The organism is Levilactobacillus sp. LN180102 (assembly GCF_050106635.1).
Lineage (GTDB): Bacteria > Bacillota > Bacilli > Lactobacillales > Lactobacillaceae > Levilactobacillus > Levilactobacillus brevis.
Map to the genome: position 1 here is coordinate 1 of NZ_JBNIIX010000017.1, position 55,673 is coordinate 55,673.

The window sequence follows — 55,673 nt, forward strand, 5'->3', positions numbered from 1 at the left end:
CTCGCTTTCAATTGGTTTTCGTCGACTTGATTGTAGCACAGGGCAGTATGCCCTTTTTAGTTTGTTTTACAAAAAAGGCGTCGATGGATTTTATCCATCAACACCAAATATCATAGAGCCGAATTTTTTCTGGGCTCGTTTTTTGTCGATTAGGTAGTGGTGCTTGACGTGACTGTGAAAAAGCCGTTTAATAGAAACATTAGAAAATGGAGTGATTATGATGAGCGAAATTGAAACGGCAACGTTTGCTGGTGGCTGTTTTTGGTGTATGGTGCGACCCTTTGACACGTTACCGGGCATCAAACGGGTATTGTCGGGCTATACGGGTGGCACCGTGACCAATCCGACATATGAGCAGGTTAAAAGTCAAACTACGGGTCATACGGAAGCTGTTAAAATTTGGTTTGATCCGGCCGTTGTCAGTTACCAGCAATTAGTTGAGTTGTATTGGCAACAAACGGACCCCACGGACGCGGCGGGGCAGTTTCAAGATCGCGGAAGTAACTATCGGCCGGTGATCTTCGTGAATAGCCGTCAGCAGGCCGAAATTGCGGTAGCCTCGCGAGCGGCATTACAAGCTCGCGAGCAGTTTGATCAACCAATCGTGACGCAGATCCAAGTGGTCCAGCCGTTCTTTGTGGCTGAAGAACGCCATCAACAATTTTATCGGAAAAATCCGGATCGCTTTGACCAAGAAGAAGCGGGTGGGCGCGCTGCATTTATTGCCCGCCATTGGCAGGAAAATTAAAACTCGCTAAGAGCTGGTAGATTCCGTGGTTGTTTCCAAGATTAAATGCTATACTAAGCCGAGCATAGTATAAAAGATGAGAAGAAACGAGATAAGTGAGGTCGGTTTTTAAATCATGGATGATGTGCAGCAGTTGTTCAAACGGCATACCTATACGGCAAAGATTTCCGTTGCTTTTTTTTACGGTGTCTTGGTGTCAATCGCGGTGAATTTTTTCTGGACACCCGGACATATTTATTCGTCCGGTGTGACCGGGTTAGCACAGTTGGTGAACACCTTAACGGGTGGTCTAGGAGTCTTTCACATTGGAACGGGTTTAGGGCTGTTTCTGATTAATATTCCCATGTTTTTCTTGGCTTGGAAACAAATTGGGAAATCCTTTACCATTTTTACCTTTATCTGTGTCTTGTTTGCGTCGGTGATGATTCGCTGGATTCAGCCGATTCACTTAACCAATGATCCCATTATCTGCGCCATCTTTGGGGGAGCCGTCAATGGATTCGGGACCGGCTTTGCTTTAAAGAACGGGATTTCGACCGGTGGATTAGATATTATTGGGATCGTCGTTCGTCGTAAGACTGGGCGCAGCATCGGTACCATTAACATCGCGTTTAACAGTTTGATCGTGATTAGTGCCGGGTTTGTTTACGGGTGGCCTTACGCGCTGTATTCAGCATTAGGGCTTTACGTAAATGCTAAAGTCATGGACATTACGTTTACGCGGCAACAGCGCATGCAGGTCATGGTGATTACGGACCGGCCTAAGACGGTGATTGACAGTATTCAAAATCACATGCGGCGAGGCATCACGATCGTTCATGGGGCCGAAGGGGCTTACCGACATGATGAAAAGACGATCCTATTTACGGTGATTACCCGGTATGAAATGGATGCGTTAGAAACGGCTATGGAGGAATCAGATCCTAAGGCCTTTGTTAGTATCTCAGATACGGTAAAAGTGTTGGGACATTTCTATGAGCCGAAATGGTAAGTCAAAAGTGGTTGGGCGCTAATTGCCCGCCACTTTTTTTATAAATAGGCCCAACATTATGAATTTTATGGTGGAATGTTAAAGGTTCTTAAATTTCGCTAGGTTATCTCGGGAGATGTGGTATAATTCTCGATGTTATGGGCAGCGAAATTTAGTGATATTGGTGATTAACGTGAAAGAGATTTATTTGTGGTTAGTACGACTAATGTCGCTACTGTGTGCAAGGCGTCACCGAAATAAAGTGGTTTATTTACTGAGTTTTAGTGATAACTTGCCATTCATCAAAGCATTGGCAGCAGCTTTACCCGCCGATGTTGACTTACTTGTGTTTTACCGACCAGAGCATGAAGCGGCAGCCACCCACTTGGCCGCCGCTGGGATTACCACACGTGTCTTTCGAGATGATCTGCACTTCGTTTGGCGGGGGATTCCCAGCCTGATGCAAGCACGTCTCTTGTTTTGTGATAATTATTATGCCTTTCTGGGCGGGTTGTGGCACCCGAAAAATATGCGAATTGTGCAAATGTGGCATGCTGCGGGAGCAATTAAACGGTTTGGCTGGGATGATCCGACAACGAGTCGGCGCCCTAAGAGCGACCAGCGCCGTTTTCAAGCAGTTTATAACCAATTTGATGACTACGTGGTGGGGTCATCAGCAATGGGCCAGGTGTTTGCCAATAGTTATCGCGTCCCTTTTGAGCGGATGCAGATTTTGGGCTATCCTCGATCCGATCGGTTAGTTAACGCTACTTGGTTGGCGAAAACTCGCCAGCGGGTGTACCGCTTAGCACCGGAATTACAAGACCAGCGGGTGATCTTGTATGCACCCACGTATCGGGATGGCGTCACCTTCAGACCACCGGAAGGTCTCGTAACAGCCTTACAGCAAGACCCAGCTGCGAAGGTTATTGTTAAGTTGCATCCGGCACTGGCAGATCAAACAGCTAGGCTCCAACAAGAACTGGGTACTCAGGTGGTGGTTGCCCAACACCTGAGTACCACTGAACTGTTAACCGTTACGGAAACTCTGATTACGGATTACTCGTCAGTTGCGTTTGACTATAGCTTATTGTCCAATGCACACAGCTTGTTGTTTTACTTGTTTGATTTGCCGGTCTACACGCAAGATCCAGGTGTTCAGGCCGACTTATTCGAGTGGTTGCCGAGTCCAGCTTTACAAACGGCGGCTGAACTGGCCGCTGCGATTCACGCGGATACCGCGACAGATTTCACCAAATTCAATCAACATTGGAACAGTGCTAATGACGGGCAAGCCACCCAGCGGGTGATTGACCGGTATGTCGCATTGTTAACCAATTAATTAAAGGAGTGCAGTGCCTTGAAAGAGGTCATGACCTTATTTAAAGAGCAAATTTCAAGCTTGGGAATTATTTTTCGGATTTCTCGATATGAGGACCAAGCGAGTTATCAGAGTCATTATTTAGGTTTAGCGTGGGAATACTTATATCCATTGATTCAAATTGGGATTTACTGGTTAGTCTTCGGTGTGGGTTTAAAACACGGTCAACCGTTGAATGGCGTTAGCTACCTCCCATGGATGGTGATTGGGATTACCCCGTGGTTCTTCATGAACCGGGCCACACTGGATGCATCTAAGAGTATCTATCAGCGGGTCAATATGGTGGCTAAGATGAAGTTCCCAGTATCCGCTTTGCCCACGATTAAAGTCGTCAGCAATCTTAGCTCCTTTTGGACAATGATGGTTTTTTCCATCTTCATTGGTCTATTGAATGGCGTTTATCCTAAGGTAGCGTGGTTGCAATGGATTTACTATTTCTTCGCTATGATTTGCTTGTTAGTCGCTTTAGGGGTCTTAAATTCCTGTATCAGTGTGCTCGTGCGAGATTACCATATCCTCTTACAGTCTGTGATGCGGATGTTATTTTACGTTTCTGGCGTGCTGTTTAACTTTGTCACAACGTCATTCCCCGCACCATTTGTGCATTTGTTGGAATTGAACCCGTATTATTACATTGTTAATGGTTTTCGGGAATCCTTCATTGGGAGCGGCTGGTTCTGGCAACATCCAATGTTGACCTTGGAATTCTGGTTATTTGTGTTCTTTGTTTTGCTGGTGGGGTCTCACTTGCACTACAAGTTCCGTTCACGTTTTGTTGATTTAATTTAATTGAAAGGAGCAACGTCAAATGGCTAACGGTTTGCAACGACTCATTCGGTCATTGAAGCTGGTTGCTCGCTATGGGCTCATCGTGATGAACGATGGGCTTATTTGTTTACCGATCAAACAGCGACAAGTCGTTTTTGAAAGCTTTAATGGCAAGGATGTTAATGATAATCCAGCCGCAATTTATCGTGAATTAGTGGCTACAGCGCCGGAATACCGGACAACGGCTTATTTTAGTGTCAAACCACGTGAATTTGCCGCGCTACATAAAAAGTATCCCCAGATTCAACTGGTCAAACGGTTCACACCACGCTGGGTGTGGCTGATGGCACGGGCTGAATTTTGGGTACTCAACTCACGACTGCCAAATTGGTGGCATCAGAACCGGCGAACAACGGTGATTCAAACGTGGCACGGGACGCCACTTAAAAAACTGGGGGCAGACATTGAACATGTGGCGATTCCCGGAACCACGACGGCTGCGTATCATCAAGAGTTTAAGACGGCGGCTAGTCGTTGGCAATATTTAATTGCCCCTAACCAATACTCGCAGACGATTTTTAAGTCAGCGTTTGGATTCCATCATCAATTCTTATCGGTTGGATATCCCCGTAACGATCGGTTATATACGACGCTGCCGGCTGAGATTACGGATCTGAAACAGCAACTTTTGGGATCAACTAAGGGTCCCGTGGTGACTTACGCGCCGACCTGGCGTGATGATATGGCAGTTCGACCTGGCGTTTATCAGTTTGATCTGCCGTTTGATTTGGCGGAATTCTTCCAGCATGTTCCTGCAAATACGCAGTTAATCATTCGACCGCACTATTTAGTGAAGGACGCCATTGATATTCACGGGTTTGAAGAGCGGGTCCACGTGTTGGCTGAGACAGACATTACGGACTTGTATTTGATTTCTGACTTATTAATTACCGATTACTCGTCAGTGATGTTTGACTTTGCGAATTTGCAGCGACCGCAACTATTTTTTGCGTATGATTTGGCCCATTATCGGGATCAATTACGTGGTTTTTACTTTGACTATGAACAAGAAATTCCGGGTCCATTGGTGACGACGGCGAGTGCTTTTTATGCGCAGTTAGATCGTTGGCGCCAAGACGGGGCCTTTCACGACTACCAAGCACGGCAGGCCGCTTTTTATGAGAAATTTTGCTCATGGGAAAATGGAACGGCTAGCCGTCAGGTTGTTCAGGTCATGTTGCACGGAAAGGATGAGATAAAATGACACCATTTTTAATTGGGTCGCATGTGAGTATGAAAGGGAAAGAGATGCTGCTGGGGTCGGCCCAAGAGGCTGCTCAGTACGGTGAGAATGTCTTCATGATTTATACCGGTGCACCACAAAATACACGGCGTAAGTCAATTGAAGACCTAAACATTCCCGCGGCTAAGACTTTCATGGCGGCCCATGAACAGCGAGAAATTGTGGTCCATGCGCCTTACGTGGTGAATCTAGGTAATACGGTAAAACCGGCCAATTTTCAATTTGCCATTTCGTTCTTGACGGCTGAGGTCCAACGGGCAGCGGCATTGGGCGCTAAGCAAATTGTTCTTCATCCTGGTGCCCATGTTGGCGCCGGGGCACCGGCGGCAATTGCCCAGATTGCTCAGGGACTGGATACTATTTTGACGGCGGCCGAGTCGCCAGTCCAGATTGCCCTAGAGACGATGGCGGGTAAGGGGACTGAAGTTGGCCGGTCGTTTGAAGAGTTGGCAGCGATTATTGATGCCACTCCCCATAATGAACGGCTATCAGTCTGCTTTGATACCTGTCACACGAGCGATGCGGGGTATGCGATTGCCACAGATTTTGATGGGGTGCTCAATGAGTTCGATCATGTAATCGGACTAGATCGCCTGAAAGTGGTACATTTGAATGATTCCAAGAATCCACAGGGCAGTCACAAGGATCGGCATACCAATATTGGCTTAGGGACGTTAGGTTTTGACGTTTTGAATGCGGTGGCCCATCATCCTCAGTTAACAACGGTACCGAAAATTATGGAAACGCCAGTTATCGGCCCAGATCGTAAGCACGGTGTGAATCCGCATGGCTATGAAGTAGCAATGCTCAAGCATCAACAGTTTAACCCAGACCTGGAAGCAGATGTGTTGGCGGGGGTTCCGGTTGACGCTTATCTTCAACGTTAAAAGCGATTGTTAATTAAAATAAGCACGACTTTCAAGGCAAACTGCCAGTTTGAAAGTCGTGCTTATTTGATACTGCCTGCTAATGTATTGAAACCAATTAGTCTTGTAAGGAGTGGGGAATGAGGTCGTAATCGACACTTTCCATAATGAGCGTAGCGGTTTCCTCAATTGATTTATTAGACACGTCAATCACCAAACAGCCAATCTTTTTATACAATTTTTGCGCGTAGGCTAATTCTTCTGTAATTTTGGCAGTGTCAGAATAAGCACTGTCAGCAGGAAGACCATAGGATAACATGCGCTCTTGCCGAATTTTACGCAGAATTTCCGGCCGATTGGTTAGGCCAAAGATCCGTTTGGGATCGACCTGCCACAACTCGTCTGGGAGTTGCGTTTTGGGCGACAGCGGGAGATTAGCAACCCGTAAGTTCCGGTTGGCTAGGAATAAGGATAGCGGCGTCTTAGACGTCCGTGAGACCCCTAAAATGACGATATCCGCTTTTAACAGACCAGTGGGGTCTTTACCATCATCGTAGGTTACGGCAAACTCCATGGCGGCAATTCGGTCGAAATACGTGTCATTGAGATTGTGGACGAGTCCGGGAACTCCCTCGGGTTCTAGTCCGGTTGCTTGGTGCATCACATCCATGGCCGGTTGGATACAGTCAAACTGCTGCAGATGATTCGTTACAGCAAATTCACGGACATGTTGGCTAAGTTTGGGGCTAACTAAGGTGTGAAAAATCATCGCCCGTTGTTTTTTAGCTAAATTTAAAATACCATCCAGAATTGAATCTGTTTGGATGAATGGGAAACGTTGGTAACTCACTTGAATGGTCGGGTACTGCGAAACGGCCGTCTGAGCGACGGTTAGGGCGGTCTCTCCGGAAGAATCGGAGATGACGAAAATAGTCATTTGCTGCATAGCGAGTAACTCCTCTGGTCTTTTCCTCTAGTTTACCCCGAGAGATAAAACGGTTCAAATTTTATTTGCCTGCGTTATTGACGAGGTTTGTGTGTTTATGTATAATAGTTAAGAACCGTTACGCCGGTGGACAATGTTTAACCGGCGTTATTATTTGTGCTCGGAGGGAGGGAATTTTATATGGCAAAGACAGTCGTTCGCAAAAACGAGTCTTTTGACGACGCTCTTCGGCGCTTCAAACGTACGGTTTCCCGTAGCGGTACTTTACAAGAATACCGTAAACGTGAATTTTACGAAAAACCAAGTGTGAAGAAAAAGTTAAAATCAGAAGCTGCGCGTAAGCGTAAAGCCAAGAAGAAGCGTTTCTAAGCTCTTTTTGCAAGTATGAAAAAACCTCAAGGTCATTGGCCTTGAGGCTTTTTTGTGGTGAATTACTGATTAGTAAGCACCACTTTACCAATCATTCGGTTAGATTCGACCAAAGCATGGGCTTGGCGTAGATTAGCTGCAGTGATAGGCGTCAATGTCTTGGTCAACGTTGATTGCAAGCGACCGGCATCTAGCAAACCCCGTACTCGTTCCAAGATGGCGTGTTGGCTCTGCATGTCGGGTGTTTCATAAAATGACTTGGTATACATCCATTCCCAAGCAAAGGTGGCCCGCTTTTGTTTTAAGGCGCGCAGATCAATGGGAGTGTTACTACCGGTAATGGAGACAATCGTTCCGCTGGGGGCAATGAGGTCAACGATTTCGGACCAATGTTGGTTGAGATTACTAAGTTCCAAAATATAATCGACCGTATCGAGTCCCAGTGCGTGAACTTGTTCGACCACATCTTGTCGATGATTGACAACATGGTCGGCACCGTGCTGCTTAGTCCAGGCAATTGTCTCTGGGCGCGAGGCCGTAGCGATGACGGTGAGTCCAGCTAATTTGGCCAATTGCGTGGCAACAGAGCCTACGCCCCCAGCGCCATTAATCACCAGTAACGTTCGACCGGCATTGTCGGCAGGGTGATCAATGTCCAGATGCATTTGTTCAAAGAGTGCTTCCCAGGCCGTCAATGAGGTTAACGGCATTGCGGCAATTTCGGCCGGTGAGAGTGACGTGGGTACATGCCCCACGATTCGCTCGTCGACTAGTTGATAGTCGCTGTCCGTACCGGATCGTTTGAACGATCCGGCGTAAAAGACCCGATCACCAGATTGAAAGTCATGAACGTCGTTTCCGACTGCCGTGACGATTCCGTAAGCATCCCAACCAATCACTTTGGGGTGCTCAAGGATGCCCACCGTGTTCCGGCGAACAGCCGTATCAACGGGATTAACTGAAGTTGCGATAATCTGGACGAGTAAGTCATGTCCGGTAGGCTCCGGTCGCGGTACCGTGACGTCGAAGAAACTATGATTGTCTTCAATTGGTAAATGGCGGTCAAAACCAATTGCGTGCATCATCGTCATAAAAATCATCCTTTCATTTCTAAACATGGTGCTAGCGTAGCCCAATTGATGGCTAAAAACAATCCTGCAGTTTTAGGGAGTAACTAACACTGATGTAAGTAAGGGTTAACGGTCGTCTTTAGCTGGAAAACGGCGTATGATGAACACATTCACGATAAAGAGAGGAAATGAGATGAGCATGCAACGTAAGGTTTACGACTGTGTCGCTGGTTGCCCAGTAGAAAGCACGCTGCAAATTATTTCTGGTAAATGGAAAAGTGTCATTTTGTACCGGTTATTTCAGGAACAAGTAGCCCGTTACAGCGATTTTGAACGCTGGTTACCCACGATTTCATCACGGATGTTGGCTCGTCAACTACAAGAATTGGTGGCCGACGGCGTTGTGACAAAGCAAATTTATGCGCAGATTCCGCCCAAGACGGAGTATCGGCTGACGGAGTTTGGTCAAACGCTGCGACCCGTGATTGAAGCGATGGAACACTGGGGACAATATTATAATCACTTGCAAATGGAGCAGGTAACTTTACCTGACGCTCAGGAAAATAAGGTGTAGACTGAATAATAAGTTGAATTTTTTAGGAGGAAGACACATGAGTTTAGAAAGCCAACTCAATACAGATTTGAAGACTGCTATGAAGGCCCACGACAAATTATCGTTAAACGTTATTCGGATGATGAAGGCCGCTTTAACCAACGAAAAGGTTAAGCAAGGCCATGATTTAACGGCAGACGAAGAACTAACCGTGGTATCGCGTGAGCTTAAGCAACGCAAGGAATCCTTAGCTGAATTTCAAAAGGGTGGTCGGCAAGACTTGGTTGATGGTGTCGAAGCCGAGATCAAGATCGTTGAGGCCTATGCGCCTAAGCAATTAAGTGCCGATGAAATCACTCAAATTGTCAAGGATAGCATTGCTAAGGTGAACGCTAGCGGCATGGGTGACTTTGGCAAGGTCATGGGCGCTGTTATGCCCCAAGTTAAGGGGAAGGCTGATGGTAATCTCGTCAACCAAACCGTTAAAGCACAATTAAATCAATAACCGAAAACACCACGGCTAACTGGCTGTGGTGTTTTTAAATGAGATGAACCTCATTGCAGTGGTGGGATTGAAAAAGAGAAAGTCCATGAGTCGGGGCTGGTCAATAGGGTGTCTTTATGAGGTAAAGTGTCTCGATTTAGTTTGTTCGGCCAGCTTTTCGCGCCGAATGCTTTTACAATCCCCGGTGGTATGCTAAAATTTGACTATCAATAACTTTAAATATAACGATAAAGGAGCCACCGTATTTGACTGAAAACACAACGATTGAAAAAGAATACATTCTGGAACGGCCTGAAGATGAAGTGGCCTTACTCGGCGTTCAGGATCAATTTGTGACCTTACTTGAGGAAGGACTCAATGTGACGGTTAAGCCCTTTGGTAATTCAATCAAAGTCGCCGGTGCAGCCGAAGCTGTTGACCAAACGCTGAATATTCTACGGAATATGAGTGATTTGTTGGCTAAGGGAATCAAACTCAACAGCGCAGACGTCGTCAGTGCCATGAAGATGGCCGATCGGGGAACCTTGACGTATTTCAAGGATCTGTACACGGAGACGTTAATCAATGACGCCAAGGGTCGTCCGGTACGGGTGAAGAACTTTGGTCAACGACAATATATTGATTCAATTAAACATAACGATGTGACCTTTGGCATTGGCCCCGCCGGAACCGGGAAGACCTATCTGGCCGTAGTGATGGCGGTCTCTGCTTTAAAACACGGCGATGTGGAGAAGCTGATTATTACCCGGCCAGCAGTCGAAGCCGGTGAAAGTTTGGGATTTTTACCAGGAGATTTGAAAGAAAAAGTTGATCCCTATCTCCGACCAATCTACGACGCGTTGTACGCCATCTTAGGTGCAGAACATACGACGCGATTGATGGATCGTGGGGTCATTGAAATTGCCCCATTGGCTTATATGCGTGGACGGACGTTGGAGTCGGCCTTTGTTATCTTAGACGAAGCCCAAAACACCACGAATATGCAAATGAAAATGTTCTTAACGCGGTTAGGTTTTGGTTCTAAAATGATCGTCAACGGGGATATCTCACAGATAGATTTGCCGCACAATACGCGTTCGGGGTTGGTTCAAGCCCAACATATCTTACAAAACGTGGCACATATTAACTTTGTCACCTTTAGCGCCGATGATGTGGTTCGCCATCCAGTGGTTGCCAGCATCATTAACGCTTACGAAGCAAACGAAACTAAACCAAATGGAGCTAAAAAATAATGGATTTAGAGATTTACGATAAGACCCAAGATGGCGTGCCGGCTGAGCACGTAAACCTGATTCAAGATGTTTTGCAGTATGCTGGAAAATACTTGAAATTAGCGGACAATACTGAAATGTCCGTGACGTTGATGAACAATGAAGATATTCATCGGATTAATCAACAATACCGGGGAGTTGATCGCGCTACTGACGTCATTAGTTTTGCGATTGAGGATGATGACGAGGAAGCTGAGGATTTTCCGTTGGTTATGGATGATGAATTGGCAGCCGAAATTCCAGAAAACATCGGGGATATTTTTGTGTCGATGGATAAAGTGGCCGAACAGGCTGACTATTTGGGACACTCTTACGAACGGGAACTGGGCTTCTTAGTGGTCCACGGTTTCTTGCACTTGAACGGATATGATCACATGGAACCGGAAGACGAGAAGGTCATGTTTAAGTTGCAAGCCGATATTTTAGATGCTTATGGCCTCAAGCGATAAGCACCGGCAAACCGGTAAAAACCGTGCTTTTCGCCAATCATTAGGGCACGCGTTAGAAGGGTTACAGGCGCTCTTTCACTACGAGCGTAATTTTCGCAAGCACCTCTTGTTTGGCAGTTTGGCCGTGATAGCGGGCTTAAGCCTGCAATTAACGATTAATGAATGGCTGTGGTTAATGCTGGCCATCTTCTTGGTTCTGATTGCGGAGACATTGAATACCATTGTGGAAGCGGTGGTAGACCTAGTTGTCGGTCAAACGTATCATGAGTTAGCGAAGCGGGCCAAGGATGTGGCCGCAGGTGGCGTCTTATTGGCGGCTCTTTTTGCGGTCATAGTTGGGGCGCTCGTGATGTTACCAGCGCTAGGCCGCTGGTTCTAGGAGGAAATTATGGATAATCCAGATTACAAATCAGGTTTTGTGGCCATTGTGGGTCGGCCCAATGTGGGGAAATCAACGTTTTTAAACCGGGTAATTGGCCAAAAGATTGCGATCATGTCAAATACGGCCCAAACGACCCGTAACAAGATTCAAGGTATTTATACGACGGATGAAGCCCAGATTGTGTTTATTGATACGCCAGGGGTGCATAAGCCGAAGAGTAAGCTAGGGGATTATATGGTGCAGTCAGCCATGTCTGCTTTAAACGAAGTTGACGCGGTGCTATTTATGGTGAACGCGGCTGAAAAGCGGGGTGCCGGTGACAACTTTATCATCGATCGGCTAAAGAACGTAAAAGCCCCAGTTTATCTCTTAATTAACAAGATCGATCAAGTTAAACCGGATGATTTATTGCCGGTCATGGAGCAATACCAAACGGCACTTCCTTGGAAAGCGGTGTACCCGATTTCAGCGTTGGAAGGTAATAACGTTGATGAATTGTTAACGGGATTAGTTGAACAAATGCCAAATGGACCGCAATATTATCCAGCCGATCAAGTGACAGATCATCCCGAACGGTTTGTCGTGAGTGAGCTGATTCGCGAGAAAATTTTTATGTTGACGCGTGAAGAGGTGCCCCATTCAGTTGCCGTTGAGATTGAAAGCATGAAGCAAAAAGATGAGGATCACGTGCATATTGAGGCAACGATTATCGTTGAACGGCCAACTCAAAAAGGTATCATGATTGGTAAAGGCGGTAGCATGCTTAAAAAGATCGGCACATTAGCCCGTCAGGATATTGAGCACCTGTTGGGTAGCAAAGTCTATCTGCAATTGTGGGTGAAAGTTCAGCCCAACTGGCGGGACAAATCCACGTTGCTGAAGTCTTACGGCTATCGGCGTGACGATCTGTAAGACAAGAAAGTGGGGATGACGGGTGGCACGAAATGTAACGGATTTTCACGGCATCCTGTTGTTTCGACGTGATTATGCTGAACGTGATTTTTTAATCAAGTTTTTTACGCAAGAGTTTGGCAAGAAGATGTTTTTGGTTCGAGGAGCTAAGAAACGGGGCTTCAAGATGGTGGCGGATATCTTGCCGTTTACGGTTGGTAGCTACGTTGGCGATATTGCGGATGACGGGTTGTCCTACATTCGAACGGCCCGTGAAACGCGGCAATTTCAAGATATTAGCGCGGATATTTTTAAGAATGCTTACGCTACGTATATCATGAGCTTGGTGGATACGGCTTTTCCGGATAGTCAGCCGCTACCAGACTGGTACCACCGGGTGCAACGGGCATTGACGTTAATTGATGATGGCGTCAATGCCGCGATTGTTACCAATATCATGGAAATTCAATTAATGCCGGCCTTTGGAGTGGCGCCACAATTGCAAGGTTGTGCCGTCTGTGGGCGTAATGATTTGCCCTTTGACTACTCAGAAAGCTATGGCGGTCTTTTATGTCAGGCGCACTGGACGCTAGACCCGCGACGGTTGCATGTCAGCCAGCGGACCATCTACTATCTTCGTCAGTTCTCGGTCTTAGATTTAGATCGGCTGCATACGATTAAGGTCAAACCGCAGACTGAACATGCTTTGCGGCAATTGATGGATGAAATCTATGACAGCCAGATTGGGGTTCATCCCAAGAGCAAGCGTTTCTTGGACCAAATGCAATCGTGGTCTGCACGGTTAAAACCACCGACTGACCATTGACAACCCTGTGGGGAACGACTATCATAAAACTCAGTTAAATAAGTCGATTATGATGAATGAGAAACATAGTGTTGATTCTTAGCGAGTTCGGGAGAGTGGGAGCCGAATAATTGGTGCTGTGGGTTGGCACATTCGGAGTCGTTTCCAAGTAAGCTGCTAATCGGTGATCGATTAGAAGTAGGGTGGAACCGCGAAATTAAAACTTCGTCCCTACGTGAATTTGCCTCGGTGAATTCTCGTAGGGATTTTTTTGCGCTTATTTGTTAAATAAGGAGGAACTGCACCTATGACAGAAAAACTGTCCATGCAAGCAATCATTTTGAAGTTACAACAGTATTGGTCCGCTCAGGGCTGCATGCTGATGCAAGCTTACGATACAGAAAAAGGTGCCGGGACGATGAGTCCTTACACATTTTTACGGGCGATCGGTCCAGAACCCTGGAACGCCGCTTACGTTGAACCTTCCCGGCGTCCAGCCGATGGCCGTTACGGGGAAAACCCGAACCGGTTATACCAACATCACCAATTCCAAGTAATTATGAAACCCTCTCCCGACAACATTCAAGAGCTTTACTTGAATAGTTTGAAGGAATTGGGCATTGATCCGTTGGAACATGATATTCGGTTCGTCGAAGATAACTGGGAAAACCCATCCATGGGCTGTGCCGGTGTTGGTTGGGAAGTTTGGTTGGACGGGATGGAAATCACCCAGTTCACTTACTTCCAAGTTGTTGGGGGCATGGAAGTTGACCCCGTCACGTCCGAAGTGACTTACGGCCTAGAACGATTAGCCTCATACATTCAAGACGTTAACTCCGTCTTTGATTTGGAATGGGCCGATGGTGTCAAGTATGGTGATATCTTCAAGGAACCAGAATACGAACATTCTAAGTATAGTTTTGAAGAAAGTAACCAAGACATGTTATTGCGGCATTTCGATGAATTTGAAGATGAAGCCAAAAAGCAAATCGCCAATGGTTTGGTACATCCAGCCTATGACTATGTGCTGAAGTGCAGTCATACATTTAACCTGCTGGATGCCCGCGGGGCGGTTTCAGTGACTGAACGGGCCGGCTACTTATCACGAATCCGGAATATGGCACGTTCAATTGCGCGGGCTTTCGTTGCTGAACGAAAGAAGCGCGGCTTCCCACTGGTTAAGGATGAAAAGCTACGCCAACAATTATTAGCGGATGAGGAGGCCAAATAATGGCACACACATTTTTACTAGAAATCGGGCTGGAAGAAATGCCCGCACACGTCGTGACACCAGCCATTAAGCAGTTGGTCAAGCGGACGGCGGATTACCTAAAAGAAGAACGCGTCGATTATGATGAGATCAAACCATTCTCAACGCCCCGGCGTTTAGCGGTCTTAATTACGGGACTTGCCGACAAGCAACGCGATATTAGCGAATCCGTCAAAGGACCAGCTAAAAAGATTGCCCAAGACGCTGAGGGTAATTGGAGCAAGGCCGCAATTGGGTTTACTCGTGGTCAAGGTTTGACCACCGATGACATTACCTTTAAGGAAATTAAGGGTACCGAGTACGTTTACGTCGATAAATTTATTGCCGGTGAACCGGTGGCTACCGTTTTGGCTGGACTCAAGGACGTCATCACAGCCATGACTTTCCCGACGATGATGAAGTGGAGCACCCATCATTTCCAATATATTCGACCAATCCGTTGGCTGGTAGCCTTGTTAGATGCCGACGTCATTCCGTTTAGTATCTTGGATGTGACAACGGATCGTAATACCCGTGGTCACCGCTTCTTAGGCAAAGACATATCGATTGCAACGGCCGCTGACTACGAAGGTGACTTGACCAGTGAGTTTGTGATTGCTGATGCGGATAAGCGTAAGTCGATGATTAAAACTCAAATTGACAAGCTGGCCGCCGATCATGGTTGGACGGTTAACGTTGATGCGGGCTTGTTAGAAGAAGTTAACAACTTGGTAGAGTGGCCAACTGCTTTTGCCGGCAGCTTCGATGAAAAGTATTTGACGATTCCAGAAGAAGTCCTGATTACCTCAATGCGTGATCACCAGCGGTTCTTCTATGCACGGGATGCACAAGGGCAATTATTGCCAACGTTCATTTCGGTCCGTAATGGGAACGATCATGACTTACAAAACGTGGTTTCAGGAAACGAAAAGGTCCTGACTGCGCGACTAGAAGATGCCATGTTCTTCTATACGGAAGATCAGAAGAAGACGATTGCTGATTACGTTGACCGGCTGAAGACTGTTAGCTTCCATGATAAGATCAGTACGATGGCTGAGAAGATGAGCCGGGTTAAAGCAATTGCTGGGGTTTTGGCCAAGCACGTTGGGTTAAACGATGCCCAGGCTAAGGCCGTATTGCGGGCCAGTGAAATCTATAAATTTGACCTGGTTACCGGAATGGTCGGCGAATTTGCTGAATTACAAGGTGTCATGGGTGAAAAATACGCCTTACTTCAAGGTGAAGATCCCGCTGTGGCTCAAGCGATTCGTGAACATTACGAGCCAATCTCTGCCGATGGCGCTTTACCAGCGTCTGTCCCCGGTGCCGTATTAGCCTTAGCCGATAAATTCGATAGCATCTTAACGTTCTTTGCCGCTGGCATGATTCCGAGCGGTTCAAATGATCCTTACGCATTGCGGCGACAAGCAACTGGGATTGTGCGGATTGCTCAGGACCAACAGTGGTCCTTACCAGTAGCTGACTTGGCACAGGCCTTTGTTGCAGCCGAGACGACGGCCAATGTTGCACCAAAGCTCGATCAAGCTGGACAAATTGACGCGCTGGTTAACTTTATCAAGGATCGGATTCGGAAGATTCTCCGTTCTGCTAAGCAACGTCACGATATTATTGATGCCGTGACGGCCGGTAGCAGTAGTGATGTCTTACAGATCTTTACGGCAGCCGATATTTTGGCGAGTCATGCTGACGATGCCAACTTTAAGGATGTGATTGAATCCTTGACGCGGGTGATTCGTTTGGCCCAAAAGGCACCCGCTGAAGTGGCCGCCACGACAGTTGATCCAGCATTGTTTGAAAATGACAGTGAAGGGCAATTACATCAAGGTGTCGCAACAGTGGCCACGGCAGCGAAGGACGGGTTAACGGCCTTATATACAGCCTTAGCTGATATCCAACCAGTCATTGCGGCTTACTTTGACGCCACGATGGTAATGGCAAAAGATGATGCTGTTCGGAATAACCGTTTGGCGGAATTGAGTCGGTTAGCTGACCTAGCATTGGCATTGGGGGATTTGGATCAACTGGTTGTGAAGTAAAACCGAGAGCTTTTAATTGGACAATCGGGATTTATGTGCTATCATATAACTTGTATTTTTGTGCACGAATTCCAATTAAAGAGTCGCACTTTTCGGGTTCCCGGGGTGCGACTTTTCAAGGCTAAGGGCGCGATGAGATCCACGGTAAAGGGAGTGATGGCTTGGCGAAGATACCCGAAGACGTGATTGAAACGGTGCGAACGGCCACGAACATTGCGGATGTGGTCGGTCAATATGTTCAACTCAAAAAGTCGGGGAAGAACCTGTTTGGGTTATGCCCCTTTCACGAGGAACGAACACCGTCATTTTCCGTTGCAGAAGACAAACAAATCTTCCATTGCTTTAGTTGCGGTCGTGGTGGTAATGTGTTCAAGTTTCTCATGGAATTGGAACACGTGACGTTCCCTGAAGCGGTGGTGAAGGTAGCTGATTTTAGTCATGTGGACCTTGATAGTGAATATCGTCAGGATGCCCAGGGACCGGCAGTCGATTCCAAAACCAGTCAATTGATTGCATTACAGGAGCAAGCTGCTAAGCTGTATCACCATATTTTGGTGAATACGGAGGTGGGGCAGCCCGCTTTAGATTATTTGCACCAACGGGGACTGACTGATGAGACGATTGAAACATATCAGTTAGGCTTTGCGCCGGGTCAGCGGCTACTCAAACCGTTTTTTGACCAGCGTAACAGTGACTACCAGCTGTTAAGGCAATCGGGACTCTTTATTGAAAATGCGCAGGGGGAACTACGGGATCGGTTTACTGAACGCGTGATGTTTCCGTTACGCAATGCGAGTGGACACGTTACGGCCTTTTCTGGGCGGCTAATGCAACCAGCCGACAATCAGCCCAAGTACCTGAACAGTCCTGAAACCACGTTATTTAATAAGAGTCGCTTATTATTTAATTTTGATTTAGCGCGTCCCGCTATTCGTGAGGCGGGTGAAGTGACGTTGTTTGAAGGATACATGGACGTTATTTCTGCGACTCAAGCAGGGGTTCGTAACGGGATTGCCTCGATGGGAACAAGCTTGACGACAGAACAGATTTACGCAATCGAGCGGACGACTGACAAGTTAAATGTTTGTTATGATGGGGATGAGCCCGGTCAACGGGCCATCTCACGGGCTTTGGGCCTGTTAAATCAGCACAGTCACTTGCAGTTAAGTGTGATTCAACTACCAGAGGGTCAAGATCCCGATGAATATCGACAAGCGCATGGGGATGTGGCTTTTAAGCAAATGATGACCACCGCCAAAGAGACGCCAATTAAGTTTCAACTACGATTCTTGCGGCGAAATAAGGCCCTCGATACGGACGCGGAGCGCTTGGATTATGTGAATCAGGTCATGCCACTTTTGGCACAGGTGCAAGAACCGGTCGAATTGGACCTTTACCTGAACCAATTGGCGACAGAGTTTAAGATTGATAAGTCAGCCCTATTGGCACAGTTAAAACAAACTCAGCGGGATGTAGCAGCGCAAGCTGAGCGTGACCGACCACGGGAGCCAGAAAAGGCACCTGTGGCTCCGCCAGTAACGGTTTACCAGCAACAGCGGCCGTTAACCCGCTTAGAACGGGCAGAACGGAACTTGCTGTATCATTTGCTCCACGATCGAAATGTGTGGGCGAAAGTCAGCAGTGTTGCTGACTTTTGCTTCGTTCACGATGATTATCAAGTGATTTATACCTTGGCCCAAGGTTATTTCCAAACGCATCAAACGTATCAAACCGCGCAGTTTACGGACTTCATTCAAGAAGACCGGCTACAGCAATTAGTCATCGAGTTAGAAACAACCACTCATGCGGCGGCTACCCCACGTGAGATCGATGACTATTTAGCGGTGATTATGAATGAAGCGCCCGTCGATGAACAACTCCGCCAGAAGAAAAATCAACTGGCGGAGGCCTCACGATTGGGTGATGCCGAGCAACAACGGCAGTTAGTCATTGAGATTGTTCAATTGGAGCGACAACGCCAAGCGAACAAGCAACTTTAGTCTAGGGGGTATTTTAATGGCAAAAAAAACCACGGATCAACCAATGTTTGACCAAAAAGCATACAACAAGACGGTACGTGCCTTAATCAAGGACACCAAAAAGGCGGGTCACATCACGTATGATGACTTAACTGATAAGGTGGCAACACCGTACACACTGGATGCTAAGCAAATGGACAAGTTACTTGAAACCATTTCCGATGCCGGAATCAGCGTGGTTGATGCTAAGGGTGAGCCAGACGCACGGGCGGTTAAAGCTCAAAAGGCCGTTTCTAAGAAAGAATTAAAAGATGCTTCGACGACAACGGGCGTTAAGATTAACGATCCAGTGCGGATGTATCTAAAGGAAATTGGGCGCGTCAACCTCTTGACTGCCGACGAAGAAGTCGCATTGGCTTTACGGATTGAAAACGGTGAAGAAGCCGCTAAGCAAGAACTAGCGGAAGCCAACTTACGGTTAGTGGTTTCTATCGCTAAGCGTTACGTGGGTCGGGGAATGCAGTTCTTGGATTTGATTCAAGAAGGTAACATGGGGCTGATGAAGGCCGTTGAAAAGTTTGACTACCGCAAAGGGTTTAAGTTCTCAACTTACGCAACTTGGTGGATTCGTCAAGCGATTACACGGGCCATTGCTGACCAAGCTCGGACGATTCGGATTCCCGTTCATATGGTGGAAACCATTAACAAGTTAATTCGGATTCAACGGCAATTGCTTCAAGATCTTGGACGTGAACCAACGCCAGAAGAAATTGGGGCCGAAATGGATATGCCAACGGAAAAGGTTCGCGAAATCTTAAAGATTGCGCAAGAACCAGTTTCTTTGGAAACGCCAATTGGTGAAGAAGATGATTCTCACTTGGGTGATTTTATTGAAGACCAAGATGCCACCAGTCCAGCTGACCATGCCGCTTACGAATTGTTGAAAGAACAATTGGAGAGCGTTTTGGATACGTTAACTGATCGGGAAGAAAATGTTTTACGGCTACGGTTTGGCCTAGATGATGGTCGGACGCGGACGTTGGAAGAAGTGGGTAAAGTCTTCGGGGTTACCCGGGAACGGATTCGCCAAATTGAAGCTAAAGCTTTGCGGAAATTACGGCACCCATCACGCAGTAAACAACTGAAAGACTTTTTGGAATAGATTTGTAAAAGCAGCTACCGCTAGGGTGGCTGCTTTTTTTTATTACTGGTGACGGCTAAGCCAGAAATAGATGAGGAAGCGTCAAAAGAAGTGAAATCGCTTACACAAAAAAATAACCGTGATTGCATTAATTTATTGCGTCAGAAGTCTTGAAAAATTATCTAAAGGGGATATAATGTATCTCGTTTAAGAAATTGGCAAGGTTCGTCATGTTTGGGAAAGGAGGGGCCCTTTGAAAGCAAAACCGAGTCTTGAACAAGCACTTTGTATTGTGACTTTTTTGGGGATTCAGGATCGTCAAATCCCGTTACATAGTTCATTGGTGGCGGAACGATTGGGTATCTCAACCAGCTATTTGAAGAAAATCGTCCAACGATTGGCCGCAGGAAAAATTGTTAAGACTGTATCTGGTCGAGTTGGGGGAATTGTCCTGACCCGTAATCCAAATGAGATTACGTTATTAGACATTTTTGATGCGATTGAGGGACCGCAGTCCTTTGTGAAAAATACTGGACTGGTTAAACGACTATTTGATTTTGAACAGCGTGATCAGTTTATGCGGATGTACGGGTTAAAGAATCTCCACGGTGAACAGTCGGTCGCCAACGTGCTGTCAACGTTTGGTGCGGCGGAGAAGCAATATCGACAGCAGCTAGCGACGTTGTCCATTGGTGACATTCTGCCATCAAATGGGAACCAACCCCTAGAACTTGATTGGACAACCTGGTTAACTCGATAAACAGTAGAATAGAAGTTAGTTTAATTAATTATTTAGGAGGTATTATCCTGTGCGCTGGATGAACAAACATTACATCTGGAATGTGATTGGCTGGTTGGTGATCGTTTTGCTAGCCATCCTGACGATTCCAAACATGAGTAAATTGGTGGCTGATAAGGGTCAGATTACGGTTCCCAGCAATTATCAAAGCACCGAAGCAACCAATATGCAAAAGAAGTGGGGCCGTTCACAACGGGGAACCACGGCTGTTGTAGTGGCCTTTAGCAACGGTAATACCGCGTTGACCAGTGATCAAAATAAGCAAATTGATAAGACCATTAAACGGATCAAGAATCATGAGGATCGGTATCAAATCCGGTCAATGACGGCAGCTAGTGATAGTTCAACTGCTGCTTCCCAACTAATCTCTAAAGATAAGAGTACGCAACTATTACAGTTGAACGTGCGTAAGTCGTCAAGCCATTCAATCACTTCGATTCGTGACCAAATCACTCAATTAGCTAAGACTGATGGGGTGAAGACGTATCTAACGGGGGCCGATGTTTTAAATCAAGACTTCTCGGATGCCACGCAAGCCGGGGTGCAAAAGACTGAAATTATTGCGGCAATTTTTATTTTCTTAGTATTGTGGTTAGTATTCAGATCGCCAGTGACACCGCTCTTCTCGTTGTTAACGGTTGGCGTATCCGTGATTACATCGATTTCTGTTGTGGCAAACTTAGTTGACCGCTTCAACTTCCCATTCTCTAACTTCACCCAAGTCTTTATTGTGATTGTTCTGTTTGGGATTGGGACTGACTATAATATTCTCCTCTACAACGAGTTTAGGGAGCGGTTAGCCAACGGGCAAGACCGCTACTCAGCGACCAAAGAGGCCATCAAGATTGGTGGTCGTACGGTTCTTTATTCCGGGTTGTCCGTGTTAATTGGGATGAGTGTGTTGGGTTTTGCCAACTTCTCCTTGTATCGGTCAGCCGTTGGTATTGCCGTTGGGGTTGTGGTCTTGTTGGCCGTGCTTCTGACATTGAATCCGTTTTTTATGGCAATCTGTGGGCCACACATGTTCTGGCCAGTGAAGAAATTCTCTGGTGAAGGCGACAGTCGTCTCTGGCATGGTATGGCTAAGCACGCGATGATTCGGCCGGTGATTACGTTGATCGTTGCCGGAATTGTCTTTATTCCACTTGCACTGGCGTCTCACGGGACGTTGGATTACGATGATACAGTGGAAATTGGCAATAATGTGCCGGCTAAGCAAGGGTTACGCGTGGTGCAAAAGCACTTCTCCAAAGGAACCGCGGAACCAACGACAATTTACATCCAAAGTGATCATAAGTTAAATAACGAAAAATCCTTACTACTCATTGATCGTCTGACCAAACAACTGCAAAATGCAGATGGGGTTAAGACGGTGGCGTCCGTCACGCAGCCTGGTGGGAAAGCCATTAAGCAATTGTATGTTCGGAACCAAATGAGTTCAGTAACTACAGGATTAGTTAAGGCCCAAAAAGGTGTCAATAAGGTTAACAAAGGGCTAAAGTCAGCCAATAGTCAGTTAAGCAAAGAAGATGTCTCTGGATCAGTGAAAAAGGCCCAGAAGCTGGCGACAGGTGCCAAACAAGTCAGTGATGGGACGAAGACCTTACAGACAGGAATTTCACAAGTCACAACGGGTGTTAGTCAAATGAATACCAGCGTGGCTGGTGCGACGAGTTCCTCACAACAAGCTAAATTAGCACAACTGGAGGCAGCGCTACCACAATTGAACGCAGCTATTCAAGAGCTTAGTGCGCAAGTTAACAGCAGTGCGTCAGGCAGTACCAGTGGTGTGACGAGCGGCTTAACTAACATTGGGAGTTCCGCTCAGGATATCAAGTCACAACTCCAAAAGGTTCAAGACTTGGTCGCTAGTGCGTCAGCCAGTTCTGGTAATGGGTACGCAACAGCGGTTCAAGCTTTTAGTTCCGCTGGAGCACCATTATCAGCGACACAAAAAGCAGTTTTACAGTCAGTTATGAAGCAACAGGCATCTGCCCAAGCTAGTTTATTAGCTTCCGTGAAGTCATCGTTATCACAGGTGGCTACGGATACGTCTAATATTGGGACGTCAACGACAAACGTGGCTAGTCAACTACAAACCTTGCAAGGTACGACGTCACAATTGCAGTCATCAGTGGCGACGTTGGCGCAAAAATCTAACGTGGTGTTGCCGGGTGCAGCAACGGCCTTGTCATCTGCTAGTTCACAGACAAGTGAGCTATCTTCTAAACTGGGTTCGTTGTCTGGGGCGATGTTCACGATTAACAACAAGATGCCTGCACTGGTGAGTGGTGCCAGCCAAGTTGCCGCTGGTAACCAAACAATGGCAGAGCAGCTGGCCTCAATGAATAAGAAGTTAACGAAAATGCGGAGTCGTTTATCTGCTGCAACAACCGGTTTGAGTTCGGTTTCTTCCGGTGTCGGGACAGCCAATACCTACCTTAAGGGCTTACAGAAGTCGGCTGCGGCGGAAACGTTCTACATTCCGAAGAAGTCGATCAACAGCGGGTCATTTAAGCAATCGATGGACACCTACATGTCACCGAACCACAAGCTAACGAAGCTGACGGTTGTCTTGAAGGACGATCCAAGTTCAGCGGCAGCCATGGCGCGGCTACCTAAGCTGGAAAAAATTGTCAATGGAAGCCTGCAAGGAACCAGCTTGAGCGGTGCTAAGGTTGCCTTTGGCGGCAATACGTCGCAAACTAACGACACGTCTGCGATGGCCTCTAGTGACTTTACGCGGACTGTGATTATCATGTTAGCTGGAATCTTTGTGGCCTTGATGGTGGTTACCCGTTCTCTGGTTCAACCAATTGTGATCGAAGGAATCTTGCTAGTCGCTTACTCTGGTGCCTTAACGTTAGTGCACTGGCTAGTAAAGCCAATTTTGGGGACCAATATGTTGACATGGAACACGCCATTCTTCACATTCGTGATGTTGATTTCTCTGGGGGTTGATTACTCGATCTTCTTGATGCGTAAGTATCGTGAAAGTCTTCATGAACCGGGTGCGACGAGTGATAAAATGTTACATGCGGCAACGGTTATTGGTACGGTGGTCATTTCAGCCGGGATTATTTTGAGTGGGACATTCGCTGCATTGATTCCATCTGGGGTGATGACCTTGATTCAAATTGCCTTGGCCGTGATTTTGGGGATTGTCTTGTTGATTATTCTTTTACCGATTGTCATGCCAGCCGTTATGAAGATTACGTACCCTTATCCTTACTCTAAGATGGGGCAAGCAACGGCGTCAACGGATGATGATCAACCGCAAACGCGTCGTCAGCAAAAATAAGCTAAGTTAAAGAAGTCAGTGCCAATTGGTGCTGGCTTTTTTAGTGGTTCCGCTATCCAATTTTACGTGACTAGCTTATACTAAAAGGTAATGAGAAAAACAGAAGGGAAGAAAATTTATGGATGCACAACATCTATCAGTCCGACTCGCAACGGTCGCCAAATACGTTCCGCAAGGCAGTCGGTTAGCTGATATCGGGACCGACCACGCCTACTTGCCCGTTAATCTCGCACAACGGGGGTTGATTGCTGGCGGTGTGGCTGGCGAGGTCGTTAAGGGTCCCTTTGAAAATGCCGCGCATGAGATTGAACGTGAGGGCGTGGCTCATCAGATTACGGCGCGCTTGGCGAATGGGCTACAGGCCATTGAGGCGGATGACCAGATCGATACAGTCGCGATTGCTGGAATGGGAGGAACGCTCATCACGCAAATTTTGACGCAAGACTTTGAGCGCTTGGCCGGGGTGCAGCGCCTCATCTTGCAACCGAATGTGGGGGAATGGCACGTTCGGCAATTCTTGATGACGCACGGTTTTCAACTTGTCGCGGAAGAAATTGTCAGTGAAGATGGGCATGATTATGAAATCTTGGTAGCCGATAGACAGGCCCAACCACAACAATATACGGCTGAACAACTACGCTTTGGACCGTATCTACTAGCTGAACACAATGCGACGTTTATGGCGAAATGGCAACGAGAACTTGCCCGGACAGAAGCAGTCCTTCAACAGGTACGTTCAGCTAAGGCGGTTCCGGTTGAAAAGGTGACGGCTTTAGAAGCAGAATTGGCTGAAATTAAGGAGGTCTTGCAACGTGTTGGTGCGTGAGTTAGTGTCACGGTTTGAGCAGTTCGCCCCAAAGTCATGGGCAGAGCCCGGCGATCCGGTTGGCCTTCAGTTAGGGCGATTAGATGCACCGGTCCACAAAGTCTTGGTCACCTTGGACGTGCGGCCAGAAGTGGTGGCCGAAGCCATTGAGATCGGGGCAGACTTTATTTTTGCTCATCATCCGATGATGTTTCGACCAGCTAAAAATTTAGACTTGGCGATTCCCCAAAACCAGATGTATGCGACGCTTTTACAACATCACATCACGGTATACGGTGCCCATACGAACTTAGACAGTGCACCCGGGGGGATGAATGATTGGCTAGCCGCTGCTTTAGGCTTACAACAATGCGTGGGTTTAGTTCCTAGTAATGGGGTTGGGGCAACGTCCGAAATTATGATGGGGCGGATTGGTGATTTGTCGGAAACGACGACCGTCCGTGAGTTTGCCCTAGCTTGCAAACGATACTTTCACGTTGACGGGTTACGGCTGATTACCCACACGCCAGAAGCGCCAGTTAAGCGAGTCGCTATTCTCGGTGGTAGTGGTGGACAATTTTACCCAGCAGCGCTGGCTAAGGGCGCTGATGTTTATGTGACGGGCGATGTTTCCTATCATCCCGGTCACGATATGATTGCGGCTGGGTTGAATGTCATTGATCCCGGTCACCATATTGAAAGCATTTGTAAGCCACATTTAACGGCCATGTTCCAGCAATGGGCGCAGGAAAATAACTGGGCGATAACGGTGCAGGCTTCGCAGTTAAACACCGACCCGTTTACTTTTCTTTAAAGGGCAAAACAGGTAAACTGATTGGAAGTAAGTAGCTTAAATATTGAGGAGTGATTTATTTTGGCAAAGTATGACAACTTGATTCCCCGCTTCTTGAAGTATGTAAAAATTAATACGCGGTCTGATCCGCAGTCGACGACAATTCCATCAACGCCCCGATTGACAGCATTTGCAGAAGGGCTTGTAACGGATTTACAGGCAATCGGATTAACTGATGTACACATCAATGCCCAATCCGCTTATGTTTTTGCGACCTTACCGGCTAATACAGATAAGGCAGTTAAAAAATTGGGATTCATTTCTCATTTTGATACAGCAGATTTTAACAGTGAGCATATTAACCCACAAATCGTTGAAAACTATGACGGCCAATCGGTCATCAAACTGGATGAAGCTGGTAAGTATACGTTAGATCCAGCTGTTTTTCCTAATTTAAAGAATTACGCTGGGCATACGTTGATTACCACTGATGGTCAAACGCTATTAGGGGCCGATGATAAATCTGGGGTAGCTGAAATCATGGCAGCGGCCGAATACTTATTGGCTCATCCTGAAATCAAGCATGGCGAGATTAAGATTGGTTTAGGGCCTGACGAAGAAATTGGGACAGGGGCTGATCACTTTGATGTGGCCGATTTTGGGGCAGACATTGCCTATACAGTTGATGGTGGTCCCTTGGGACAGCTTGAATATGAAACCTTTAATGCCGCGGATGCTCAGGTTGAGATCACGGGGACCAATGTTCACCCAGCCGAGGCCAAGGGCGTCATGGTTAATGCATCGCAGGTAGCCATGGACTTCCATGCTGCATTGCCAGAACACGATCGTCCAGAATATACGGAAGGTCGTGAAGGCTTCTTCCACTTATATAGCATGACAGGAGACGTTGATACGGCCCATCTCAGCTATATTATTCGTGATCATGACCGGCAAATTTTCGAGGACCGCAAGCAACTCTTCCAAGGCGTTGCCGACCAATTAAACCAACAATATGGGTCAAAACGGGTCCAGGTCACGATCAAGGACCAGTACTACAACATGCGTGAAGTGATCGAAAAGGATATGACGGTGGTTGACTTGGCTAAGGATGCACTCGAGGCTCTTAACATCAAACCGTTAATTTTCCCCGTCCGTGGTGGAACAGATGGGTCCAAGATCTCCTTTATGGGCTTGCCAACACCGAACTTATTTGCCGGTGGCGAGAACATGCACGGTCGGTTCGAATATGTGTCTGAACAAACCATGGAACAAGCGACCGATGTGATTATTAAGATCGCGGAATTGGCGGAACAGCGGGCTTAAATTATTTGGTCAAAAAAGGTCAAATTATTTGGATTTCTCGTTTAAATCAGTTAGAATGAATCATGAAGAAGGAGGTTGCCGGTGTTGGTTACCTCTTTTTATGACTCTTAAAATTAACGAAAAACTAACTGAGGGGGACTCGATATGAATCCAGAAAAAATGACAGAAGCTTTAACAAGTGCTTTAGCCGAAGCACAGCGGATTGCGGTCACACGTCAGCATCAAGCAGTGACCGTGGCTCACTTGTTTAAATTTCTTGTTCAGCCCGGCGAATTAGCCCGGCAACTTTTTCAAGACGCGGGTGTTGATGTGACGGCACTCGATCACGAACTCGATCGGGAACTCGATAGTATTAGCACGGTCACGGGTAGTGGCGTGCAGTATGGTCAGGAGTTCTCTAGAAATTTAACCGAATTACTCCAAAAGGCCGATCAGATTCGTGACGCCTATCACGATGATTTTATGGCTTTGGATACGGTGGTTCTGGCCGTCATGCAATTGAACGGTGAAGCGCTGACGGATTATCTCAAACAACAGGGGTTGACGGAAAAGAAACTCCGGGCAGCAGTTGATGACTTACGTGGAGGTGAACGGGTGACGTCTAAGAATCAAGAAGATCAATATAAAGCATTAGAAAAGTACGGTACTGATTTAGTCAAAGCTATGCGTAGTGGTAAGATTGATCCGATTATCGGTCGCGATGATGAAATTCTTTCAGTCATTCGGATTCTTTCGCGTAAGACCAAGAATAATCCGGTTTTAATTGGTGAACCGGGTGTTGGTAAAACGGCGATTGTTGAAGGCTTGGCGCAACGAATTGTGCGTGGAGACGTACCGGATAATTTGAAAGATAAGACGATTTTCTCTCTAGATATGGGGGCTTTAATTGCCGGGGCGAAGTACCGTGGTGAATTTGAGGAACGATTAAAGGCAGTTCTCAAAGAAGTTACCAAGAGTGATGGTCAGATTATCATGTTTATTGATGAAATTCATAACATTGTGGGTGCCGGTAAGACAGAAGGCAGCATGGATGCTGGTAATTTGTTGAAGCCGATGTTGGCCCGCGGTGAGCTTCACTTGATTGGGGCCACCACGTTAGACGAATATCGTCAATATTTGGAACAGGATAAGGCATTGGAACGGCGCTTCCAGCGGGTATTGGTCAACGAACCGAGCGTAGCTGACACGGTTACCATTTTACGGGGATTGCGGGAACGCTTTGAAATTCACCATGGCGTTAAGATTCATGATAATGCCTTGATTGCGGCCGCTAAATTATCCGATCGGTATCTGACAGACCGCTTCTTACCCGATAAGGCAATCGACCTCGTCGACGAGGCCTCCGCTTCGATTCGTGTGGAAATGAATTCGGCGCCAACGGAATTGGATCAGGCTCGGCGGCAGTTGATGCGGATGCAAGTTGAGCAAACGGCATTGAAGCAAGAAACGGACGAGGCCTCGAAACAACGACTCAGTGACCTACAGAAAGAATTAGCCGATACGAAGGAAAGGGTCGATCACCTGAGTGCGCGGTGGAATCAAGAAAAGTCGGCGATTAAGCAATTAGGTGACAAGAAAACGGAATTAGACCAGGCTAAACGTGAATTGGAAAATGCTGAATCGGCTTATGACTTAAACCGGGCAGCCGAATTGCAACACGGAACGATTCCCCAATTGGAAAAGGAATTAGCCGATTTGGAGCAAACCGATCAGCAACAAGATTGGTTGGTCTCCGAGTCAGTGACTGAAAACGAGATTGCCGCAGTAGTAAGTCGGATGACCGGTATTCCCGTGACGAAACTGGTCCAAGGTGAACGTGAGAAACTGTTGAAATTGGCCGATCATCTGCATGAACGGGTGGTTGGTCAAGACCAAGCCGTTTCGGCGGTGGCTGATGCGGTCTTGCGGTCACGAGCAGGCTTACAAGATCCAACCAAACCGTTAGGGTCGTTCTTGTTTCTGGGACCGACCGGGGTTGGGAAAACAGAATTAGCGAAAGCCTTAGCTGAAAACTTATTTGACAGTGAAGATCACATGGTCCGAATCGACATGAGTGAGTACATGGAAAAGGAATCGGTCTCACGATTGGTCGGCGCGGCGCCAGGATACGTCGGCTATGAAGAAGGCGGCCAGCTAACGGAAGCCGTTCGGCGTAATCCGTACACGATTGTTTTGTTTGATGAAGTGGAAAAGGCGCACCCAGACGTCTTTAACTTGTTACTGCAGGTCTTAGATGATGGCCGGTTGACGGATAGTCAGGGGCGGACTGTAGACTTTAAGAATACGATTTTGATCATGACATCTAATCTGGGATCGGAGTTGCTGTTACAAGGAACTGACGACCAGGGTCGGATTAGTGAGGACGCTAAGAAACAAGTCGCCCAATTGCTCCAAAGTCATTTCCGGCCAGAATTCTTAAACCGGATTGATGAAACGATTATGTTTACCCCACTGTCCTTAGCGGATGTTGAACAAATTGTAGTTAAACTGATTGATCACCTTGCCACTCGCCTACACGAACAGCAGTTAGACTTGACCATTACGCCAGCTGCACAAACGTGGATTGCGAAGGCCGGCTACCTGCCAGCTTATGGGGCCCGGCCATTACAACGGTTTATCACGACCCATGTTGAAACACCATTGGCTCGTGAATTGATCGCTGGCACAATTCCAGCCAATAGTCTGATTACGATTGATGTTGCTGACGACCAGTTAACGTTCACCCATGCCCCGCAAGCAGCAGCTGATGCACAGTAAAGTGAAGTAGGGAAACAATAACCGGTTACTAGTTATTTTGAGATTATCGGTACAAGCTCTTCCAGAATCTTTGATGATTCTGGGGGAGCTTTTCAAGTGCCAACGAACATTTGTTCATCTAGCGTGTTTACTGGGCCTTTTCTGGTATAATGGGACTAACGATTTTGAAGACGAAAGGAGCTGCAGGCATGTTTGTACCGTTACAGGTGTTCAGCACCTATAGTTTATTACAGAGCACCAACCGGATTGATGATCTCGTCCAAACGGCTAAGAAGCGGGGGTACACTGCACTGGCATTGGCGGATAAGAATGTGATGTACGGTGCCGTAGCTTTTTATAATGCGTGTCGACAAGCCGACATTAAGCCACTTTTAGGACTAACGCTAACGGCACAGGGGCTGAACGATGCCACGCAGGCCTACGATTGGGTCTTTTTAGCGCAAAATTTTACGGGCTACCAACAACTCATGCAATTATCGACGGCGTATCAGGTTGGCGGTGGGCCAGTTGACTTGACCCAGTTGACCAAAAACCTTAGTCAGCTGACTATGATTGCCCCATTAGATAGTGAAATCCATACGTTGGTAGCCAATGACCAACTAGCGCCGGCCCAGCAGATTCTCCATCAGCTAAATGACTGGTCGGTGGGCCAACTGGCCATCGGCGTGTCACCGGATTTGACTGCTGTGAGTCGTGACCACTTACAAAGCCTCAGTCAGGCAACGACAACGCCGTTAGTGGCGTTATCACCGGTCGCGTATTTGAATCGAGACGATCATTTTGCGGTCACGGTGTTACGAGCGATCGATGCCGGTGAAACGATCAGTGATCCGACGACTGAACAGCAAGTTCAAGGGACTCATTGGTTACGGCCGGCCGCCGAGGAAACCCAGCGGTTTGCTAACGTGGGATTGACGGCTGCTGTGACGATGACGGCGTCAATTGCTGCTGCTAGCACGGTGACGTTACAATTTCAGCAACCGCAGTTGCCACAATTTCCGACCCCCAATCAGGAGAACTCCCGCGATTATTTGCGTGAGCGCTGCGTGGCGGGTCTAAAGCGTCGACTAACAGCTAACCACATTACCGATGCGATGCCTTATCAGCAACGCTTGGATCATGAACTTGGGGTTATTCACCGGATGGGCTTCGATGATTATTTCCTAATTATTTGGGATGTGATGAACTTTGCCCATCAAGCAAATATTCAAACCGGGCCCGGTCGAGGATCAGCTGCAGGGTCATTGGTGGCCTATGTTCTAGCCATTACTGAAGTGGACCCGCTGGCTTATGATCTGTTGTTTGAACGGTTTTTAAATGAAGAGCGGGCCCAAATGCCCGATATTGATCTGGATATTCCAGATAATCGGCGGGAACAGGTTTTGCAATACGTTCATGATAAATATGGTCATGAACGGGTGGCTCAGATTATTACCTTTGGGACACTAGCGGCTAAAGCCGCATTGCGGGATGTCGGCCGGGTTTTGGGGATGGCGCCTTACGAGCTTAGCGACTGGAGTGCGGCCATTCCAGCCGAGCTACACATCACTTTGCAGCGGGCCTATGATCAGTCACAACGGTTACGTAATTTAGTTGCTGATAGCTCGCGTAATCAATTGTTGTTTGCGACGGCACAGAAGTTAGAGGGATTGCCGCGGCACTATTCAACCCATGCGGCTGGTATTGTTTTAAGTCAGGGACCACTGCGTGATTTGGTGCCGTTACAGCCCGGAAGCGAAGAACTACTGATGACGCAATACCCCAAAGACACCGTTGAAGCAGTTGGTCTGCTAAAAATGGACTTCTTAGGGTTACGTAATTTGAGCATTCTTGCCAACGCCCTGGCATTGGTGAAAAAACAAACTGGAAAAATCGTGGACCTTAATCAGATTGATTTAAATGATCCAGCAACACTAAAGCTGTTTGCAACCGGTGAGACAAACGGGGTTTTTCAGTTTGAATCTTCTGGGATTAAACGGGTCTTACGCCAACTCCAGCCGGATAGCTTTGAGCTGGTGGCCGCGGTTAATGCGCTCTACCGACCGGGACCTATGGAAAATATCGATACGTTTATTCGCCGGAAAAACGGGCAGGAACCGGTCACTTATCCGGCTGATGCTTTAGCGCCAATCTTAGGCCCAACGTATGGTGTCTTGGTTTACCAAGAACAAGTCATGCAAGTTGCTTCTGTGATGGGCGGCTTCACGCTGGGCCAAGCCGACTTATTGCGGCGGGCAATGAGTAAAAAGAAAAAACAAACGATGGACGCCATGCAAAAACAATTCGTGGCGGGTGCCCAACAACGGGGCTATGAGCTAGCGGTGGCACAACGGGTCTTTGCCTATATTGACCGGTTTGCAAACTATGGTTTTAATCGCTCACACGCGGTTGCCTATAGTAAGTTAGCCTTTCAGTTAGCTTACTTGAAGGCCCATTACCCAGCCGCCTTTTACGCGTCCTTGATGAACTCTGTCATTAATGTTGGTGCTAAGACGAAGGTCTATCTGACCGAAGCTAAACGACATGGCGTAACGGTCTTACCGCCGGATATTAACCGCTCAACAGCTTATTTTAACCTGTATCACTCGGCAATTATCTTTGGTTTAAGTAGCATCAAGGGGGTTCGCCGTGATTTCTTGCGTGAAGTCTTAGCTGAGCGGCATGAGCACGGGCCATTTAAGGATCTGCATCAGTTCCTCGAACGGATCGCATCGAAATACCGGAAGGCCGATCTACTTAATGCTTTGGTGTATGCGGGGGCATTTGACCATTTTGGTCATAATCGAGCGGAATTAATTGCGGCGTTGCCGGAATTCATCAGCAGTGTTGAGTTGTCAGGAGACAATGTGGAACTAATTGCGGCGCTGGCTCCGAAAATCAAATCACAGCCTGATTTAGATTTGATGACAAAGCTGAGTCAAGAAGAAGCGGTTTTGGGGGCCTATTTGTCGGGGCATCCGGTTGAGCAATACCAACAACTGGGTCGACAGTTGCAGGCCCAAGCCGTGAGTGAATTGACGGCCAATACTCGCGTGACGGTTTTGCTTTATGTGATTAAGATTCGGCAGATTCGAACGAAACGGGGAGAACCAATGGTGTTTGTAACTGGCAGCGATGAGACTGCCGATGTGAGTGTCACGATTTTTCCTAACCAGTTTCGGCAGATAAGCGAGTGGTTAGCAACGGATCAAGTGATTGTGGTGCGCGGTAAGGTTGAGCAGCAGCGGGGATTACAAATTGTGGCCGATCAAGTCAGTCTGGCTGATCAGATTCCCGTTAAGCCGGTTGCCGACCAGCACACAACGCCAACGTTACCGGCTGGTGCGCGGTGGTTCATTCGAGTCGACCAGCAGCATACTGATCGGGCAATTGCCCAGCAACTGGCACAATTTCTAACGGCGCATCGAGGACCAGTACCAGTTATCGTATATCAACCGCAGACCGATGAGAAGCGAATTTTGCCGAAAACCCAGTGGTTGCAGGCGGATGCACAACTGAAGGTGACTTTAGAAGCCTTGATGGGAACAGGAAATGCTATTTTTAAAAATGGATAGACCAATTTAGATAAAAATACCTCTGGACTATTGTTCAAGGCTTTAGTATGATTGTACCAATCACAAGAAGTCTTATCTGGAGGTATTTTTTAATGCAATTAAACGTGAAAGTCTACTCGGATGGCGCAGAATTATCTGCCATGAAAGCCATCGCCGAACAGGAGAATATTCAGGGCTTTACTACTAACCCCAGCTTGATGAAGGCAGCGGGAATCACAGACTATCTGGCCTTTGCTCGTGAGGCCGTAGCGACTTTTCCAGACCGATCAATTAGTTTTGAAGTCTTTGGCAATACACCAGAGAGAATGTTAGCGGAGGCCAAGGTGTTAGCCGGATTGGGCGAACATGTCGCCGTCAAAGTGCCCATTATTCGTGCAACTGGTGAAGACAATACGGCAGTGATTCATGAACTGTCAATGGCTGGCGTCCAAGTAAATGTGACGGCGATCACCACTTTAGCCCAAGTGAAATTAGCAGTTGCTGCCTTAGAGGAGACGACGGGTGGCATTGTGTCCGTCTTTGCTGGTCGGATCGCCGATACAGGTGTTGATCCGTTACCATTGATGCGGCAGGCGGCAGCGATTTGTCATACAAAGGCCCAAGTTGAACTTTTGTGGGCTAGCACCCGGGAAGTCTTCAACATTGTTCAGGCCGATCAAACTGGCTGTGACATTATTACGGTGCCACCCAAGATTTTGGCAAAATTGCAGAAATTTGGCACTGATGCTGAAACAGTTTCACTAGATACAGTGAAAACATTCGATCAGGATATTGCTGCCTTGGGATTCAGTATTCCAGTTCCGGCGGCTGAAAAACAATAAAAAACTAACAACTATAACCTGCTAATTATTGAATCAGCAGGTTTTTGCGTAAATCTGGGAAGAAGTCTTGACGGAAAACGCTTACTTTGAGAAAATTCAAACAAACGCTAAAAAATTAACAAACAAAGGCGACATCGAAATTCAAAAGTGATAGAATGATTTTGGAATCAAATTTGTGCCGGACTTTTGTGTTGCGGTTTTTAGCCAAATGACAGACTGGTCCGTGCCAATTTTAAAGGAGAGATTTTTCTTATGAAGAAAACCAAGATCGTAAGTACCCTTGGTCCTGCAAGTACTGACGTTGATACGATTGTTAAGTTAATCGAATCTGGCGCCAACATCTTCCGGTTCAACTTTTCACATGGTGACCACGAAGAACACTTAGGCCGGTTGGAAAATGTCCACAAGGCTGAAAAGATTACCGGTAAGACCGTTGGTATCATGTTAGATACGAAGGGTGCCGAAATTCGGACCACGGTTGAAAAGGGCGGCAAGCTCCAATTCAAGACGGGTGACCAATTCCGGATCTCTATGGACGATTCACTCGAAGGGACCAAGGAAAAGATCGCTGTGACTTACCCTGGTTTGTACGATGATGTCCACGAAGGCGGCCACGTCTTATTTGATGATGGTTTGTTGGACACGGTCGTTGATAAGAAAGACGATGCAACTAAGGAATTAATCGTAACGGCTCAAAACGATGGTGTCTTAGGTTCTCGTAAGGGTGTTAACGCACCTGGTGTTTCCATTAACTTACCTGGGATCACTGAAAAGGATTCTGACGATATTCGTTTTGGTTTGGACCACGAAATTAACTTCATTGCTGCTTCATTCGTTCGGAAGCCACAAGATGTCATGGACATCCGTGAACTCCTCGAAGAAAAGCACATGGAACACGTTCAAATCTTCCCTAAGATTGAATCTCAAGAAGGTATCAACAACTTTGATGATATCATCAAGGTTTCCGATGGTTTAATGGTTGCTCGTGGTGACATGGGTGTTGAAATTCCAACGGAAAACGTACCTTTGGTTCAAAAAGCTTTGATCAAGAAGTGTAACATTTTGGGCAAGCCAGTTATCACGGCTACGCAAATGTTAGACTCAATGCAAGAAAACCCACGTCCGACACGTGCCGAAGCTTCTGACGTTGCTAACGCCGTCTTTGATGGTACTGACGCAACAATGCTTTCTGGTGAAAGTGCTAACGGTGAATACCCAGTAGAATCCGTTGCAACGATGAACCGGATCGATATCAAGGCTGAAAATGCTTTGAAGGACTTTGGTCGTGATAACTTAGACTTCGACAACGGTGACGTTACGGAATCTATTGGTGCTTCTGTTGCGCGAGTTGCTAACGAATTGGGCGTTAAGACCATCGTTGCTGCTACGGAAACAGGCTACACGGCAAAGATGATCTCCAAGTACCGGCCAAATGCTGATATCTTGGCAGTTACCTTTGACGACCGGACTCGTCGCGGCTTGATGGTTAACTGGGGTGTCTACCCAATCGTTACCGAAAAGCCATCAAACACGGATGAAATGTTTGATTTAGCTGCTGCTAAGGCCGTTGAAACGGGCTTAGCTAAGGAAGGCGACTTGATCTTAATCACCGCTGGTGTACCAGTTGGCGAACGCGGCACGACTAACTTGATGAAGATCCAATTGATCGGTTCAAAGTTGGTACAAGGCCAAGGCGTTGGTGACGACACGGTGATTGGTAAGGCCATCATTGCGAACACGGCTGCTGAAGCAAATGCTAAAGTTGTTGAAGGTGGTATCTTAATTGCTAAGAACACCGACAAGGACTACTTGCCAGCTATTGAAAAGTCAAGTGCTGTCATCGTTGAAAACGGTGGATTGACTTCTCATGCTGCAGTTGTTGGAATTTCCATGGGAATTCCAGTTATCGTTGGTGCCGTTGGCGCTAGTGATAAGATTTCTGATGGTGAATTGATTACAGTTGACTCACGTCGCGGTATCGTTTACCACGGTGCTTCTAACGCACTTTAATGAGAGATAAACCTGTTATGGAAACGGCCCCTCTGTCGGGGGACCGTTTTTTTGTACGCAAAATTCAGGAAAAGGGTCGCTAGTTGAGGGGATTCCGTGTAAAATAAAGAATAGACACTTTTGAACGGTAAACCAGTCAGACTGGTAGAATTGAGGAGAAATTATGGCAGATTTATTAGGCCGCATCATCGCGGGGAAGGTTACTGACGAAAATGAAACAGCGTATTTCGTGCAGGTTGCAGGAACCACTTTTTATTTAGATAAGGCGGAGATCAAGAAGCCGCTAAAACTCGGCTCGAATTTCAAAGGCTTTGCTTATGAAAATGAAGATCATGATCTTCAAATTACCCGGGACGCGCCTCAGGTGCAAGTTGATCATTATGGCATGGGAACGGTTGTACGGAATCAGCGGACATTGGGGGTCTTTGTGGATATCGGATTACCCAACAAGGATATTGTCGTTTCCTTGGATGACCTACCAGCTATGATGGAACTATGGCCACAACAAGGGGATCAACTAATGATTGCTTTGCGTGAAGATAACAAGCACCGGTTGTGGGGCGTTCTGGCAGATGGGGATATCTATCAAGCCATTGCCCAGCCTGCTAACAAACGAATGCAAAATGCCAACGTTATCGCGCGGGCTTATCAGCTTAAATTAGTAGGAACGCGGGTTATGACGGACCATTATGAATTGGGATTTATTCACCCAAATGAACGGGAAACGGAACCCCGTTTAGGTGAAGAATTACATGCGCGGGTCATTGGGGTGCATGATGACGGGACGTTGAATTTATCGCTTCGTCCCCGGACTTTTGAAGCGATTGATGATGATGCGTCGATGTTACTAGCCGCTTTAGAGCACAGTGATGACGGTCATCTAGACTTTAGTGATAAGAGCGACCCGGCTGCGATTAAGGCTTACTTTGGCATTAGTAAAGGCCAGTTTAAGCGGGCAATTGGGCATTTGCTAAAAGCACGAAAGATTACGCAACATGATGGTCAATTGTGGCTAGTGACTGATCCGGATACACCGCAGGATTAAGGAGTGATTGAATGGCTGAATTGGCAACCCAAGTGGCAGATTTTGGCCATTACTTGACAGTTGAACAGGGCTTAGCCGCCAATTCGGTAACGAGTTACACGCAAGAATTGCGTAATCTGGGCACTTATTTAGCGCAACAGCACCTGACTAGTTTTAAGGATGCTGATCGGTTGACGATAATGGCTTATTTAAGTAACTTGACGGCAACGGGGAAATCGCGTAATTCAGTGATTCATGCCGTGTCCGCTTTACGAAAGTTTTACCGTTATCTGGTACAAACCCATCAGATGACTACTAATCCGATGGCCAATGTGGCTGCACCTAAACATGCTGAGCATTTACCGGCCGTTTTGACGGTGGCAGAAGTAGATCGATTACTAGCCGCGCCGGATACAACGACTAAGTACGGATTGCGTGACCGGGCTATTCTTGAGGTGATGTACGCCACGGGCCTCCGGGTCAGCGAACTTGTTCATTTGAAACTGGCTGATCTTCATTTGGAAATGGGTCTTATTCAGACTTTGGGTAAGGGGGATAAAGAACGCATCATCCCCATTGGTGACGTGGCGACAGACTGGATTAACCGGTATTTACAAACCAGCCGGCCGGTGCTGTTGAAGCAACGAACGAGTCCCTATTTATTTTTAAATGCGCACGGCGGCGGCCTGAGTCGTCAGGCCATTTGGCAAAAAATTAAGCAATACGTTGCGGTCGCGCAGATTAATAAGGACGTGACGCCGCATACGTTACGACATTCATTTGCGACCCATATCCTGGAAAATGGTGCCGATTTGCGGGTTGTGCAAGAGTTGCTGGGGCATGCGGATATTACGACAACTCAAATCTATACGCATATTTCTAAGAAACGATTGGTAAAGGTCTACGATCAATACCACCCGCGAGCTTAGTGTGATAAAGTAAGAGGTCGTTGGAATGGAGGAGGACCATGTTATTAAAATATCGGAGTGATTATCAAAAGATTGCGATGGGCCTACTCAGCCTGTTGCCCACGTTTAAAGATTGGGATCGGCTTCAGCGCGAACTTAGTTGGTACCAAGGTGGCGATGACCGGACGCTTTATTTGTGGAAAGATGAAAACGATGATTTTGCCGGGGCTTTAGGAACAGAGGTTCATGATCAATTTCTGATTGTGCGCTTGGTTACGCTGATGCCAGACAAACCGGTTACAGCTAGTACCTGGCAAATGTTGGATCAATTGACGACTGCTGTGCCGAACAAACGATTAATGGGAACCCTAACAACAGCGAAGATTATTGCAAAGTGGGAGTATCATCATGGACAAAACCACAGTGAACGGACAACCGCTGATTCAGGTCAGTGATTTTGAAGGTCCGTTGGATTTACTATTACACCTCATTAAAACCAATGAAATGGATATCTATGATATTCGAATTAGTACGATTACGAGCCAATACTTGACGTATTTACATCAAATGCAGCTCGTCCGGTTAGATGTTGCCGGGGAATACTTTGTCATGGCGGCAAATCTGATGGCGATTAAAGCCAAACTCTTATTACCCAAGCCACAGTCAGTGGTCCCCGTCGATGAGGATGAACCTGCTGATCCCCGTGAAGAGTTGGTCAATCAACTCTTAGAATATCAGCGATATAAACAGGCTGCCCAAGCATTGAAACAACGGGCGCTAGAACGCCAGCAGCACTTTACCCGTCCGGCCATGGCGGTTCCGGAGTCGGTCGAATTGACAGTGGCACCAGGGATCAAACCAGTTGATTTACAGACCGCTTTGGTTCGGCTGATGCAGCGAGCAACGTTAGCCAAGCCGGTGACGCAAAGTGTGCACCAAGAACACTTTACGATCAAACGGCAAATGACGACGATTTTACAACGGCTAAAGGGAACGACGGCACCGGTAGCGTTTGAACAATTGCTGGTGACCCATCCCGTGATGGAAGAAGTGGTGACCACGTTTCTAGCGGTGTTAGAGCTGGCGCGCCAACGGCAGGTTCAGCTCCAACAGGCGGGACGCTTGGCGCCTCTGCAAGTTAACTTTTTACAAATGGAAGGTAGGTTTAGCACGGATGTCACCTCTAGCACAGATTGAAAGTTTGCTGTTTGTCAGCGGTGACGAAGGAATTTCGGTTGCGGATTTGTCGGCAGCAACCGGCCTCATGCGTCCCGCAGTGTTAGCGACCTTGGAACGGTTGGCTCAAAAATATGCGGCTGATGAAGCCTCTGCCTTGGAGTTAATGGTCAACGATACCACATATCGGTTAGTGACCAAGGAAGCTGCGAGTGATCTGGTTAAACGCTATTTTGAGAATCCCTTAAGTACAAGTTTGTCGCCAGCTTCGTTAGAAGTCTTGGTGATCATCGCTTATCGACAACCCATCACGCGAATTGAAATTGATGAAATTCGGGGAGTTCAGAGTGCCTCAACGGTTCAGAAATTGGTGTTGCGCCGGTTAGTTGAAGATGCGGGGCGTTTAGATGAACCCGGTCGCCCCAAGTTATATCAAACCAGTGATTACTTTCTCGATTACTTTGGACTTGAACAATTGGCAGAGTTGCCGCCGTTACCCGCAGCGGCCCAACCAAGTGAGACAACAGCTGATGAGGCGACCGGTGATTTATTCCTGCAGGCCTTTAATCAGCAACTCAATCAATCAGGAGATGAAGCTTAATGGAACGATTACAAAAAGTCTTGGCTCACGCGGGCGTTGCTTCGCGGCGTCAATCAGAAAAGTTAATTATGAGTGGCCGAGTTAAAGTTAATGGTGCGGCAGTGACCGAGCTGGGGACTAAGGTGGGCGTGCATGACCAAATTTTAGTGGATGGTGTACCAATCTCTAGTGAAGCACCAATTTATATCATGTTATATAAGCCGCGTGGTGTCGTGTCTACAGCGAATGATGACAAAGGGCGTAAGACAGTCGTAGATTTGGTGGAAAATGTGAGCCAGCGGGTTTACCCAGTCGGTCGACTAGATTATGATACGTCGGGGTTGTTATTATTAACTAATGATGGTGAGTTGGCCAATCGATTGACCCATCCCCGTTATGAAGTTGAGAAGACGTATATTGCCCGCGTGACGGGCGTGCCCACGAATGATGCGATGAAACAATTACGGCAAGGCATCACCGTTGATGGGGAAACTTACGCACCGGCCAAGTCGAAGGTCTTAAGCGCTGCTGATGATCGTAAAACGGCGATTATTTCATTGACGATCCACGAGGGAAAAAATCATCAAGTTAAGAAAATGCTGGCAGCGGTGGGCTGCCCAGTTGAAAAATTAAAACGAGAACAATATGGCTTCTTGACGTTAAAGGGATTGAATGCTGGGGAAGCACGTCAGCTGAAACCAGAAGAAGTCAAAGAACTTCGGCGGTTGACCCATTTGGCTTAGAACCAAATGGTTGACAGGTCAAGGATCTCTTAGTATATTAAGTGTGTAATTAAATCTGGTTCATCTTCAGGGCAGGGTGGAATTCCCGACCGGCGGTAAAGTCCGCGACCCGCGTGAGCGGTTGATTCGGTGTAACTCCGAAACCGACAGTAAAGTCTGGTATGCAGAAGATGAGACGTTGCTTTTTGCGTGAGCATATTGGTGCGCGTAAAACCCAAGGTCTTGCCCTTCTGTGGTGAGACCTTTTTTAGTGGGGATCGCCACGAGATGGCCGCAAGGAGGAACACGTATTATGGAAAACAGTCGTCATGGCTTAGCCGTTCGTTCAATGGTGGAGATGGCCTTATTTTCAGGGGTGGCCTTCGTCCTCATGTTCATTTCCGTCCCCATTATCCCACTAGTTCCCTACATGAAATTAGATTTAAGTGATCTGGTGGTTCTGTTAGGCATGAGCTTGTTTGGACCCGGGGGAGCTATTTTAATTGCGGCAGTTAAGGAATTATTGTATTTGGTCGCCACGGGATTAGATATTGTGAACTTTATCGGTGTGTTAACGGCATTTATTGCTGATTTGGCCCTGGTCTTGCCCATTGGAGCCTTGCTAAAGCGGCCCATGCCGTCTTTAAAACGTCAGGTCTTAGCGGTGATCACGGGAACTTTGAGTTTGACCATCATCTTGTCACTGGCTAATTGGTGGGTCATCACGCCATTGTATTTAAAGGTCTGGCATATGTCCCTCGGCTTGCCGGTTAATCAACTAATCTTGTTGGGGGTTATTCCGTTTAACTTGATTAAGGGCATCGTGCTGGGGAGTTTATTTATTATTTTAAGCCGACGAATGGCACCGTGGATTGCGAAGCATTCGGTGCGGTGAAGCGTCCGTCACTGAAAAGTGGGTTACCGATAGTGGTGACCCATTTTTTGTATGGTAAACTGGAAACTAATCAGTCAGGAGGTCAACACGTGGAACCAGTCGATTTATTACCTTTATTAAGTGAAAGTCAACCGCGGCGGTTACGGGTTGTCGAGAACCTATTGCGGGGACGGCGAACGGTTTCGACGTTGTACTGGGGGCAGCGATACCACCTCTTATCCTTACTGAATCTGAATAAGACCTTGGCACGTGGCGGGCTCGATGACACTGCGGCCGTTTTGGTGGCTCACGGTTGGGCGCAAATTGATGCCGAAAAAGAAACGGTCCAGCTAACTGCTGCCGGAGCAGCTCAGCGTGACGCCAAAGTCTACTATCAACCGGTAACGGCCGAGCAGTGGCCCTACTTGGATCACCAAGCGTTACGAGCGCGGTTGTTTTTAGCAATTCAGGTTGTCTCACAGTATGCGCATAGTCAGGCACAATACTATCCGTTACAAGTGGACTTAGCCGCCCGTCAAGCCGTGCGGCGGTGGTTTCACACGATGAAGGCCCCCACCTTGGCTGCAACCATTTCCGCCGCTTTAACTGCGAGTTTGACGAAAATTCCAACTATGGCAGCAGATGTGTTAACTGCTCAGTTTACCGGGTTTAATCAGCCCGGTGTAACGAGTGAACAGCAGGCTCAGTTAACGGGTAAAACGACCTGGGAGTTATATCTGATGCAGCTGGATGGTCTTACGCAAGTGGCGCTGGACGCGCGCCAACCCACCCACCCGTTACATTCGTTAGTGGCAGCTTTGTGGCAACCACCAGTGGCCCGTAGTGCCCAGGTGACTTTAGCAGCCGTTCAAGCGGGGCAAACGCTGACACAAATTGCGGCGACCCGGCATGTCAAGTTAAGCACGGTGCGAGAACATTTGTTAGAAGCGGCGATAATGCTATCATTGACGGATTTTCCGTACGCACAATTATTACCGGCAACCACTCGTCAGGATTTTCAGACGGTCGTTTCGGGGCCGATTGATGAGTGGCAATATGGCGACTTACCGGAGACTGTACAGAATCAATACGATTTTTTCGATTTTAGATTATTTGCCATTTGGTGTGGTAAACAGGAGGCATAAGGATGTGCGGGAAACATTAGTAGAGAGTCTACAAGCAGTTTTTGGTTTTGATCAGTTTCGCCAAGGCCAATTGGCGGCACTAACGGCCCTTGAAACAGGGCATGATACGTTAGCCGTTTTGCCGACCGGTGCGGGTAAAACACTGATTTACCAGCTCTATGGATACCGCCATCCAGGATGTGTGTTGGTGGTGTCACCCTTATTATCATTGATGAATGATCAGGTTGATCGGATGCGGATGAGCGGGTTTAAAAGGGTGGCGGCGATTACTTCACAGACCAGCTTCACGGAACGACAACAGATTTTACGACAACTCGATCAGATTCAGTTCTTATTTTTATCACCAGAGATGTTGGCTCAGCCGACGATGCTTGCCCGAGTGCAGCAGTTAACGCTTAGCTTGCTAGTGATTGATGAGGCCCATTGTATTGTGCAGTGGGGGCCGGATTTTCGGCCGGAGTACCTGCTATTAGGAGCCATTCGGGATCGACTAGGACAACCGTTGACACTAGCCTTAACCGCAACCGCTGGGCAGCAAACGCGACAAGAAATTGCCAAGCAGCTGCGGTGTACGCCACAGGTGGTGACGGAATCGGTCGATCGGCCCAATATATTCTTGGATGTGGAATACGTGGCCGACGAAGCTGAAAAGCAAGAACGACTGCAACAGTTGGTAACCACGTTAAAGCGTCCTGGAGTGGTGTATTTTTCCAGTAAACAACAGGCTAGTGACACTGCCCTATGGCTGCAACAAACGGCAAACGTTCAAGCGGCGGCGTACCATGCGGGTCTGGCGGCTGAGGACCGATTTAAGATTCAACAACAGTTCATGGCGGGGCAACTAGACGTGATCTGTGCGACGAGCGCGTTTGGGATGGGAATTGATAAAAACGATGTCCGGTACGTGATTCATTACCACTTGCCCGCGGACCTCGAAAGTTATGCCCAAGAAATCGGGCGCGCGGGCCGGGATGGTCAGCAAAGTGTGGCAATTTTGCTGTATGCCGGTGGGGATGAGCGTCTGCCTTTGGCGCTGGGTGAAACTAACCGGCCAGATGCCGAATTAATTCAGCGATATTATCAACACCCCACCAACTTTGCAACTGATGAACCGGTCATTCAGCTCCTACAGTTTTATTATCAACACGGCATTAGTGAGGCCGCCGTGGTGCGGTTGTTTCAACGACGGCAGCGCGAACGCACCCGCGCTTTGGCACAGATGTTAGCTTATGTCCGTGAGGAGACCTGTTTACGGCACCAATGGTTGCAGGCATTTGACGAAGTCGCGCCGGCGCACGGGGCCAACTGCTGTTCACCAGCGACTTCATCATTAGATGCTGCGGCTTTGCACTTAACTAGGACTACCACGGAAGTGCCTACCGTGACGACGGTTAGTTGGCAGGAACGGTTACACCGGCTATTTTAAGAAGATTTTAGAGAATTTGTGGGGGCAGTATGGTACAATAACGGGTGAAAGTTTTTCAGGGAGGTTAGATGATGAGTCAAAAGCAGGACGATCCAACGTCAAAGGAACAAGAGTCCCATCCGTGGGATTCGTCATTTGCCGACGATCGCGATGATCAGGGTAACCTGTCACGAACTAAAATGCGGCGGCAAAATCATAGCAACACGATGGTTACCGTCATTTTAATTGCAATCATCGTTGTGATTGCAGCGGCTTCACTGGTTTACGGGTTAGCACGGCAAAGTGCCGTGAATCGGCCTCAAAATACAGAAAAGGTGGCGGCTAGTTCTTCCAGCTCATCCAGTCATTCAGCTAAAGCATCCAGTAGTCACAAAAAGAAGACAGCTAAGAAGACGTCTTCGACTGCGTCTAGCAGCCATCAATCAGCAACGTCCACAACAACTGCTAGTTCGGCAACTACGACTAGCAGTTCTTCGACTGCGACCAGCACGACGAGTTCTAGTCATGTCGCCAGCAGTTCTAGCTCGTCAGCAGCGACAGGGTCTAAATACGCAACGGTAGAGTCCGGACAGGGTGTCTATCGGGTAGCGACTAACGCTGGGATCTCGGTGCAAAAATTATTAGAGCTAAATGGGCTGTCTTCTGGCGCCTCGTTACACCCCGGACAAAAGTTGCGGGTTCGATAGAATTTAAATATAGGGAGTTTGGTTTTCATGGAGAAGCAGGGATTACAAGTAGCCATTGATGGACCAGCATCTGCCGGTAAAAGTACGGTTGCTAAGATAGTTGCCCAACGTTTTCACTACATATATTGTGATACGGGTGCGATGTACCGCGCGATTACTTGGAAGGTCTTGCAGGCAGGCGTTGCCTTGACTGATGAAACGGCAGTTAAGGCATTGCTGGACCAAATAACGATTCGGTTTGAACCAGGCACCCCCGTCCAAAAGGTGTTTGTTGATGATACGGAAGTGACGTTAGCCATTCGTCAACCTGACGTGACCAATTCGGTGTCGGCTGTTTCAGCGTTACCAGCGGTCCGGTCAGAATTAACGGAACGGCAACGACAAATTGCCGAAGCCGGGGGGATCGTGATGGATGGTCGTGATATCGGTTCAACGGTGTTGCCCCATGCTGAAGTTAAGATTTTCTTGGTGGCTAGCGTTGACGAACGGGCGCAACGTCGTTTGAAGGATAATGCGGCTAAGGGAATTACAACGCCATTGGCCACATTGAAGCATGAAATTGAGGAACGTGATCGTAAGGATTCCACGCGAAAAGTGTCACCATTGACGCAAGCAGCCGATGCCATTCGGTTAGATACAACGTCAATGAGCATTGAACAAGTGGCCGATAAGATTGCTGAAATCATAAAAGAAAAAGAATCCCACTAGAAATGGGCATTTTACTAGCTTTTACTGGCATAATCAGCTAAAATAGTATGTAGAGTTGTCGCAAGGAGGAAAAATTCGCATGAGTGAAAATGGCACGAGTCAAAACAATGAAAATAACGATCTATTAGATGCTTTAAACAGCATCGACACCGTTAAAGTTGGTGACGTTGTTAAGGGTGAAATCTTAGCAATCGATGATGACCAACAAGCAATCGTTGGGATTGCTGATACTGGGGTTGAAGGGGTTGTTCCCAAGAAGGAATTATCCACTAAACCAGTTGATGATATTAAATCTGTAATTAAAGTCGGGGATGTCTTAGACCTCGTCGTAATTTCTCGGATCGGTTCCGATAAGGAAGGCGGCAGTTACTTGCTGTCACAACGTCGTTTGGAAGCCCGTAAGGTTTGGGACGACATCCAAAAGGAATTCGAAGCTGGTAACACGTTAACAGCACCCGTTACCCAGGTGGTTAAGGGTGGTTTAGTCGTTGATGCTGGTGTACGGGGCTTTGTTCCTGCATCCATGGTTTCTGATCACTTCGTTGAAGATTTGGCACAATTCAAGGGCCAAACTTTGGAATTCAAGATCGTTGAAATCGAACCAAGTGAAAACCGCTTGATCTTGTCCCACCGTGCGATTGTTGAAAAGCAACGCGCTGCTCAAAAGGAAGAAATCATGGCGAAGTTAACCGCTGGCGACGTTGTCGACGGTAAAGTTGCTCGTTTGACGAACTTCGGGGCCTTTGTTGACCTTGGCGGCGTTGATGGGTTGGTCCACGTTTCCGAAATCGCCTTTGAACGGGTTGAAAAGCCTAGCGATGTTTTGAAGGTCGGCCAAGATGTTAAGGTTAAGGTCTTATCAGTTGATGCTGATCGCGATCGGATTTCCCTTTCCATCAAGCAAACCTTACCAGAACCATGGGATGGGATTGAAGACAAGGCACCTCAAGGTAGCACGTTAGACGGAACTGTTAAGCGTTTGACGAGCTTCGGGGCCTTTGTTGAAGTCTTCCCTGGTGTTGAAGGCTTGGTTCACATTTCCCAAATTTCTCACCAACACATCGCAACGCCTGCTGACGTTTTGAAGGTTGGTCAAGAAATCAAGGTTAAGGTCTTGGATGTTCGTCCAGAAGACCACCGTTTGGCATTGTCCATCAAGGCTTTGGAAGAAAAGCCACAATCTGGTGACGATGACAACGAAAACCGTAACATTAACCGTAGCCGGAGCAACAACAATGGCGGTAACAACAACCGTCGTCGTAGCAACCGGAACAATGCTGAAACTTCAACGGCTAACGCCCCAGAAGAAAGCACTGGTTTCTCTTTAGGTGACCTGATTGGGGACAGCCTGAAGAAGGACATGGAAGATAACGAAAACAACTAATACGTTTGGTTGAAGGGGTCTGGAACGGAACTTTTGTTGGTTTCGTTGCGGACCCTTTTCGTGTCAAACGGAAAAAGGAGGGATTAACTATGGCTTATCCAGTAGTTGCCATTGTTGGCCGACCCAACGTTGGAAAATCAACGCTGTTTAACCGAATTGCCGGTGAACGAATCTCAATTGTGGAAGATACGCCAGGGGTTACACGTGATCGAATTTATTCACGTGCGGAATGGTTAGGAACCGAATTCCGGATGATTGATACCGGTGGGATTGATATGGGTGATGAACCCTTTTTGACCCAAATCACACAGCAGGCGGAAATCGCAATTGATGAGGCCGACGTGATTGTCTTTATCGTTAGTGCACCGGAAGGAATTACCGATGCGGACGAAAAGGTTGCTAAAATCTTGTATCGGGCTGATAAACCCGTTATTTTGGCTGTCAATAAGGCGGATAATCCAGAGGTTCGTGAATCAATTTACGATTTCTACTCACTTGGCTTTGGCGATCCATACCCCGTTTCTGGGGTTCATGGCTTAGGCCTGGGGGATTTGCTTGATGCAGTGGTTAAAGAATTTCCTGAAAAGGATGGCGCGCCTAAGGATGATTCCATTCGATTTAGTTTAATCGGCCGGCCCAACGTTGGGAAATCATCGTTGGTCAATGCGATGTTAGGCGAGGAACGGGTGATTGTCTCGAATATTGCGGGGACCACCCGTGATGCCATTGACACTAAGTTTGTGGCTGATGACACGAAATTTACGATGGTTGATACGGCCGGAATTCGTAAGCGTGGTAAGGTTTATGAGAATACGGAACGTTACAGCGTTATGCGGGCCATGCGGGCCATCGATGATTCGGACGTGGTATTGGTGGTTCTGAACGCCGAAGAAGGCATTCGGGAACAAGATAAGCGTGTGGCGGGGTATGCCCATGAGGCTGGTCGCGGTATTATTATCTTGGTCAACAAGTGGGATACCTTGAAGAAGGATAACCACACCTTAACCGACTTCCAAAACTTGATTCGCATCGAGTTCCAATATCTCAGTTATGCACCGATTATCTTCGTTTCAGCGAAGACGGGGCAACGATTGGAACAGTTACCGGAGATGATTAAGCGGGTGGCTGACAACCATAACAAACGGGTTCAGTCAGCAACCCTTAATGATGTGGTGATGGATGCTATCGCCTTGAACCCCACGCCATCGGATAATGGAAAACGGCTGCGGGTTTATTACGCAACCCAGGTTGCAATCGCACCACCGACCTTTGTTGTTTTCGTGAACGATCCGAAGATGATGCATTTCTCTTATGAACGGTTCCTAGAGAATCAGATTCGAGAACATTTTGATTTTGAAGGGACACCGATCCATTTAATCGAGCGGGCTCGTAAGTAGATTAAGACTGATGATAGCAGTATTTTAGCGTGATTTTAACGTTTTTTTAGGAAAATGGGGTCTTCTCACCACTTTATTGCTAAAAAATCGCGTTATCCCTTGTCATATAAGGATTCCTGTGCTATCTTTGATAAAGAAATGATGCGGTTGACCGTATTTGTTTCATCATTTTTGGACCACTCAAAAATGACATAGATGTCATTCATCTAATCTTCTTTCAGGAGGTGAATTCACAATGGCAAACAAAGCACAATTGGTTAGCGATGTTGCAACTGCAACTGGCTTAACTAAAAAGGACGCAACGGCTGCAGTTGATGCAGTCTTCGATTCTGTCCAAGCAACGTTAGCAAAAGGCGAAAAGGTTCAATTGATCGGCTTTGGTAACTTTGAAGTTCGTGAACGTGCAGCTCGTAAGGGCCGTAACCCACAAACTGGACAAGAAATCCAAATTCCTGCAAGCAAAGTACCTGCATTCAAGCCAGGTAAAGCCTTAAAGGATGCTGTTAAGTAATTGGTATCAATTATTTAGCGGGTAGAAAAGGCCAGTACGGTGAATGCCGGGCTGGCTTTTTGCTACCCGTGAAAAGTGACACAGATAAGCAACTGGAGGCGGGTTATGAGTTACGCACAAACAGCACTTGATCAATTAGAAAAGGGCCAGTTAGACGCATTTAAGAAGCAGTATGCGTTAGCTCTGCGCCATGATGATGACGATACGCTCTTTAGCCTAGCAGAAGAATTGTATTCACTGGGATTTTTGAATCAGTCACGCCGAATTTATGAAAAATTACTCAAGAAGTATCCAGATGAAGATGAATTACGCACAAATCTAGCAGATATTGCGATTGATGAAGACAAAAATGATGAAGCACTGGACTATTTAAATCAAGTTCAGCCTGATTCGTCGGCTTATATTGAATCATTGATGGTTGCCGCCGATCTGTATCAGACCCAAGAACTCTTTGAGGTCAGCGAACAAAAGTTGTTAACCGCTCGCCAGTTAGCACCTGAGGAGCCCGTGATTACGTTTGCCCTCGCCGAATTGTATTTTACAATGCGTGAATTTCGTAAGGCAATTCCCCTCTATCTGGAACTAATCACGGCCGGGACGACTGATATGTCACGGGTCAACCTTGTTGAACGATTAGGGGTTGCTTACGCCAACGCTGGGCGGTTTGAACAAGCCATTGGTTACCTGAAGCAAATTCATTCGGGGGACATGACGCCGGATGTTAAGTTTGAAACGGCGTTCACTTACTTGCAGCTAAAAGAGCGCACTGAGGCCATTCGGTTGTTTAACGAATTGAAGGATAGTGACGAGCACTACACGTCTCTGTATCCTTATTTGGGACAAGCGCTGGAAGAGGAGAACCGTTTACCGGAAGCCTTAACAGCCTTGCAGGAAGGTCTAGGCGTTGACCAATATAACGAGAAGCTGTGGTTACAGGCCGCCCATGTGGCGACGCGACTGGACGACGAGGCCTTAGCTGAGCAGTACCTAAAGCGCGGACATGAGCTAGACAGTGACGATCTGAGTGCGGTCATTCAGTTAAGTAACCTGTACGTTAAGCAGGAGCGCTGGGCTGAAACGCAAGAATTGGCGACGCCTTATGTTCAAAACGATGATGCTGACCCGCAACTATACTGGAACCTAGCGGTGGCGGCAGAACATGAAGAAGACTATGCAACTGCCCGAAAGTATTATGATGCGGCAACGCCATTCTTTATGGATCAGGCCGATTTCTTACGGTCAGCTATTTACTTTTATCGTGAAGAGGGCGCCCGTGAAGAAGTGGTTCGGCTGTTACAAGCTTACTTGAAGCAAGTACCAGATGACAGCGAAATGGCGTTAATGTTAGAGGGGTATACTGATTAATGGGGAAAGGCACGCTTCAATTTTGAAGGGTGTTTTTTTATTAATCAAATAACACAAAAATTACTTTAACTTATAACACTCAAAAAAAGCGACCGCCAAACCCGCGGTCGCAAAAAACTAGTGTCTAAACCGATTTAACCAACCCTTATCCGGCAGTCCAAATGAGAAACCTTCACCTAATGCTTCATTCACATTGATAACTGAGATGAATGCCCGTGAATCATTACGCTGAATAATCTGCCGCAACCGATACAACTCGCTGGGAGCCACTACTACGTAAATCATCTTGCGTTCTTGATGGGAGAAACCACCTTCACCATTGACGAGACTAACGCCACGTTCCAATTCCGTCATAATTTCATCCGTAATTTGTTGATAATTCTCGGAAACAACGATCACACCACGCGCGGCATAAGCGCCTTCTTGAGTGAAATTCACAATTCTTGCGAAGACGTAAGAATAGATTAAGGTGTAAGCCATATGTTGAATATCAATGTAAACCAGCGAGATTAATAAAACGACAACGTCTAAGTAAAGGAGGGTCCGTCCCATGGGCACTCCCCGAAACCGTTCAAAAATTCGGGCGATAATGTCAGTACCACCAGTAGTGCCACCATAGCGGTATAGCAGACCGGAACCAAAACCACCAATAATACCAGCGCCTAGGGCGGATAGTAGTAAGTCACCATGCAAAGCAATGGTCAATGGGACCCGCTGCCATACCCACAGACACAAAGACAGCATACCCGTTCCATAGATGGTATAGATTAATGATTGGCGGCCCAAAAATCGCCAGCCAATAATAATTAAGGGAACATTAATCAGAATGGTTGAATAGGCCGGATCGATATGGAAAAGGGCCCGAAAAATCAGTGTAATTCCTGAGATACCACCGTCTGCTAAATGATTGGCAATATTGAAAAAGACTAGTCCAAAGGCAAACATGGCACACCCAATTCCAATCATAAGTAAGTCAATAAAGCGAATCGATTCATCTGGCTGCTGTGTCACCATTATCACTCCCATCTGAAAAAATAACTTGATAAACTCAATCATAGCACAGTCCTCTAGAAAACTGGCGATTATCTATGGCGGAATTGCAGGAGTTTGAATTCAATTCTAGCGGGTAATCTGTTAGACTGACATAGTGAGACAATAACAGAAAGTAACTGGCAGAAGGGTGACAATTATGCAGCTAGAACACTTACCAGAAGAATTTGAAATGGCCCGGCCAGTCCTCCAAACGATCGAACAGGCCGGTTATGAGGCTTACTTTGTCGGTGGCAGTGTCCGGGATACCATTTTGGGTAAAGAGATTCATGATGTGGATATTGCGACAAGTGCCTATCCAGATGAGATTAAACACCTCTTCAAGCGAACGGTGGATACGGGGATTGAGCATGGTACCGTCATGATCCTCGATCATGGAACGGGATATGAAACAACAACATTTCGGTCTGAATCAACCTATACCGATTTTCGCCGGCCGGACCAAGTAACCTTTGTGCGCTCACTGGCTGAGGATTTAAAACGGCGGGACTTTACCATCAACGCCTTGGCAATGAAGGAAGATGGTACCGTCATTGATCTATTTGACGGTCTAGCTGATTTAAGGCATCGGCAGATCCGCGCCGTGGGTGATCCACAAGAACGGTTCCATGAGGATGCGCTACGGATGATGCGGGCGGTTCGATTTGCTAGTCAATTGAACTTTACAATTGTGCCAGAAACCCTGGCGGCCATGACCAGTCATGCTGAGTTACTGCGTAAAATTGCCGTTGAGCGAACGCAAGTCGAGCTACTCAAACTATTAACGGGACAGGCGCCCCAACAAGGACTCACGGATCTGTTGACGACCGGACTGTGGCAGTACTGTCCTGACTTTGCCGACCACAAGGCTGACTTAGAGCGGCTAACAGCGCAACTACATCAAGGTGCTAGCACCGACTTGACCGCGTGGACATTGTTAACCACCAGTTTTGGCTTAGAAACTAACGCTATTACCACATTTCTAAAACACTGGAAAACGGCTAATCAGACGATTTCCGCCGTACAGATGACGACTAAGACGGCACAACACTTACTGCAAGGGCCCTTGTCTACTTGGCAGGTCTACCAATGTGGTGAGGCTCAACTAATGATCGCTAATGAAACGGCAGTCGTACTAGGTGCTACGAATCGATCACGTGAACTGGTAGCGCAATGGCAAAATTTACCAATTCAAACGAAGAAAGCTTTGGCTGTCACTGGACGAGATCTCATGCAAGCTGGTGTGCAACCCGGTCCACAGTTAGGGGCTATTTTGGGCGACTTGGAGTATCAAGTTGTCACGGGTAAACTGCCCAATGAGAAATCGGCATTAGTGGCTGCTGTCACCGATTGAATTTGAAAAATAAGAGAGTGAAGATATTATGCAAACGTTACGAGCAGAAAATTTACATCGGACTTACGGTGAAAAAACACTGTTTGATAATCTGAATTTTATTATCAATGAGCATGACCGAATTGGCCTGATTGGGGTCAACGGTAGTGGTAAAACGTCGCTGTTGAATACTTTAGCGGGCATCAGTAACGAACAGACGGGGGAATTAGCAACGCCCAAAGACTACACCATTGGATATTTGACTCAAAAGCCAGATCTGGATGAAAACTTAACCGTGATGGATGCGGTTTTCTCTGGTGATCAGAAGGTATTTGTCACGATCCGTCGGTATGAAGCCGCACTGGCAGCTTATGGTGCGCATCCTGATGACGAACAGGCCCAAAAGCGGTATTTAGATGCGGAAGCACAAATGAACGAAGAGGATGCTTGGACAGCCGAAAGTGATGTTAAAACGATCCTGACACAGTTAAAAATTACGGATCTATCCCAAGAAATTAAAACCATGTCTGGGGGACAAGTCAAACGGGTCGGACTGGCCCAAGTGTTAATTCAGTCACCTGACTTACTTCTCTTAGATGAACCGACCAACCACTTGGACTTCGATTCAATTGCTTGGTTACAACAGTATTTGACGAGTTATAAAGGGGCCCTCCTAGTGGTAACCCATGATCGGTACTTCTTGGATCAAGTGGCTAACCAAATCTGGGAATTAGATTTCGGTAAACTTTATCAATACCCCGGTAACTATCAGGCTTACGTTCAAGAAAAAGCTGAACGGGTAAATTTGGAAGCTGAAGCCGAACAAAAGCAGCAACGGCTCTATCAACAAGAATTGGCTTGGATGAAGGCCGGGGCTAAAGCACGCTCCACTAAACAACAAGCTCGAATCAACCGGTTCAACGATATTGCCAGCAACGTCGGTACCCGACAAGTCGAGCATCACGTGGCGATTTCCTTAGGTCAACAACGGCTGGGGAAAAAGGTTATCGAATTAAAGGATGCTAACCTCAGCTTGGGTGGTCATACCATTCTCAATGACTTTAGTGATTTGATTCAGGCCGGCGAACGGATTGGGATCAGTGGTGAAAATGGGGCCGGTAAATCCAGTTTGTTGAACGTCATTGCCCAACGACTGCCACTGGATTCAGGGATTGTAACGGTTGGTGAAACGGTCAAAATGGCCTACTATACTCAGCAAATTGAACCGATTCCAGAAAATAAGCGTATGATTAACTATCTATCGGAAGTTGGTCAGACGGTTACGGATAAGCAAGGGAATTCGGTGAGTGTGACTGAGTTGTTGGAACAGTTCCTCTTCCCACGGTTTATGCATGGTACATTGATTCGTAAACTGTCCGGTGGTGAAAAACGGCGCTTGTATCTGTTAAAGCTATTGATGGAACAACCTAATGTGTTACTCCTGGACGAACCAACTAACGATTTGGATATTAGTACGCTGACCGTATTGGAAGACTATATTTCCCAATTTTCTGGTACCGTCATTACGGTCTCTCATGACCGGTATTTCTTGGATAAAGTTGCCGATCGTCTGTTAATCTTTACGGGAAATGGTCAGATTGAACGTTACTCGGGCCAATTTAGTAGTTACTTGGCAGCACAACAGGCACAGACGAGGCAGGCAACTAAGGCGAAGTCAAAACCAGCAGCGCCAAAGGAATCGGCACCTGCTAAGCCCAAACAAAAGGTGAAGCTGACGTATGCTGAACAAAAGGAATGGGAGGGGATCGAGAGTGTCATTGACGATCTTGAATCGCAAAAATCAGCGGTTCAAGAGGCCATGAATGCCAATGGTGCCAATTATGATAAACTAGCCGACCTACAGGCCCAACTCGATGACTTAGACCACCAGTTGGATGACAAGATGGCGCGTTGGGAATATCTCAGTGAGTACGCAGAATAGGGGGAAAAACGGTGTTAGAAGAGGCATATTTAGATTTAGCTAAGACTGTCTTGACGACGGGTCACGAAAAAACGGACCGTACGGGAACCGGAACGATTAGCTTATTTGGCTACCAAATGCGGTTTAATTTGCAAGAGGGCTTCCCGCTATTGACTACTAAAAAGGTGCCCTTTGGTCTCATTAAATCTGAACTCTTGTGGTTCCTTCGTGGGGATACTAATATTCGGTTTTTATTGCAACATCACAACCATATTTGGGACGAGTGGGCTTTTCAACGCTACGTTGATAGTCCCGAATATCATGGACCAGATATGACCGACTTTGGTCGCCGTTCCTTGGTGGATGCAGACTTTAATCAGCAATATCAAGCAGAAAAAAAGGCATTTTGTGATCGAATCGTAACGGATCAAGCTTTTGGTGACCACTTTGGTGATTTGGGTCTAGTTTATGGTAGTCAGTGGCGGGCTTGGCAAGGTCATCAAGGTGAAACCATTGATCAATTGGCCAATGTGATTGAGACGTTGCGGACGCACCCAGACTCTCGGCGGATGATCGTTTCAGCGTGGAATCCGGCTGATGTGCCATCAATGGCTTTGCCACCTTGCCACACGCTCTTTCAATTTTACGTCAATGATGGCAAATTAAGCTGTCAGCTTTACCAGAGAAGTGCCGATATCTTTCTGGGTGTGCCCTTCAACATTGCCAGCTACGCGTTGTTGACATCGTTGATTGCTAAGGAAGTGGGCTTAGAGGTGGGCGATTTCGTCCATACGCTGGGTGACGCACACATTTACAGTAATCACGTTGAGCAAATCAAAACCCAGCTAGCGCGGACACCACATGCTGCGCCACAGTTGTGGTTAAATCCTGATAAGTCGAGTATCTTCGATTATGAGATGAGTGACATTAAGGTGACGGGATATGACCCTGAACCAGCGATTAAGGCCCCTGTGGCCGTTTAGAGAGGGGCTGAGACGGATGCTAATCTTTTTATGGGCAGAGAGCCAGGGACGAGTTATCGGGCTGCAGGGCGGCTTACCATGGCATTTACCGGCCGACATGCATTACTTCAAAACGGTGACGACGGGTCATACAATTGTGGCCGGAAGCAAAACCTTTGCTTCATTTCCACGACCGCTACCTAACCGTAAAAATATCGTGGTTTCTCATCAACCAGCAACGGCTTTCCCAGAAAATGTCAGCGTGCTGCATTCATTGCCAGCGGTGCGGGCCTACGCAGCAGCTCGCCCACAAGAAAAAATATTTGTGGTCGGTGGGGCGCAATTATTTGCCGGCCTGCTGGATGACGTTGATTTCCTGTATCGAACCCGGATTGATGCTGGATTTGACGGCGATACATGGATGCCAGTGATCGATTACAGTCAATTTACGCTAATTGACCAACAACCAGGGATTCGTAATGAAAAAAATCCGTATGATTTTGTTTTTGAACAATATCAGCGGCATTAAAAACGGGCTCTTTGTCAACGGGTGTTGATGGAGGGTTTATGTGGAACTTCGTTCACTTGCGAACGGGGTTCCTTTTCTTTAATCTGATTTTAAATTCAATTTGAATACGAAAAACAAAGTTTTTCCA

49 protein-coding genes and 1 riboswitch are annotated in these 55,673 nt (G+C 47.1%); of the genes, 46 read left to right on the forward strand and 3 right to left on the reverse strand.

Annotated elements, in window-relative coordinates; translation table 11 throughout:
* Positions 1-220 precede the first annotated feature (220 nt).
* The 6 genes from msrA (at position 221) to ACP4IT_RS09950 (ending at position 6,057) form a co-directional block, all read left to right on the forward strand.
* Positions 221-748: a peptide-methionine (S)-S-oxide reductase MsrA gene (gene msrA / locus ACP4IT_RS09925; protein WP_024525188.1), complete on the forward strand. Its 528-nt coding sequence runs from the start codon at positions 221-223 to the stop codon at positions 746-748.
* 115 nt (positions 749-863) lie between these two features.
* Positions 864-1,739, forward strand: a complete 876-nt coding sequence (locus tag ACP4IT_RS09930; RefSeq protein WP_021741046.1) for a YitT family protein — start codon at positions 864-866, stop codon at positions 1,737-1,739.
* Positions 1,740-1,854: 115 nt separating this feature from the next.
* A complete protein-coding gene (locus ACP4IT_RS09935) occupies positions 1,855-3,060 on the forward strand; it encodes a CDP-glycerol glycerophosphotransferase family protein (RefSeq protein ID WP_015473796.1) in 1,206 nt (401 codons plus the stop codon).
* An 18-nt stretch (positions 3,061-3,078) separates the two neighbouring features.
* The gene (locus ACP4IT_RS09940; RefSeq protein ID WP_011667514.1) at positions 3,079-3,888 is read left to right on the forward strand and encodes an ABC transporter permease; all 810 of its coding nucleotides are present in this window, start codon (positions 3,079-3,081) and stop codon (positions 3,886-3,888) included.
* A gap of 19 nt (positions 3,889-3,907) precedes the next feature.
* The gene (locus ACP4IT_RS09945) at positions 3,908-5,131 is read left to right on the forward strand and encodes a CDP-glycerol glycerophosphotransferase family protein (RefSeq protein ID WP_011667515.1); all 1,224 of its coding nucleotides are present in this window, start codon (positions 3,908-3,910) and stop codon (positions 5,129-5,131) included.
* Positions 5,128-6,057 (forward strand): deoxyribonuclease IV, encoded by a 930-nt coding sequence (locus ACP4IT_RS09950; protein WP_128491855.1) that lies wholly within the window; start codon positions 5,128-5,130, stop codon positions 6,055-6,057. The genes ACP4IT_RS09945 and ACP4IT_RS09950 overlap by 4 nt, the downstream gene beginning before the upstream one ends.
* A 97-nt stretch (positions 6,058-6,154) precedes the next feature.
* Here the strand turns inward: ACP4IT_RS09950 and ACP4IT_RS09955 are convergent, their stop codons facing one another.
* Complete coding sequence (locus tag ACP4IT_RS09955; RefSeq protein ID WP_015473793.1) at positions 6,155-6,982, reverse strand: pyruvate, water dikinase regulatory protein; 828 nt, start codon at positions 6,980-6,982, stop codon at positions 6,155-6,157.
* Between the two features lie 180 nt (positions 6,983-7,162).
* On the opposite strand from ACP4IT_RS09955, the gene rpsU reads away from it, so the two are divergent.
* Positions 7,163-7,351: a 30S ribosomal protein S21 gene (gene rpsU / locus ACP4IT_RS09960; RefSeq protein ID WP_011667518.1), complete on the forward strand. Its 189-nt coding sequence runs from the start codon at positions 7,163-7,165 to the stop codon at positions 7,349-7,351.
* A 62-nt stretch (positions 7,352-7,413) separates the two neighbouring features.
* Here rpsU and ACP4IT_RS09965 read toward each other — a convergent pair whose 3' ends face one another.
* Positions 7,414-8,433 carry a zinc-binding alcohol dehydrogenase family protein gene (locus ACP4IT_RS09965; RefSeq protein WP_041815855.1) on the reverse strand — a complete coding sequence of 340 codons (1,020 nt, stop codon included), beginning with the start codon at positions 8,431-8,433 and terminating at the stop codon, positions 7,414-7,416.
* Positions 8,434-8,620: 187 nt separating this feature from the next.
* Between ACP4IT_RS09965 and ACP4IT_RS09970 the strand changes: the two genes are divergently transcribed.
* The 35 genes from ACP4IT_RS09970 (at position 8,621) to ACP4IT_RS10140 (ending at position 49,772) form a co-directional block, all read left to right on the forward strand.
* Positions 8,621-8,995 carry a winged helix-turn-helix transcriptional regulator gene (locus tag ACP4IT_RS09970; RefSeq protein WP_024854995.1) on the forward strand — a complete coding sequence of 125 codons (375 nt, stop codon included), beginning with the start codon at positions 8,621-8,623 and terminating at the stop codon, positions 8,993-8,995.
* Between the two features lie 37 nt (positions 8,996-9,032).
* A complete protein-coding gene (locus tag ACP4IT_RS09975; RefSeq protein ID WP_011667521.1) occupies positions 9,033-9,479 on the forward strand; it encodes a GatB/YqeY domain-containing protein in 447 nt (148 codons plus the stop codon).
* Between the two features lie 245 nt (positions 9,480-9,724).
* Complete coding sequence (locus tag ACP4IT_RS09980) at positions 9,725-10,711, forward strand: PhoH family protein (protein WP_011667522.1); 987 nt, start codon at positions 9,725-9,727, stop codon at positions 10,709-10,711.
* Positions 10,711-11,199 (forward strand): rRNA maturation RNase YbeY, encoded by a 489-nt coding sequence (gene ybeY, locus ACP4IT_RS09985; RefSeq protein ID WP_267160602.1) that lies wholly within the window; start codon positions 10,711-10,713, stop codon positions 11,197-11,199. The genes ACP4IT_RS09980 and ybeY overlap by 1 nt, the downstream gene beginning before the upstream one ends.
* On the forward strand, positions 11,177-11,578 hold the full coding sequence (locus ACP4IT_RS09990; RefSeq protein ID WP_047021293.1) for a diacylglycerol kinase family protein: 402 nt from the start codon (positions 11,177-11,179) through the stop codon (positions 11,576-11,578). Before ybeY ends, ACP4IT_RS09990 begins: the two co-directional genes overlap by 23 nt.
* A 9-nt stretch (positions 11,579-11,587) precedes the next feature.
* A complete protein-coding gene (gene era / locus ACP4IT_RS09995; protein ID WP_011667525.1) occupies positions 11,588-12,493 on the forward strand; it encodes a GTPase Era in 906 nt (301 codons plus the stop codon).
* A 22-nt stretch (positions 12,494-12,515) separates the two neighbouring features.
* Positions 12,516-13,298 carry a DNA repair protein RecO gene (gene recO / locus ACP4IT_RS10000; protein ID WP_011667526.1) on the forward strand — a complete coding sequence of 261 codons (783 nt, stop codon included), beginning with the start codon at positions 12,516-12,518 and terminating at the stop codon, positions 13,296-13,298.
* A 286-nt stretch (positions 13,299-13,584) separates the two neighbouring features.
* Positions 13,585-14,508: a glycine--tRNA ligase subunit alpha gene (glyQ, locus tag ACP4IT_RS10005; protein ID WP_011667527.1), complete on the forward strand. Its 924-nt coding sequence runs from the start codon at positions 13,585-13,587 to the stop codon at positions 14,506-14,508.
* The gene (gene glyS / locus ACP4IT_RS10010; protein ID WP_426855613.1) at positions 14,508-16,583 is read left to right on the forward strand and encodes a glycine--tRNA ligase subunit beta; all 2,076 of its coding nucleotides are present in this window, start codon (positions 14,508-14,510) and stop codon (positions 16,581-16,583) included. Before glyQ ends, glyS begins: the two co-directional genes overlap by 1 nt.
* A gap of 161 nt (positions 16,584-16,744) precedes the next feature.
* On the forward strand, positions 16,745-18,583 hold the full coding sequence (gene dnaG, locus ACP4IT_RS10015) for a DNA primase (RefSeq protein ID WP_011667529.1): 1,839 nt from the start codon (positions 16,745-16,747) through the stop codon (positions 18,581-18,583).
* A 10-nt stretch (positions 18,584-18,593) separates the two neighbouring features.
* Positions 18,594-19,724: an RNA polymerase sigma factor RpoD gene (gene rpoD / locus ACP4IT_RS10020; RefSeq protein WP_369707381.1), complete on the forward strand. Its 1,131-nt coding sequence runs from the start codon at positions 18,594-18,596 to the stop codon at positions 19,722-19,724.
* A gap of 232 nt (positions 19,725-19,956) precedes the next feature.
* Positions 19,957-20,463, forward strand: coding sequence for an RrF2 family transcriptional regulator (locus ACP4IT_RS10025; protein ID WP_015473785.1), 507 nt, complete (start codon positions 19,957-19,959; stop codon positions 20,461-20,463).
* A gap of 58 nt (positions 20,464-20,521) precedes the next feature.
* The gene (locus tag ACP4IT_RS10030) at positions 20,522-23,803 is read left to right on the forward strand and encodes an MMPL family transporter (RefSeq protein ID WP_156646868.1); all 3,282 of its coding nucleotides are present in this window, start codon (positions 20,522-20,524) and stop codon (positions 23,801-23,803) included.
* A 118-nt stretch (positions 23,804-23,921) separates the two neighbouring features.
* A complete protein-coding gene (locus tag ACP4IT_RS10035; RefSeq protein WP_011667533.1) occupies positions 23,922-24,629 on the forward strand; it encodes a tRNA (adenine(22)-N(1))-methyltransferase in 708 nt (235 codons plus the stop codon).
* The gene (locus ACP4IT_RS10040; RefSeq protein ID WP_011667534.1) at positions 24,616-25,422 is read left to right on the forward strand and encodes a Nif3-like dinuclear metal center hexameric protein; all 807 of its coding nucleotides are present in this window, start codon (positions 24,616-24,618) and stop codon (positions 25,420-25,422) included. Before ACP4IT_RS10035 ends, ACP4IT_RS10040 begins: the two co-directional genes overlap by 14 nt.
* Positions 25,423-25,482: 60 nt before the next feature.
* Positions 25,483-26,724, forward strand: a complete 1,242-nt coding sequence (gene pepT, locus ACP4IT_RS10045; RefSeq protein ID WP_011667535.1) for a peptidase T — start codon at positions 25,483-25,485, stop codon at positions 26,722-26,724.
* A gap of 144 nt (positions 26,725-26,868) precedes the next feature.
* Positions 26,869-29,481 (forward strand): ATP-dependent chaperone ClpB, encoded by a 2,613-nt coding sequence (clpB, locus tag ACP4IT_RS10050; protein ID WP_011667536.1) that lies wholly within the window; start codon positions 26,869-26,871, stop codon positions 29,479-29,481.
* A gap of 188 nt (positions 29,482-29,669) precedes the next feature.
* The gene (gene dnaE, locus ACP4IT_RS10055) at positions 29,670-33,035 is read left to right on the forward strand and encodes a DNA polymerase III subunit alpha (RefSeq protein ID WP_086231878.1); all 3,366 of its coding nucleotides are present in this window, start codon (positions 29,670-29,672) and stop codon (positions 33,033-33,035) included.
* 92 nt (positions 33,036-33,127) lie between these two features.
* A complete protein-coding gene (locus tag ACP4IT_RS10060; protein WP_024855000.1) occupies positions 33,128-33,856 on the forward strand; it encodes a transaldolase in 729 nt (242 codons plus the stop codon).
* 252 nt (positions 33,857-34,108) lie between these two features.
* Positions 34,109-35,866: a pyruvate kinase gene (gene pyk, locus ACP4IT_RS10065; RefSeq protein ID WP_011667539.1), complete on the forward strand. Its 1,758-nt coding sequence runs from the start codon at positions 34,109-34,111 to the stop codon at positions 35,864-35,866.
* Positions 35,867-36,029: 163 nt separating this feature from the next.
* Entirely contained in the window at positions 36,030-36,911 is an 882-nt protein-coding gene (locus ACP4IT_RS10070) for a CvfB family protein (protein ID WP_021741022.1), read from the forward strand.
* A gap of 11 nt (positions 36,912-36,922) precedes the next feature.
* Positions 36,923-37,819, forward strand: a complete 897-nt coding sequence (xerD, locus tag ACP4IT_RS10075; RefSeq protein WP_011667541.1) for a site-specific tyrosine recombinase XerD — start codon at positions 36,923-36,925, stop codon at positions 37,817-37,819.
* 38 nt (positions 37,820-37,857) lie between these two features.
* Entirely contained in the window at positions 37,858-38,253 is a 396-nt protein-coding gene (locus ACP4IT_RS10080) for a hypothetical protein (RefSeq protein ID WP_011667542.1), read from the forward strand.
* Positions 38,207-38,995 (forward strand): segregation and condensation protein A, encoded by a 789-nt coding sequence (locus ACP4IT_RS10085; RefSeq protein WP_035465296.1) that lies wholly within the window; start codon positions 38,207-38,209, stop codon positions 38,993-38,995. Before ACP4IT_RS10080 ends, ACP4IT_RS10085 begins: the two co-directional genes overlap by 47 nt.
* Positions 38,973-39,575, forward strand: coding sequence for an SMC-Scp complex subunit ScpB (gene scpB / locus ACP4IT_RS10090; RefSeq protein WP_426855618.1), 603 nt, complete (start codon positions 38,973-38,975; stop codon positions 39,573-39,575). The genes ACP4IT_RS10085 and scpB overlap by 23 nt, the downstream gene beginning before the upstream one ends.
* On the forward strand, positions 39,575-40,297 hold the full coding sequence (locus ACP4IT_RS10095; protein WP_011667545.1) for a pseudouridine synthase: 723 nt from the start codon (positions 39,575-39,577) through the stop codon (positions 40,295-40,297). The genes scpB and ACP4IT_RS10095 overlap by 1 nt, the downstream gene beginning before the upstream one ends.
* Before the next feature lie 58 nt (positions 40,298-40,355).
* Positions 40,356-40,473: riboswitch (FMN riboswitch) on the forward strand.
* Positions 40,474-40,589: 116 nt separating this feature from the next.
* Positions 40,590-41,171, forward strand: a complete 582-nt coding sequence (locus tag ACP4IT_RS10100; RefSeq protein WP_024855001.1) for an ECF transporter S component — start codon at positions 40,590-40,592, stop codon at positions 41,169-41,171.
* An 89-nt stretch (positions 41,172-41,260) separates the two neighbouring features.
* Positions 41,261-42,295, forward strand: coding sequence for a helix-turn-helix domain-containing protein (locus ACP4IT_RS10105; protein ID WP_011667547.1), 1,035 nt, complete (start codon positions 41,261-41,263; stop codon positions 42,293-42,295).
* Between the two features lie 4 nt (positions 42,296-42,299).
* Positions 42,300-43,721: a RecQ family ATP-dependent DNA helicase gene (locus tag ACP4IT_RS10110; RefSeq protein ID WP_024855002.1), complete on the forward strand. Its 1,422-nt coding sequence runs from the start codon at positions 42,300-42,302 to the stop codon at positions 43,719-43,721.
* A 71-nt stretch (positions 43,722-43,792) separates the two neighbouring features.
* Complete coding sequence (locus ACP4IT_RS10115; protein WP_011667549.1) at positions 43,793-44,407, forward strand: LysM peptidoglycan-binding domain-containing protein; 615 nt, start codon at positions 43,793-43,795, stop codon at positions 44,405-44,407.
* A 27-nt stretch (positions 44,408-44,434) separates the two neighbouring features.
* Positions 44,435-45,115, forward strand: coding sequence for a (d)CMP kinase (cmk, locus tag ACP4IT_RS10120; RefSeq protein ID WP_011667550.1), 681 nt, complete (start codon positions 44,435-44,437; stop codon positions 45,113-45,115).
* 79 nt (positions 45,116-45,194) lie between these two features.
* Positions 45,195-46,499 carry a 30S ribosomal protein S1 gene (gene rpsA / locus ACP4IT_RS10125; RefSeq protein WP_041815346.1) on the forward strand — a complete coding sequence of 435 codons (1,305 nt, stop codon included), beginning with the start codon at positions 45,195-45,197 and terminating at the stop codon, positions 46,497-46,499.
* An 89-nt stretch (positions 46,500-46,588) separates the two neighbouring features.
* Positions 46,589-47,896 (forward strand): ribosome biogenesis GTPase Der, encoded by a 1,308-nt coding sequence (gene der / locus ACP4IT_RS10130; RefSeq protein WP_011667552.1) that lies wholly within the window; start codon positions 46,589-46,591, stop codon positions 47,894-47,896.
* A gap of 235 nt (positions 47,897-48,131) precedes the next feature.
* Positions 48,132-48,407 carry an HU family DNA-binding protein gene (locus ACP4IT_RS10135; RefSeq protein WP_011667553.1) on the forward strand — a complete coding sequence of 92 codons (276 nt, stop codon included), beginning with the start codon at positions 48,132-48,134 and terminating at the stop codon, positions 48,405-48,407.
* Positions 48,408-48,512: 105 nt separating this feature from the next.
* Positions 48,513-49,772 (forward strand): tetratricopeptide repeat protein, encoded by a 1,260-nt coding sequence (locus ACP4IT_RS10140; RefSeq protein WP_426855620.1) that lies wholly within the window; start codon positions 48,513-48,515, stop codon positions 49,770-49,772.
* Between the two features lie 117 nt (positions 49,773-49,889).
* Here the strand turns inward: ACP4IT_RS10140 and ACP4IT_RS10145 are convergent, their stop codons facing one another.
* Positions 49,890-50,786: a YitT family protein gene (locus ACP4IT_RS10145; protein ID WP_042254316.1), complete on the reverse strand. Its 897-nt coding sequence runs from the start codon at positions 50,784-50,786 to the stop codon at positions 49,890-49,892.
* A gap of 175 nt (positions 50,787-50,961) precedes the next feature.
* Between ACP4IT_RS10145 and ACP4IT_RS10150 the strand changes: the two genes are divergently transcribed.
* The 4 genes from ACP4IT_RS10150 to ACP4IT_RS10165 are packed head-to-tail and all read left to right on the forward strand — an operon-like array spanning position 50,962 to position 55,546.
* Positions 50,962-52,155: a CCA tRNA nucleotidyltransferase gene (locus ACP4IT_RS10150; RefSeq protein WP_024855004.1), complete on the forward strand. Its 1,194-nt coding sequence runs from the start codon at positions 50,962-50,964 to the stop codon at positions 52,153-52,155.
* A gap of 28 nt (positions 52,156-52,183) precedes the next feature.
* Positions 52,184-54,076 (forward strand): ABC-F family ATP-binding cassette domain-containing protein, encoded by a 1,893-nt coding sequence (locus tag ACP4IT_RS10155; RefSeq protein ID WP_011667557.1) that lies wholly within the window; start codon positions 52,184-52,186, stop codon positions 54,074-54,076.
* An 11-nt stretch (positions 54,077-54,087) separates the two neighbouring features.
* A complete protein-coding gene (locus ACP4IT_RS10160) occupies positions 54,088-55,038 on the forward strand; it encodes a thymidylate synthase (RefSeq protein ID WP_015473768.1) in 951 nt (316 codons plus the stop codon).
* A gap of 16 nt (positions 55,039-55,054) precedes the next feature.
* On the forward strand, positions 55,055-55,546 hold the full coding sequence (locus tag ACP4IT_RS10165; protein ID WP_024855005.1) for a dihydrofolate reductase: 492 nt from the start codon (positions 55,055-55,057) through the stop codon (positions 55,544-55,546).
* Positions 55,547-55,673 lie beyond the last annotated feature (127 nt).

Excerpts from the sequence above, each read along its gene's own strand:
- msrA (WP_024525188.1), top strand. The coding sequence starts at position 221 with ATGAGCGAAATTGAAACGGCAACGTTTGCTGGTGGCTGTTTTTGGTGT.
- ACP4IT_RS09930 (WP_021741046.1), top strand. The coding sequence starts at position 864 with ATGGATGATGTGCAGCAGTTGTTCAAACGGCATACCTATACGGCAAAG.
- ACP4IT_RS09935 (WP_015473796.1), top strand. The coding sequence starts at position 1,855 with ATGTGGTATAATTCTCGATGTTATGGGCAGCGAAATTTAGTGATATTG.
- ACP4IT_RS09945 (WP_011667515.1), top strand. The coding sequence starts at position 3,908 with ATGGCTAACGGTTTGCAACGACTCATTCGGTCATTGAAGCTGGTTGCT.
- ACP4IT_RS09950 (WP_128491855.1), top strand. The coding sequence starts at position 5,128 with ATGACACCATTTTTAATTGGGTCGCATGTGAGTATGAAAGGGAAAGAG.
- ACP4IT_RS09955 (WP_015473793.1), bottom strand. The coding sequence starts at position 6,982 with ATGCAGCAAATGACTATTTTCGTCATCTCCGATTCTTCCGGAGAGACC.
- rpsU (WP_011667518.1), top strand. The coding sequence starts at position 7,163 with ATGGCAAAGACAGTCGTTCGCAAAAACGAGTCTTTTGACGACGCTCTT.
- ACP4IT_RS09965 (WP_041815855.1), bottom strand. The coding sequence starts at position 8,433 with ATGCACGCAATTGGTTTTGACCGCCATTTACCAATTGAAGACAATCAT.
- ACP4IT_RS09970 (WP_024854995.1), top strand. The coding sequence starts at position 8,621 with ATGCAACGTAAGGTTTACGACTGTGTCGCTGGTTGCCCAGTAGAAAGC.
- ACP4IT_RS09975 (WP_011667521.1), top strand. The coding sequence starts at position 9,033 with ATGAGTTTAGAAAGCCAACTCAATACAGATTTGAAGACTGCTATGAAG.
- ybeY (WP_267160602.1), top strand. The coding sequence starts at position 10,711 with ATGGATTTAGAGATTTACGATAAGACCCAAGATGGCGTGCCGGCTGAG.
- ACP4IT_RS09990 (WP_047021293.1), top strand. The coding sequence starts at position 11,177 with ATGCTTATGGCCTCAAGCGATAAGCACCGGCAAACCGGTAAAAACCGT.
- era (WP_011667525.1), top strand. The coding sequence starts at position 11,588 with ATGGATAATCCAGATTACAAATCAGGTTTTGTGGCCATTGTGGGTCGG.
- glyQ (WP_011667527.1), top strand. The coding sequence starts at position 13,585 with ATGACAGAAAAACTGTCCATGCAAGCAATCATTTTGAAGTTACAACAG.
- glyS (WP_426855613.1), top strand. The coding sequence starts at position 14,508 with ATGGCACACACATTTTTACTAGAAATCGGGCTGGAAGAAATGCCCGCA.
- ACP4IT_RS10030 (WP_156646868.1), top strand. The coding sequence starts at position 20,522 with ATGAACAAACATTACATCTGGAATGTGATTGGCTGGTTGGTGATCGTT.
- ACP4IT_RS10035 (WP_011667533.1), top strand. The coding sequence starts at position 23,922 with ATGGATGCACAACATCTATCAGTCCGACTCGCAACGGTCGCCAAATAC.
- clpB (WP_011667536.1), top strand. The coding sequence starts at position 26,869 with ATGAATCCAGAAAAAATGACAGAAGCTTTAACAAGTGCTTTAGCCGAA.
- dnaE (WP_086231878.1), top strand. The coding sequence starts at position 29,670 with ATGTTTGTACCGTTACAGGTGTTCAGCACCTATAGTTTATTACAGAGC.
- ACP4IT_RS10060 (WP_024855000.1), top strand. The coding sequence starts at position 33,128 with ATGCAATTAAACGTGAAAGTCTACTCGGATGGCGCAGAATTATCTGCC.
- pyk (WP_011667539.1), top strand. The coding sequence starts at position 34,109 with ATGAAGAAAACCAAGATCGTAAGTACCCTTGGTCCTGCAAGTACTGAC.
- ACP4IT_RS10070 (WP_021741022.1), top strand. The coding sequence starts at position 36,030 with ATGGCAGATTTATTAGGCCGCATCATCGCGGGGAAGGTTACTGACGAA.
- xerD (WP_011667541.1), top strand. The coding sequence starts at position 36,923 with ATGGCTGAATTGGCAACCCAAGTGGCAGATTTTGGCCATTACTTGACA.
- ACP4IT_RS10080 (WP_011667542.1), top strand. The coding sequence starts at position 37,858 with ATGTTATTAAAATATCGGAGTGATTATCAAAAGATTGCGATGGGCCTA.
- ACP4IT_RS10085 (WP_035465296.1), top strand. The coding sequence starts at position 38,207 with ATGGACAAAACCACAGTGAACGGACAACCGCTGATTCAGGTCAGTGAT.
- scpB (WP_426855618.1), top strand. The coding sequence starts at position 38,973 with ATGTCACCTCTAGCACAGATTGAAAGTTTGCTGTTTGTCAGCGGTGAC.
- ACP4IT_RS10095 (WP_011667545.1), top strand. The coding sequence starts at position 39,575 with ATGGAACGATTACAAAAAGTCTTGGCTCACGCGGGCGTTGCTTCGCGG.
- ACP4IT_RS10100 (WP_024855001.1), top strand. The coding sequence starts at position 40,590 with ATGGAAAACAGTCGTCATGGCTTAGCCGTTCGTTCAATGGTGGAGATG.
- ACP4IT_RS10115 (WP_011667549.1), top strand. The coding sequence starts at position 43,793 with ATGAGTCAAAAGCAGGACGATCCAACGTCAAAGGAACAAGAGTCCCAT.
- cmk (WP_011667550.1), top strand. The coding sequence starts at position 44,435 with ATGGAGAAGCAGGGATTACAAGTAGCCATTGATGGACCAGCATCTGCC.
- rpsA (WP_041815346.1), top strand. The coding sequence starts at position 45,195 with ATGAGTGAAAATGGCACGAGTCAAAACAATGAAAATAACGATCTATTA.
- der (WP_011667552.1), top strand. The coding sequence starts at position 46,589 with ATGGCTTATCCAGTAGTTGCCATTGTTGGCCGACCCAACGTTGGAAAA.
- ACP4IT_RS10135 (WP_011667553.1), top strand. The coding sequence starts at position 48,132 with ATGGCAAACAAAGCACAATTGGTTAGCGATGTTGCAACTGCAACTGGC.
- ACP4IT_RS10140 (WP_426855620.1), top strand. The coding sequence starts at position 48,513 with ATGAGTTACGCACAAACAGCACTTGATCAATTAGAAAAGGGCCAGTTA.
- ACP4IT_RS10145 (WP_042254316.1), bottom strand. The coding sequence starts at position 50,786 with ATGGTGACACAGCAGCCAGATGAATCGATTCGCTTTATTGACTTACTT.
- ACP4IT_RS10150 (WP_024855004.1), top strand. The coding sequence starts at position 50,962 with ATGCAGCTAGAACACTTACCAGAAGAATTTGAAATGGCCCGGCCAGTC.
- ACP4IT_RS10155 (WP_011667557.1), top strand. The coding sequence starts at position 52,184 with ATGCAAACGTTACGAGCAGAAAATTTACATCGGACTTACGGTGAAAAA.
- ACP4IT_RS10165 (WP_024855005.1), top strand. The coding sequence starts at position 55,055 with ATGCTAATCTTTTTATGGGCAGAGAGCCAGGGACGAGTTATCGGGCTG.